The organism is Pseudonocardia hydrocarbonoxydans (assembly GCF_006539565.1).
GTDB classification, from domain to species: Bacteria; Actinomycetota; Actinomycetes; order Mycobacteriales; family Pseudonocardiaceae; genus Pseudonocardia; species Pseudonocardia hydrocarbonoxydans.
Window position 1 is genome coordinate 113,407 of the sequence record NZ_BJNG01000025.1, and the last position, 55,679, is coordinate 169,085.

General features: G+C 75.0%; 58 protein-coding genes and 1 riboswitch (2 of these 59 only partly in view). Of the genes, 29 read left to right on the forward strand and 29 right to left on the reverse strand.

Features of this window, described 5'->3' with window-relative positions:
* Window positions 1-457, forward strand: partial view of a sensor histidine kinase gene (locus PHY01_RS15670; RefSeq protein WP_141279402.1) — the end only. Its footprint begins 710 nt before the window's first position; the window shows 457 of its 1,167 coding nt (coding positions 711-1,167); the start codon falls outside the window, past its left edge; it ends in the stop codon at window positions 455-457.
* Entirely contained in the window at window positions 454-1,089 is a 636-nt protein-coding gene (locus tag PHY01_RS15675; protein ID WP_141279491.1) for a response regulator transcription factor, read from the forward strand. The genes PHY01_RS15670 and PHY01_RS15675 overlap by 4 nt, the downstream gene beginning before the upstream one ends.
* A 35-nt stretch (window positions 1,090-1,124) precedes the next feature.
* On the opposite strand, the gene PHY01_RS15680 is transcribed toward PHY01_RS15675, so the two are convergent.
* The 5 genes from PHY01_RS15680 to thiD form a co-directional block, all read right to left on the reverse strand.
* Entirely contained in the window at window positions 1,125-2,114 is a 990-nt protein-coding gene (locus tag PHY01_RS15680) for a serine/threonine-protein kinase (protein ID WP_246085933.1), read from the reverse strand.
* 83 nt (window positions 2,115-2,197) lie between these two features.
* Entirely contained in the window at window positions 2,198-3,013 is an 816-nt protein-coding gene (locus tag PHY01_RS15685; RefSeq protein WP_141279404.1) for an FAD binding domain-containing protein, read from the reverse strand.
* Window positions 3,010-3,561: a (2Fe-2S)-binding protein gene (locus tag PHY01_RS15690; protein WP_141279405.1), complete on the reverse strand. Its 552-nt coding sequence runs from the start codon at window positions 3,559-3,561 to the stop codon at window positions 3,010-3,012. The genes PHY01_RS15685 and PHY01_RS15690 overlap by 4 nt, the downstream gene beginning before the upstream one ends.
* Entirely contained in the window at window positions 3,558-5,822 is a 2,265-nt protein-coding gene (locus PHY01_RS15695; RefSeq protein ID WP_141279406.1) for a xanthine dehydrogenase family protein molybdopterin-binding subunit, read from the reverse strand. The genes PHY01_RS15690 and PHY01_RS15695 overlap by 4 nt, the downstream gene beginning before the upstream one ends.
* Window positions 5,823-5,867: 45 nt before the next feature.
* Entirely contained in the window at window positions 5,868-6,716 is an 849-nt protein-coding gene (thiD, locus tag PHY01_RS15700) for a bifunctional hydroxymethylpyrimidine kinase/phosphomethylpyrimidine kinase (RefSeq protein ID WP_141279407.1), read from the reverse strand.
* A 147-nt stretch (window positions 6,717-6,863) separates the two neighbouring features.
* Here thiD and PHY01_RS15705 point away from each other — a divergent pair, with 147 nt between their 5' ends.
* Window positions 6,864-7,301, forward strand: coding sequence for a nitroreductase family deazaflavin-dependent oxidoreductase (locus PHY01_RS15705; RefSeq protein WP_141279408.1), 438 nt, complete (start codon window positions 6,864-6,866; stop codon window positions 7,299-7,301).
* A gap of 100 nt (window positions 7,302-7,401) precedes the next feature.
* On the opposite strand, the gene PHY01_RS15710 is transcribed toward PHY01_RS15705, so the two are convergent.
* On the reverse strand, window positions 7,402-7,974 hold the full coding sequence (locus PHY01_RS15710) for a peptide deformylase (protein ID WP_141279409.1): 573 nt from the start codon (window positions 7,972-7,974) through the stop codon (window positions 7,402-7,404).
* 140 nt (window positions 7,975-8,114) lie between these two features.
* Here PHY01_RS15710 and napA point away from each other — a divergent pair, with 140 nt between their 5' ends.
* Window positions 8,115-8,420 carry a nucleoid-associated protein NapA gene (napA, locus tag PHY01_RS15715; protein ID WP_141279410.1) on the forward strand — a complete coding sequence of 102 codons (306 nt, stop codon included), beginning with the start codon at window positions 8,115-8,117 and terminating at the stop codon, window positions 8,418-8,420.
* A gap of 49 nt (window positions 8,421-8,469) precedes the next feature.
* Complete coding sequence (locus tag PHY01_RS15720) at window positions 8,470-9,201, forward strand: LytR C-terminal domain-containing protein (protein WP_141279411.1); 732 nt, start codon at window positions 8,470-8,472, stop codon at window positions 9,199-9,201.
* 4 nt (window positions 9,202-9,205) lie between these two features.
* Here PHY01_RS15720 and PHY01_RS15725 read toward each other — a convergent pair whose 3' ends face one another.
* The 4 genes from PHY01_RS15725 to moeA form a co-directional block, all read right to left on the reverse strand.
* Window positions 9,206-11,467 (reverse strand): AAA family ATPase, encoded by a 2,262-nt coding sequence (locus PHY01_RS15725; RefSeq protein ID WP_141279412.1) that lies wholly within the window; start codon window positions 11,465-11,467, stop codon window positions 9,206-9,208.
* A 25-nt stretch (window positions 11,468-11,492) separates the two neighbouring features.
* Window positions 11,493-12,506: a CDP-alcohol phosphatidyltransferase family protein gene (locus PHY01_RS15730; RefSeq protein ID WP_141279413.1), complete on the reverse strand. Its 1,014-nt coding sequence runs from the start codon at window positions 12,504-12,506 to the stop codon at window positions 11,493-11,495.
* 3 nt (window positions 12,507-12,509) lie between these two features.
* Window positions 12,510-13,229, reverse strand: a complete 720-nt coding sequence (locus PHY01_RS15735; protein ID WP_141279414.1) for a phosphatidylserine decarboxylase — start codon at window positions 13,227-13,229, stop codon at window positions 12,510-12,512.
* A 360-nt stretch (window positions 13,230-13,589) separates the two neighbouring features.
* Entirely contained in the window at window positions 13,590-14,810 is a 1,221-nt protein-coding gene (gene moeA, locus PHY01_RS15740; RefSeq protein WP_141279415.1) for a molybdopterin molybdotransferase MoeA, read from the reverse strand.
* A 184-nt stretch (window positions 14,811-14,994) separates the two neighbouring features.
* Here moeA and groL point away from each other — a divergent pair, with 184 nt between their 5' ends.
* Window positions 14,995-16,635, forward strand: coding sequence for a chaperonin GroEL (gene groL, locus PHY01_RS15745; RefSeq protein ID WP_141279416.1), 1,641 nt, complete (start codon window positions 14,995-14,997; stop codon window positions 16,633-16,635).
* An 87-nt stretch (window positions 16,636-16,722) separates the two neighbouring features.
* Here the strand turns inward: groL and PHY01_RS15750 are convergent, their stop codons facing one another.
* A complete protein-coding gene (locus tag PHY01_RS15750) occupies window positions 16,723-17,013 on the reverse strand; it encodes a hypothetical protein (RefSeq protein ID WP_141279417.1) in 291 nt (96 codons plus the stop codon).
* Window positions 17,014-17,103: 90 nt separating this feature from the next.
* On the opposite strand from PHY01_RS15750, the gene PHY01_RS15755 reads away from it, so the two are divergent.
* Entirely contained in the window at window positions 17,104-18,240 is a 1,137-nt protein-coding gene (locus PHY01_RS15755) for a low temperature requirement protein A (protein ID WP_141279418.1), read from the forward strand.
* Here the strand turns inward: PHY01_RS15755 and PHY01_RS15760 are convergent.
* The 10 genes from PHY01_RS15760 to PHY01_RS15805 form a co-directional block, all read right to left on the reverse strand.
* Window positions 18,234-18,518 (reverse strand): PspC domain-containing protein, encoded by a 285-nt coding sequence (locus tag PHY01_RS15760; protein ID WP_141279419.1) that lies wholly within the window; start codon window positions 18,516-18,518, stop codon window positions 18,234-18,236. The genes PHY01_RS15755 and PHY01_RS15760 overlap by 7 nt on opposite strands.
* A gap of 131 nt (window positions 18,519-18,649) precedes the next feature.
* Window positions 18,650-19,924 carry an ABC transporter substrate-binding protein gene (locus PHY01_RS15765; RefSeq protein ID WP_141279420.1) on the reverse strand — a complete coding sequence of 425 codons (1,275 nt, stop codon included), beginning with the start codon at window positions 19,922-19,924 and terminating at the stop codon, window positions 18,650-18,652.
* Window positions 19,921-21,126, reverse strand: a complete 1,206-nt coding sequence (locus tag PHY01_RS15770) for a branched-chain amino acid ABC transporter permease (protein ID WP_246085926.1) — start codon at window positions 21,124-21,126, stop codon at window positions 19,921-19,923. Before PHY01_RS15770 ends, PHY01_RS15765 begins: the two co-directional genes overlap by 4 nt.
* A complete protein-coding gene (locus tag PHY01_RS15775) occupies window positions 21,119-21,997 on the reverse strand; it encodes a branched-chain amino acid ABC transporter permease (protein ID WP_141279421.1) in 879 nt (292 codons plus the stop codon). Before PHY01_RS15775 ends, PHY01_RS15770 begins: the two co-directional genes overlap by 8 nt.
* Window positions 21,994-22,803 (reverse strand): ABC transporter ATP-binding protein, encoded by an 810-nt coding sequence (locus tag PHY01_RS15780; RefSeq protein ID WP_141279422.1) that lies wholly within the window; start codon window positions 22,801-22,803, stop codon window positions 21,994-21,996. The genes PHY01_RS15775 and PHY01_RS15780 overlap by 4 nt, the downstream gene beginning before the upstream one ends.
* A complete protein-coding gene (locus PHY01_RS15785; RefSeq protein WP_141279423.1) occupies window positions 22,800-23,609 on the reverse strand; it encodes an ABC transporter ATP-binding protein in 810 nt (269 codons plus the stop codon). The genes PHY01_RS15780 and PHY01_RS15785 overlap by 4 nt, the downstream gene beginning before the upstream one ends.
* A 165-nt stretch (window positions 23,610-23,774) precedes the next feature.
* On the reverse strand, window positions 23,775-24,380 hold the full coding sequence (locus tag PHY01_RS15790; protein WP_141279495.1) for a response regulator: 606 nt from the start codon (window positions 24,378-24,380) through the stop codon (window positions 23,775-23,777).
* Between the two features lie 14 nt (window positions 24,381-24,394).
* Entirely contained in the window at window positions 24,395-25,570 is a 1,176-nt protein-coding gene (locus PHY01_RS15795; protein ID WP_141279424.1) for a GAF domain-containing sensor histidine kinase, read from the reverse strand.
* A 61-nt stretch (window positions 25,571-25,631) separates the two neighbouring features.
* On the reverse strand, window positions 25,632-25,838 hold the full coding sequence (locus tag PHY01_RS15800) for a hypothetical protein (protein ID WP_141279425.1): 207 nt from the start codon (window positions 25,836-25,838) through the stop codon (window positions 25,632-25,634).
* Window positions 25,839-25,932: 94 nt separating this feature from the next.
* Complete coding sequence (locus PHY01_RS15805) at window positions 25,933-27,594, reverse strand: DNA repair helicase XPB (RefSeq protein ID WP_141279426.1); 1,662 nt, start codon at window positions 27,592-27,594, stop codon at window positions 25,933-25,935.
* Between the two features lie 433 nt (window positions 27,595-28,027).
* Here PHY01_RS15805 and PHY01_RS15810 point away from each other — a divergent pair, with 433 nt between their 5' ends.
* The 4 genes from PHY01_RS15810 (at window position 28,028) to PHY01_RS15825 (ending at window position 33,617) form a co-directional block, all read left to right on the forward strand.
* Complete coding sequence (locus tag PHY01_RS15810) at window positions 28,028-31,948, forward strand: nitrate- and nitrite sensing domain-containing protein (RefSeq protein ID WP_170183831.1); 3,921 nt, start codon at window positions 28,028-28,030, stop codon at window positions 31,946-31,948.
* Window positions 31,945-32,367: a roadblock/LC7 domain-containing protein gene (locus PHY01_RS15815; protein WP_141279428.1), complete on the forward strand. Its 423-nt coding sequence runs from the start codon at window positions 31,945-31,947 to the stop codon at window positions 32,365-32,367. The genes PHY01_RS15810 and PHY01_RS15815 overlap by 4 nt, the downstream gene beginning before the upstream one ends.
* A gap of 67 nt (window positions 32,368-32,434) precedes the next feature.
* On the forward strand, window positions 32,435-33,037 hold the full coding sequence (locus PHY01_RS15820) for a DUF742 domain-containing protein (protein WP_141279429.1): 603 nt from the start codon (window positions 32,435-32,437) through the stop codon (window positions 33,035-33,037).
* The gene (locus tag PHY01_RS15825; RefSeq protein ID WP_141279430.1) at window positions 33,018-33,617 is read left to right on the forward strand and encodes a GTP-binding protein; all 600 of its coding nucleotides are present in this window, start codon (window positions 33,018-33,020) and stop codon (window positions 33,615-33,617) included. Before PHY01_RS15820 ends, PHY01_RS15825 begins: the two co-directional genes overlap by 20 nt.
* Window positions 33,618-33,624: 7 nt before the next feature.
* Here the strand turns inward: PHY01_RS15825 and PHY01_RS15830 are convergent, their stop codons facing one another.
* Window positions 33,625-35,838 (reverse strand): helicase-associated domain-containing protein, encoded by a 2,214-nt coding sequence (locus PHY01_RS15830; protein WP_141279431.1) that lies wholly within the window; start codon window positions 35,836-35,838, stop codon window positions 33,625-33,627.
* 63 nt (window positions 35,839-35,901) lie between these two features.
* Between PHY01_RS15830 and PHY01_RS15835 the strand changes: the two genes are divergently transcribed.
* The 5 genes from PHY01_RS15835 to PHY01_RS15855 are packed head-to-tail and all read left to right on the forward strand — an operon-like array spanning window position 35,902 to window position 38,064.
* Entirely contained in the window at window positions 35,902-36,081 is a 180-nt protein-coding gene (locus PHY01_RS15835) for a hypothetical protein (protein ID WP_141279432.1), read from the forward strand.
* Window positions 36,078-36,650 (forward strand): nucleotidyltransferase family protein, encoded by a 573-nt coding sequence (locus PHY01_RS15840; protein ID WP_141279433.1) that lies wholly within the window; start codon window positions 36,078-36,080, stop codon window positions 36,648-36,650. The genes PHY01_RS15835 and PHY01_RS15840 overlap by 4 nt, the downstream gene beginning before the upstream one ends.
* 42 nt (window positions 36,651-36,692) lie before the next feature.
* Window positions 36,693-37,172, forward strand: a complete 480-nt coding sequence (moaC, locus tag PHY01_RS15845) for a cyclic pyranopterin monophosphate synthase MoaC (RefSeq protein ID WP_141279434.1) — start codon at window positions 36,693-36,695, stop codon at window positions 37,170-37,172.
* On the forward strand, window positions 37,169-37,642 hold the full coding sequence (locus PHY01_RS15850; protein ID WP_141279435.1) for a MogA/MoaB family molybdenum cofactor biosynthesis protein: 474 nt from the start codon (window positions 37,169-37,171) through the stop codon (window positions 37,640-37,642). The genes moaC and PHY01_RS15850 overlap by 4 nt, the downstream gene beginning before the upstream one ends.
* Window positions 37,639-38,064, forward strand: coding sequence for a molybdenum cofactor biosynthesis protein MoaE (locus PHY01_RS15855; RefSeq protein ID WP_141279436.1), 426 nt, complete (start codon window positions 37,639-37,641; stop codon window positions 38,062-38,064). The genes PHY01_RS15850 and PHY01_RS15855 overlap by 4 nt, the downstream gene beginning before the upstream one ends.
* A gap of 4 nt (window positions 38,065-38,068) precedes the next feature.
* On the opposite strand, the gene PHY01_RS15860 is transcribed toward PHY01_RS15855, so the two are convergent.
* Window positions 38,069-38,575 (reverse strand): LysM peptidoglycan-binding domain-containing protein, encoded by a 507-nt coding sequence (locus PHY01_RS15860; RefSeq protein ID WP_307723974.1) that lies wholly within the window; start codon window positions 38,573-38,575, stop codon window positions 38,069-38,071.
* 518 nt (window positions 38,576-39,093) lie between these two features.
* On the opposite strand from PHY01_RS15860, the gene PHY01_RS15865 reads away from it, so the two are divergent.
* From PHY01_RS15865 to PHY01_RS15895, 7 genes are all read left to right on the forward strand, one after another.
* On the forward strand, window positions 39,094-40,047 hold the full coding sequence (locus tag PHY01_RS15865) for an AAA family ATPase (protein ID WP_141279440.1): 954 nt from the start codon (window positions 39,094-39,096) through the stop codon (window positions 40,045-40,047).
* Between the two features lie 7 nt (window positions 40,048-40,054).
* Window positions 40,055-41,194, forward strand: a complete 1,140-nt coding sequence (locus PHY01_RS15870) for a vWA domain-containing protein (RefSeq protein WP_141279442.1) — start codon at window positions 40,055-40,057, stop codon at window positions 41,192-41,194.
* Complete coding sequence (locus tag PHY01_RS15875; protein WP_141279444.1) at window positions 41,187-42,302, forward strand: XdhC family protein; 1,116 nt, start codon at window positions 41,187-41,189, stop codon at window positions 42,300-42,302. The genes PHY01_RS15870 and PHY01_RS15875 overlap by 8 nt, the downstream gene beginning before the upstream one ends.
* Before the next feature lie 181 nt (window positions 42,303-42,483).
* Complete coding sequence (locus PHY01_RS15880) at window positions 42,484-43,719, forward strand: iron-containing alcohol dehydrogenase (protein ID WP_246085928.1); 1,236 nt, start codon at window positions 42,484-42,486, stop codon at window positions 43,717-43,719.
* 7 nt (window positions 43,720-43,726) lie between these two features.
* Complete coding sequence (locus PHY01_RS15885) at window positions 43,727-45,082, forward strand: MadS family sensor histidine kinase (protein WP_281283644.1); 1,356 nt, start codon at window positions 43,727-43,729, stop codon at window positions 45,080-45,082.
* A 41-nt stretch (window positions 45,083-45,123) separates the two neighbouring features.
* Entirely contained in the window at window positions 45,124-45,759 is a 636-nt protein-coding gene (locus tag PHY01_RS15890; RefSeq protein WP_141279499.1) for a MadR family response regulator transcription factor, read from the forward strand.
* Window positions 45,760-45,892: 133 nt separating this feature from the next.
* The gene (locus PHY01_RS15895) at window positions 45,893-46,540 is read left to right on the forward strand and encodes a hypothetical protein (protein ID WP_141279448.1); all 648 of its coding nucleotides are present in this window, start codon (window positions 45,893-45,895) and stop codon (window positions 46,538-46,540) included.
* A 7-nt stretch (window positions 46,541-46,547) separates the two neighbouring features.
* On the opposite strand, the gene PHY01_RS15900 is transcribed toward PHY01_RS15895, so the two are convergent.
* A complete protein-coding gene (locus tag PHY01_RS15900; protein WP_170183832.1) occupies window positions 46,548-47,393 on the reverse strand; it encodes a Gmad2 immunoglobulin-like domain-containing protein in 846 nt (281 codons plus the stop codon).
* Between the two features lie 101 nt (window positions 47,394-47,494).
* Between PHY01_RS15900 and PHY01_RS15905 the strand changes: the two genes are divergently transcribed.
* The 4 genes from PHY01_RS15905 to PHY01_RS15920 are packed head-to-tail and all read left to right on the forward strand — an operon-like array spanning window position 47,495 to window position 50,816.
* Entirely contained in the window at window positions 47,495-48,019 is a 525-nt protein-coding gene (locus tag PHY01_RS15905) for a gamma carbonic anhydrase family protein (RefSeq protein ID WP_141279452.1), read from the forward strand.
* Entirely contained in the window at window positions 48,012-48,470 is a 459-nt protein-coding gene (locus PHY01_RS15910) for a MarR family winged helix-turn-helix transcriptional regulator (RefSeq protein WP_218030178.1), read from the forward strand. Before PHY01_RS15905 ends, PHY01_RS15910 begins: the two co-directional genes overlap by 8 nt.
* Before the next feature lie 36 nt (window positions 48,471-48,506).
* The gene (locus tag PHY01_RS15915; protein WP_141279454.1) at window positions 48,507-48,974 is read left to right on the forward strand and encodes a MarR family transcriptional regulator; all 468 of its coding nucleotides are present in this window, start codon (window positions 48,507-48,509) and stop codon (window positions 48,972-48,974) included.
* Window positions 48,975-49,001: 27 nt separating this feature from the next.
* Complete coding sequence (locus PHY01_RS15920; protein ID WP_141279456.1) at window positions 49,002-50,816, forward strand: MFS transporter; 1,815 nt, start codon at window positions 49,002-49,004, stop codon at window positions 50,814-50,816.
* 114 nt (window positions 50,817-50,930) lie between these two features.
* Here the strand turns inward: PHY01_RS15920 and PHY01_RS15925 are convergent, their stop codons facing one another.
* From PHY01_RS15925 to thiO, 3 genes are all read right to left on the reverse strand, one after another.
* Window positions 50,931-51,692, reverse strand: coding sequence for a thiazole synthase (locus PHY01_RS15925; protein ID WP_141279458.1), 762 nt, complete (start codon window positions 51,690-51,692; stop codon window positions 50,931-50,933).
* A gap of 2 nt (window positions 51,693-51,694) precedes the next feature.
* On the reverse strand, window positions 51,695-51,895 hold the full coding sequence (thiS, locus tag PHY01_RS15930) for a sulfur carrier protein ThiS (RefSeq protein WP_141279460.1): 201 nt from the start codon (window positions 51,893-51,895) through the stop codon (window positions 51,695-51,697).
* Window positions 51,892-52,992: a glycine oxidase ThiO gene (thiO, locus tag PHY01_RS15935; protein ID WP_141279462.1), complete on the reverse strand. Its 1,101-nt coding sequence runs from the start codon at window positions 52,990-52,992 to the stop codon at window positions 51,892-51,894. The genes thiS and thiO overlap by 4 nt, the downstream gene beginning before the upstream one ends.
* Window positions 52,985-53,090: riboswitch (TPP riboswitch) on the reverse strand. (Overlaps the previous gene by 8 nt.)
* Window positions 53,091-53,113: 23 nt before the next feature.
* Here thiO and thiE point away from each other — a divergent pair.
* The gene (thiE, locus tag PHY01_RS15940) at window positions 53,114-53,758 is read left to right on the forward strand and encodes a thiamine phosphate synthase (RefSeq protein WP_141279464.1); all 645 of its coding nucleotides are present in this window, start codon (window positions 53,114-53,116) and stop codon (window positions 53,756-53,758) included.
* A gap of 12 nt (window positions 53,759-53,770) precedes the next feature.
* On the opposite strand, the gene PHY01_RS15945 is transcribed toward thiE, so the two are convergent.
* Both PHY01_RS15945 and PHY01_RS15950 read right to left on the reverse strand, forming a co-directional pair.
* The gene (locus PHY01_RS15945; RefSeq protein ID WP_141279466.1) at window positions 53,771-54,481 is read right to left on the reverse strand and encodes a hypothetical protein; all 711 of its coding nucleotides are present in this window, start codon (window positions 54,479-54,481) and stop codon (window positions 53,771-53,773) included.
* A gap of 95 nt (window positions 54,482-54,576) precedes the next feature.
* Window positions 54,577-55,296, reverse strand: coding sequence for a DUF3159 domain-containing protein (locus tag PHY01_RS15950; protein ID WP_141279502.1), 720 nt, complete (start codon window positions 55,294-55,296; stop codon window positions 54,577-54,579).
* A 76-nt stretch (window positions 55,297-55,372) separates the two neighbouring features.
* Between PHY01_RS15950 and PHY01_RS15955 the strand changes: the two genes are divergently transcribed.
* Window positions 55,373-55,679, forward strand: the 5' end (the start) of a protein-coding gene (locus PHY01_RS15955; RefSeq protein WP_141279468.1) for an SGNH/GDSL hydrolase family protein. Its footprint extends 464 nt past the window's final position; 307 of the gene's 771 nt are visible here — the first part of the coding sequence; the start codon lies at window positions 55,373-55,375; the stop codon falls past the right edge of the window.

The following is a 55,679-nucleotide window of genomic DNA, read 5'->3' on the forward strand; positions in this document are numbered from 1 at the left end:
GTCGCTGGCGGAGATGCGCACCATGATCGGGCTGCTGCGCGCCGACGGCGACGACGAGGCGCGCACCGCGCCCGCCGGGCTCGACCGGATCGAGGCGCTGCTCGACGCCGGCCGGGCGTCGGGGCTGCGGGTGGAGCTCGACGACCGCCGCCCGCCGGGCGACCTGCCGGCCGCGGTCGACCTCGCCGCCTACCGGATCGTGCAGGAGTCGCTGACCAACGCCGCCAAGCACGCCCCCGGCAGCGCGGTGCGGATCGTGCTGCGCCGCAGCGACGACGAGCTGCGCGTGGAGGTGGCCAACGACCTGGTCGACGACGCGGCCGACGGCGGGGGCACCGGCACCGGCCTGCTCGGGCTCGCCGAGCGGGCCGCCGCGGTCGGGGGCCGGGTCGTCGCCGGGCGAGGCGACCGGGCGTGGACGGTGCGCGCCGCGCTGCCCGCCGGGCCGCCGCGATGACCGTCCGCGTGGTGGTCGCCGACGACCAGGCCGCGATCCGCACCGGCCTGGTGATGATCCTCGACTCGGCGCCGGACGTGGAGGTCGTCGCGGAGGTGGGTGACGGGCTCGCGGCGGTCCGCGCGGCCGGTGAGCTGCGCCCCGACCTCGTGCTCATGGACATCCGGATGCCCGGCATCGACGGGATCGAGGCGACGCGGCGGCTCGCCGACACCTGCTCGGTGCTCGTCCTGACGACGTTCGACCTCGACGACTACGTCGACGGTGCGCTCGCCGCGGGTGCCGCCGGGTTCCTGCTGAAGTCGGTGTCGGCCCCGCAGCTGCTCGACGCCGTGCGCGCGGTGGCCCGCGGCGACGGGGTCCTCGCCCCGGAGGTCACCCGCCGGGTGCTGGCCCGGCTGGCCGCCCCGGCGCGCCGCTCCGAGCCGCCCGCCGGGCTCGCCGACCTCACCCCGCGCGAGACCGACGTGCTCGGCTGCCTGGGTCGCGGCCTGTCCAACGCCGAGATCGCCGACGCGCTGGTGATCACCGAGGCGACCACGAAGACCCACGTGTCGCGGGTGCTCGCGAAGCTCGGCGTGCGCTCGCGGGTGCAGGCGGCGATCGCGGCGCAGGAGGCCGGGCTGTCCTGATCCGCCGGGCCGTCCTGATCCGCTGCGGTCCGGGGTCAGCGCTCCCCGGCCGCCGGGACCATCGCCGGCGCCGTCGCCGCGGGCGCGGGATCCGCCGGGGCCAGCAACAGCGCCGTCCCGCCTGCCGCGGCGAGCACGAGCACCGCGGCCGCGGCCGGGACCACGCCGCGCCGCCGGGCCGGGCGGCGCCGGTGCCGGCCCCCGCCCGCGGGTGCCGCGTGCGACGGGGCCGCGGCGAGCGTGGCCGCCACGGCGGCGGCGGTGGGCCGGGCCGCGGGGTCGTCCAGCGTCATCGCGGTCAGCGCGCCCGCCAGGTCGGCGGGCAGGCCGTCGGGGACGAGCGGGCGGCGGTGCAGCCGGGCGGTGGCCGACTCGACGGCGCGCCCCGGGTACTCGCGCCGGCCGGTGAGCGCCTCCAGCAGCACCAGGCCGAGCGCGTAGACGTCGGCGGGTGGGCCGACGTGCTGGCCGCGGGCCTGCTCGGGGGCGAGGAACGCAGCCGTGCCGACGACCGTCCCCGCCTCGGTGGCGGCCGCACCGTCGAGGGCCTTCGCGATACCGAAGTCGGCGAGGTGCGCGCGGCTGCCGTCGCCGAGCAGGACGTTCGCGGGCTTGACGTCGCGGTGCACGATCCCGCCCTGGTGGACGTGCGCGAGCGCGTCGGCGAGCTGCGCGCCGATCCTGCGGACCTCCGCCGGAGGCAGCGGCGCCCTCCCGATCCGCTCGGCCAGCGTCGGACCCTCCACCAGGTCGGTGACGACGAACGGGCGCCCCGACTCGGTGCCGCCGTCGCGCAGGCCGACCAGGCCGGGGTGGTCCAGCCGCGACAGCGCGTCCATCTCCCGGCGCTGCTGGCGGCGGTCCTGCAGGGAGCCGCCGGGGTGGAAGAGCTTGACCGCGACCCGCACCCCGTCCCGCAGGTCGCGGCCCCGGCGCACCACGGCCGACGACCCGATCCCGATCACCGGCCCGAGCCGGTAGCGGCCCGCCACGAGCCGCCCCTCGGAGTCGTCGTCGCCGCCCATCTCGTCCACGTTCCCCCGTTCGCGACGTTCCATGCGCGCCGGACCCGCTCCCCACCCCGCGAACCGGGGGATTCGCGGGTGGGTCAGGCTCCGGCGGCCGTCGTCAGGGCCCGCCGGGTGAGCACCCGGGCCAGGTGACGCCGGTAGTCGGCGGTGGCCGTCAGGTCCGCCGTGGGCTCGGTGCCCTCGGCGGCCAGAGCGGCGGCGTCGGCGATCGGCGCCCCGTCGGCCAGCGCGGCCTCGGTGGCCGCGGCCCGCAGCGGGGTGGGGCCCATGTTGACCAGCCCCACCCGCCCGTCGACGACGGCGACCGCGACGATCGCCCAGTCGTTGGCCCGCCGGGTGAACTTCTCGTACGCCCACCCCGCGGTGCCGGTGCGCGGCACCCGGACCTCGGTGATCAGCTCGTCGGGCTCCTTCACCGAGGAGAAGACCCCGGTGTAGAACTCGGTGATCGGCACCGACCGCTCGCCCCGCGGCGAGCGCAGCACGACGGTGCCGCCCAGGGCCAGGACCGCGGCCGGCAGGTCCGACGCCGGGTCGGCGTGGGCCAGCGACCCGCCCAGCGTGCCGCGGTGCCGGATCTGCGGGTCGCCGACGGTGCGCGCGACGGCCGCCAGCAGCGGCGCCTCCGCCTGCACGACCTCCGAGGACTCGACGGTGCGGTGCCGCGTGCCCGCCCCGACCACCAGCTCGTCGCCGTCGACGCGGACGTGGTCGAGCTCGGCGAGCCTGCCGATGTCGATCACCAGCTCGGGGGCGGCGAGGCGCAGCTTCATGACCGGCAGGATCGAGTGCCCACCGGCCAGGACGGTGGCGTCCTCGCCGTGCTCGGCGAGCAGCGCGAGCGCGCCGTCGAGGGTGTCCGGACGCTCGTAGGCGAAACCGACGGGGATCATGCGCCACTCCCGGTGGAGAAGCCGGGCGCGACCTCGACACCACCGGAGGGCGCCTCCGTGGCGTGCCCCCCGCCGATGACGGCGTCGGGGTCCTGACCGCTCGCGGCCAGCACCGCCCGGACGATGTTGTGGTAGCCGGTGCACCGGCAGAGGTTGCCCTCGAGGCCCTCGCGGACCTCCCGCTCGGTGGGCCTCGGCGTCTCCCGCAGCAGCGAGACCGCGGCCATCACCATGCCGGGCGTGCAGAACCCGCACTGCAGGCCGTGCTCGGTGCGGAACGCCTCGGCCACCGGGTGCAGGTCCTCGGGCGAGGCCGAGAGGCCCTCCATCGTCTGCACGGTCGCGTCGTCGGCCTGCACGGCGAGCATGGTGCAGGACTTCACCGACTCCCCGTCGACGAGCACGGTGCACGCACCGCAGGAGGTGGTGTCGCACCCGACGTTGGTGGCCTTGAGCCCGAGGGTGTCGCGCAGGTAGTGGGCGAGCAGCAACCGCGGCTCGACGTCGGCGCTCGTGTCGTCGCCGTTGACCGTCATCCGGACCTTCACTTGTCGCCCTCCGATGCAGCGGCGTTGATGGCCTCCCAGACCCGCAGGGGGCTGGTCGGCATGTCGATGTGGCGGACGCCCAGGTGCGCGACGGCGTCGACCACCGCGCTCTGCACGGCGGGCGTGGCGCCGATGGTGCCCGCCTCCCCGATCCCCTTGACGCCCAGCGGGTTGAGGTGGGTCGGCGTGGCCATGTCGAGCAGGGTGAAGCTGGGCAGCTCGGCCGCGGACGGGAACGCGTAGTCGGCGAAGGTGGCCGTGAGCGGGTTGCCGTCGGCGTCGAACACGACCTCCTCCAGCAGGGCCTGCGAGATGCCCTGGGCGATCCCGCCGTGGCGCTGGCCCTCGCACAGCAGGGGGTTGAGCACCGGCCCGGCGTCGTCGACGGTGACGATCCGGTCGACGACCGCCTTGCCCGACTCCACGTCGACCTCGACGACGGCGACGTGCGCGCCGAACGGGAAGGTCGGCGCCCCGCTGTCGAAGTTCGAGTCGACCTGCAGCCGCTCCTTCTCGGCCAGCGCCGCGAGCGTGACGCCCTGGCCGGTGCCGCGGACGTTCACCGAGCCGTCGACGACCTCGAGGTCGTCGACGTTGGCCTCCAGTACGTCGGCCGCGCGCTGCTTCGCCAGCTCGACGAGCTCGCCCGCCGCCTGGTGGACGGCGACGCCGCCGGTCTGCAGGCTGCGCGAGCCCATCGTGCCGCTGCCGCGGGGGATGAGGTCGGTGTCGCCGTGCAGCACGGTGATCCTGTCGATGCCGATGCCGAGGTGCTCGGACGCGAGCATCGCCCACGCGGTGGCGTGGCCCTGGCCGTGCGGCGAGGTGCCGGTGAGCACGGTGACGGTGCCGTCGGGGTGCACCTCGACCGAGGCGTCCTCGCTGAACGCCCCGCCGCCGGTGATCTCGACGAACACCGAGACGCCGATGCCCAGCTGCACGACCTCGCCCGCGTCGCGGCGCCGTTGCTGCTCGGCGCGCAGCCCGGTGTAGCCCGCGGCGTCGAGCACCGCGTCGAGCGCCTTCTCGTACTCGCCGCTGTCGTAGGGAGCGCCGCCCTTGGTCTTGAGCGGGAACTGCTCGGGGCGGAGCAGGTTGCGGCGGCGGACCTCGGCCGGGTCCATGCCGATCTCGGCGGCGAACAGGTCCATCGAGCGCTCGATGGCCGCGGTGGCCTCGGGGCGCCCGGCGCCCCGGTAGGCCGCCGTCGAGGTGGTGGTGGTGACCAGCACGCGGGCCCGCGACTCCACCTTCGGGATGTCGTAGACGCCCGGGGCCATCATCCGCGTGAACATCGGCAGGACGGCCCCCAGGCGCGGGTACGCGCCCGCGTCGGCGAGGACGTCGAGGCGGTAGGCGAGGACCTTGCCGTCGCGGTTGCCGCCGATCGTGACCGTCTGCAGCTGCGCGCGGCCCTGGACCATCCCGGTCATGTTCTCCGAGCGGGTCTCGTTCCAGCGCACGGGACGCCCGGTGTGCTTCGCGAGCCAGCCGACGAGCGCGAACTCGGGGTCGGCGCCGATCTTCGCGCCGAACCCGCCGCCCACGTCGGGGGTGATCACGTGCACCTGCGCGGCGTCGACGCCGAGCCAGCCGGCGACCTCGTCGCGGGCGCTCTGGGCGGCCTGGGTCGAGCACCAGAGCGTGAGCCGCCCGTCCTCGCCCCAGACGGCGCTGGCCGCGCGGGTCTCCAGCGACGCCGCGGCGAGGCGCTGGTTGACGATCTCCTTCGTGACGACGACCTCGCAGTCGTCGAACAGGTGCTCGTCGAACTCGTCCTTGAGCCCGAAGCCGTTGGAGGTGTTGGTGCCGACTTCCTCGAACAGCAGCACCTCGTCCGAGGCGGCCGCCTTGAGGTCGATCACCGCGGGGAGCGGGTCGTAGTCGATCTCGACGAGATCGGCGGCGTCCTGGCCCTGGTAGGCCTCCTCGGTGAGGACGGCCACGACCGGCTCCCCGACGAAGCGGACCTTGTCGGTCGGCAGCCAGGACCGGACCATGCCCTTGTTCGCGCCGCCGAACAGCAACGCCGGGGCGAGGTCGATCTCCGCGCCGGTGATCACCGCGACGACGCCGGGCGCCGAGCGGGCCTCCTCGACGTCGATCGCCGTGATGCGGGCGTGGGCCAGTGGGGACCGGACGAGGGTCAGGTGCAGCGCACCGGTGAGCCGCTCGTCGGTCAGGTCGTCGGTGTAGGTGGCACCCCGCGAGAGGAACAGGGGGTCCTCTCTGCGGACCACGCGCGTGCCCATGATGCTCATTCGGGCGACCCTAGCCGCAGATGTGACGCTCCGCCGTGCGTCGGCTCATCCCTCGTCCCACCACCGCCGCACGGCCCACAGCGGCGACACCGGCCCGTGCCCGGCACCCAGCGGGTAGGCGTGCCGGACGGCCTCGGTGATGTAGCGCCGCCCGAAGGCGACGGCGGCGGGCACGTCGAGCCCGCGGGCGAGCCCGGACGCGATCGCCGAGGCCATGTTGTCGCCGCCGCCGTGCGTGTGGCCGGTGTCGAAGCGGGGCCCGGGCAGCTCGGTGAAGGTGTGCCCGTCGTAGAGCAGGTCGACGCAGATGTCGGTGTCCTCGGCCAGGTGTCCGCCCTTGACCAGCACATACCGGGGGCCGAGCGCGTGCAGCGTCTTCGCCGCGTCGTACTGGCCCGCGCGGTCGTGCACCTCGACGCCGACCAGCAGCCGCACCTCGTCGAGGTTGGGGGTGACGAGGGTGGCGCGCGGGAACAGCAGGTCGCGGAAGGCGTCGAGCGCGTCGTCGGCGAGCAGCGGGTCGCCGTGCATCGACGCCGCCACCGGGTCGACGACGAACGGGGTGCGCCCGCCGGCACCGATCCCGGCGCGGTCGCACGCCTCCACGATCGCCTCGATCGTCGGGCGCCCGGCGAGCATGCCGGTCTTCGCGGCGTCCAGGCCGATGTCGCCGGCGACGGACCCGATCTGCGCCGCGACCGTCTCCGGCGGGAGCACGTGCACCCCGCTGACGCCGAGCGTGTTCTGCACCGTCACCGCCGTGACGGCGACGCACCCGTGCACCCCGCAGGCGGCCATCGCCCGCAGGTCGGCCGCGACCCCGGCGCCCCCGCCCGAGTCGGTGCCGGCGATCGTGAGCACACGCGGTGGGGTCACGCCCACGGTCGGTTCCATCGTCTCCTCCTGCAGCCGGCATTACCCGGTCTGGTTCGACGGTCGGCGGCACCCTCCGCCCTCTCAGCCCGCTGCCCGGCGAGCTCCCGTGTGATCTCGACCGTAACCCGCCCGGCGTGTCGCGGGGAAGGCGTGTTCCATGGGGCCATGCCGCTTGAAGGAGAGCACGAGCTCAGCCCCACGGGCTGGGTCCGCGACCAGACCCTGAAGATCCTCGAGACCGGGACGACCGACAGCGTCGACATCAAGGGACGCCCGGTCATCCTGCTGACGACCCGCGGGGCGAAGTCCGGGAAGCTGCGCAAGGTCCCGCTGATGCGGGTGGAGCACGACGGTGAGTACGCGATCGTCGCGTCGCTGGGCGGGGCGCCCAAGCACCCCGTCTGGTACTTCAACGTGCAGGCCGAGCCGCACGTCGAGCTGCAGGACGGCACCGTGACGAAGGACTACGACGCCCGCGAGGTCACCGGCGAGGAGAAGGCGATCTGGTGGAAGCGTGCCGTCGCCACCTTCGCCGACTACGCCGACTACCAGGCCAAGACCGACCGCGAGATCCCCGTCTTCGTGCTGACCCCCCGCACCTGACACCCCTACCGGGCGCCGGCATGCCGGTTCCGTACGCCACGCACCGACCGCGACCGGTGCGCGGGGGCACGGAACCGGTGTGCGGACCCCGGGTACGCCCTCAGACGTCCTCGGCCTGCTGCTCCGACGGGTCCCAGGACAGCCCCGGCACGCCCCAGCCGAGCTGCCTGAGCGTCTTTTTGGCGGCGCGGGCGTTGCGCCCCACGAGCCGGTCGACGTAGATGACGCCGTCGAGGTGGTCGACCTCGTGCTGCAGGCAGCGCGCCAGGAACCCGCGACCCTCGACCTCGACCGGAGCACCGTCCAGGTCGGACCCGGTGACCTTCGCCCACTCCGCGCGCCCGGTCGGGAACGCCTCGCCGGGCACCGAGAGGCAGCCCTCCTCGTCCTCCTCGGGATCGGGCATCCCCTCCGGCCGCGGCAAGGACTCCAGCACCGGGTTGACGACGACGCCGCGTACGCGCGAACGGGTGACCTCGTCGGGGCAGTCGTAGACGAACACCCGCAGCCCGACGCCGATCTGGTTCGCCGCCAGCCCCACGCCCTCGGCCGCGGCCATGGTGTCGAACATGTCCGCGACCAGGGATTTCAGGCCCTCGTCGAACGTCTCGACGGGGGCGGTGGGGGCGTGCAGGACGGGATCACCGATGATGCGGATCGCTCGGACGGCCACGGGTCGGGAGCCTACCGACGGACCCGATCGTCACCCGTCGGGCGGCGCGTCCCTGACCCGGTCCCGTCGGTGTCCCGTGGTTGAATGGCCGCCTGAATGACACACGTGTCATTCGATCGAGTGAGGCCGCGAGGAGCGTGATGGAGTCCGCCACCGAAGCCAGTGGGGTGCCCGCCACGGGCAGTTCCGCCCGTGTCCTGGGCCGCCGGGAGCGCGAGATCCTCGCCTTCGAGGGGCAGTGGTGGAAGTACGCGGGAGCCAAGGAACAGGCGATCCGCGAGCTGTTCGACATGTCCGCCACCCGCTACTACCAGGTGCTCAACGCGCTGGTCGACAAGCCGGAGGCGCTGGCCGCCGACCCGCTGCTCGTCAAGCGCCTGCGCAGGCTGCGGCAGAGCCGCCAGCGCACCCGTGCGGCGCGTCGGCTGGGCATCGAGCCCTGGTGAGGACACCATGATCCTCCGCACCCCCTAGATCCGACATCGGAGGACGCCCGTGACCGCACCCGCCCCGTCCGGGGGCCCGTCGCCCCTGCGGATCGGCGGTCTCGCCCTGCTCGGGGTGGGAGCCGTCGCCGGCATCATCGGGATCGCCACCCTCGCCACCGGTGGCGCCGACGGCGGTTCGTCCGCCGCTCCGGCCACGAGCGTCACCGCCGCCCCCGGCGACGGTTTCACGCCCACCGACGGCGCGACGCCGCCGGGCGGGGTCGCGCCCACCAACGGCATCGCCCCGGGTGAGGGCACCGCGCCCGGCGACGGCACGGCACCGGGTGGCGGCACGGCCCCCGGCGGCGACGGCGGCGTGCCGGTGCCCTCCTTCGGGCCCAACCCCACGGGCGGGTTCGCCGCCCCCGGTCCGGGCGGCACCGGCGACACGGGAGGGTCGGGCGCGGCGTCCGGCGGCGGGTCGGCGGGCGCCTCCGGCGGCGGCGCCGAGAACGTCCGCATGCCCCTGCGCGTCTACAACAACAGCACCATCCCCGGCCTCGCGGCCCGCGGTGCGGCCGACTTCGAGTCGGCGGGCTGGACCGTCACCGACACCGGCGGCTACAACGGCCTCATCCCCACCTCCACGGTCTACTACCGCGAGGGCACCGCGGAGCGCGACGCCGCGGAGTTCCTGGGCAGCGCGTTCGGCATGCGCGTCGAGCCCCGGTTCGAGGGGATCAAGGACGCCAGCGACGGCGTCATCGTCATCCTGACCCGCGACTACCAGGGCGCCTGACCCGTCACCCGCGCCGCTGCGCGTAGGCGGCGAGCTCGGCGAGCTGCAGCGGGTCGAGCGAGGCCGGCACGGCCGCCCGGGCCGCGGCGATGTGCTCCGCGGTCACCACGGCGGCCTCGCGCGACTCGCGCATCGCGGCGAGCGCGGCCTCCCGCAGTACCGCGGCGCAGTCGGCCGCGGAGTAGCCGTCGAGCTCGGCGCCCAGCCCGTCGAGGTCGACGTCCTCGGCGAACGGGGTGTTGCGGCCGGCCGCGCGCAGGATGTCGGCGCGGGCGGCGGCGTCCGGCGGCGGCACGTAGACCAGCCGCTCCAGGCGTCCGGGACGCAGCAGGGCGGGGTCGATCAGGTCCGGCCGGTTGGTGGCGCCGACGACCACGACGTCGCGCAGCGGCTCGGCCCCGTCCAGCTCGGTGAGCAGCGCGGCGACGACGCGGTCGGCCACCCCGGAGTCGGTGGACCCGCCGCGGCGCGGCGCCAGAGCGTCGATCTCGTCGAGGAAGACGAGCGCGGGCGCGGCGTCGGCGGCGCGGCGGAACAGCTCGCGCACCGCCCGCTCCGACTCCCCCACGTACTTGTCCAGCAGCTCCGCCCCCTTCACCGCGATGACGTTGAGCTGTCCGGTGCCGGCGAGCGCGCGCAGCAGGAACGTCTTGCCGCAGCCGGGCGGGCCGTAGACGAGGACCCCGCGCGGCGGGGCGACGCCGAGGCGGGCGAACGAGTCGGGGTACTGCAGCGGCCACAGCACGGCCTCGGTCAGCGCCTGCTTGACCTCGACCATGTCGCCGACCTGGTCGAGGGTGATGCCGCCGGTCTGCAGGGTCGCCGAGGAGGACATGGAGATCGGCCGGACCGAGCCGACGGCGTCGAGCAGGTCCTGCTGGCCGATCTCGTCGGCGCCGCGCAGGGCCGCGCGCACGGCGGCCTCGCGGCGCAGCGCGACGAGGTCGGCGACGACGAATCCCGGCGTCCGCCCGGCCACCGCCGCCAGGTCGACGCCCTCGGCCACGGGGACGGACGCGAGCAGCCTGCGCAGCAGCTCGGTGCGCACGCGCAGGTCCGGCAGGGCGAGGCCGAGCTCGCGGTCGGCCAGGTCGGGGGCCCGCAGCCGCGGGTCGACGCCCTCGGGGGTCGAGGTCGTGGCCACCAGCACCAGGCCGGGGGTGGCGAGGGCGTCGCGGAGCACGTCCAGGACGAGCGTCGAGAGCGGCGGCGGGGTGGCCGCCGGGAGCAGCGCGTCGACGTCGGTGACGAGCAGCACCACCCGTCCGCCCTCGCGCGCCGCCGAGCGGGCGGTGGCCAGCGCGTCGTGCACGCGCTGCGAGGCGTCCGCCGTGGCGGCCACGGCGGGCCCGGCGAGCTCGACGCAGCGGGCGCCGACGGCCGCGGCCACGCTGCGCACCAGCGTCGTCTTGCCGACCCCCTCGGGTCCGACGACCAGCACGCCGAGCCGGGCGGACCCGCCGAGCCGGGCGAGGAGCTCGGGCCGGTCCAGGCTCAGCTCCAGCCACTCCGCGAGGCGTCGGGCCGCGTCGGTGTTGCCGATCAGGTCCTCGACCGTGTGGACGGGAGCGGGGTGGACGGGAGCGGGGTGGACAGGAGCCGGGTCAGCGGACGCGGAGGCGGACGGGGCGGCGGACGCGGACGCGGCGACTCGCGGGCGGGAAACGGGGGACTCGCGGACGGGAGACGGGGGACTCGCGGGGGCGTCGGCCGTCGACGGGCCGTCCTGCCACCCGACGACGCTGCTCGGGTGGACGGTGACGGCACCGGGCGGATCGACCGCCGCCACCGTCAGCAGCTCGGAGGTCCACGCCCCGCCCAGCGCACCCGCGACGCGGCTGCGGGCCAGCGCGGGGTCGAGCCCCGGTGCGGGTTCGAGGTCCTGCGGGAGCAGCGACACCGCGTCGCCGCCGGTCACGATCTTGCCGAGCAGGGCGAGCCGCAGCGTCTCCGGCGGCACCGACGCCCTGGCCAGCCGCGACCCGGTCAGCTGCACCCGCCGGGCGGGCTCCACCCCGGCGGCCGCCACGACGACCGCCGCCCCGTCGGAGAGGCCGGCGTTGGACAGCGTCACGTCGTCGAGGGTGGCCTGCCCCGGCGGGCCGTCCCCGGCGGCGACGAGCGCGGTCGTCACCCGGGCGCCGGTGAGCGAGACGGCGTCCCAGGAACGCAGGCCCAGCGCGTCGAGGACCTCCGGATGCAGGCGCACGACCCCCCGCCGGGCATCGGCGGCGGACGCGGCGAGCCGGGCGACGAGCGTGATCACGCCCCCACGCTAGCGACCCCGCGGGTCAGAGGCGGCGGTCGCGGTCCCGGCGCAGGCCGGGCCGCAGGCGGTGGGGGGGCTGGGCCGCGGGGCCGGGGGCGCGGCGGGGCGGCGGCCCGTCGTCACCGAGCCGGCGCACGGCCCCGGCGACGGCCCCCCGTGCCCGGCCCGCCACCTCGCTGGCCCGGCCCGCGACGCGGCGGCGCAGCGGCTGGCGCAGCCCCAGCCGCCGGGCCGAGCGCGCGGCCCGCACCACGGCGCGGCGCTCGCGCCCCGGCACGTCCCACGCCTCGGGGTGGCGGGAGAGCCAGCGGTAGCGGTGGATCGTGAACGGCAGCGCCCCGACGTACAGCGTGGCGACGACCGCGAGGGTGAGGAACGGCGCGGTGACCAGCACCGCCACCACCAGCCCCACCAGCACCAGCAGCGGCGCGATGAGCCGTGGCGCCACCCGCACGGTCTTGAACGACAGCGTGGGCAGGCGGCTCACCATCAGCGCCGCCGCCACCAGCGCCCACACCCCGACGACGACCGGCGCCGACCACCACCCCTCGCCGAAGTGCAGGGAGACGAACAGCGGGATCCCGGCGACGAGCGCGGCCGCGGGTGCGGGCACGCCGACGAAGAACTCCTTGGCGAACGGGTACTCGTCCTCCTCGTCGAGCAGCGTGTTGAACCGGGCCAGGCGCAGGGCCATGCAGACGGTGAACACGAGCGCGACGACCCACCCGAACCGGCCCTCGCTGCCGACCTGCCAGGACTGGAGCTGCCAGACGTAGAGCACCAGCGCGGGCGACACCCCGAACGACACCAGGTCGGCCAGCGAGTCGAGCTCCGCGCCGATCCGGGTGCTGGCGTCCAGCAGCCGGGCGAGGCGCCCGTCGAGCGCGTCGCACAGCGCGGCGACGCCGACGGCGAACACGGCCAGGTCGAACCGCTCGCCGAGCGCGAAGTACACCGACGACAGTCCCGCGCTCAGCGCGATGACCGTGACGGCGTTGGGCAGCAGCCGGACGCCTGCGGGGTAGGGGGCGGGCACGGCTCAGACCCCGGAGGGGTCGGGCAGCGCGGCGAGGACGGTCTCGCCGCCGACGGTCCGCTGGCCCACCGCCACCTCGACGACGGAACCGGCGGGCAGGTAGGTGTCGACGCGCGAGCCGAAGCGGATCAGGCCGTAGGTCTCCCCGGCCGCCACCTCGTCGCCCGGCACCACCTCGCAGACGATCCGGCGGGCCAGCAGCCCGGCGATCTGGACGACCCCGACCCGCGCCCCACCGGTGGTCTCCAGCAGCACGGCGTTGCGCTCGTTGTCCTCGCTGGCCTTGTCGAGATCGGCGGAGAGGAACACGCCGGGGGTGTACTCGACGGCGAGCACCCGCCCGTCGACGGGCATGCGCTGCGTGTGCACGTCGAGCACCGACAGGAAGACGCTGACCCGCGGCACCGGTGCGGGAGGCAGCCCCAGCTCGGGCGGCGGCGGCACGACCGAGACGGTGGCGACGGTCCCGTCGGCGGGCGCGAGCACCACCCCGGTGCGCGGCGGCGGGACCCGGTGCGGGTTGCGGAAGAAGGCGGCGGTCGCGGCGGTGGCGAGCAGGCCCGCGGCGGTGCCGCGGCCGGAGACCGCCCGCACGACCGTGGCCGCCAGCGCGACGGCGGCGACGAGCGGGCGGCCACCCGGGTGCATCGGTGGGATCGCCTCGCGGACCAGGCCTGCGACGTGGCGCGGGGAGAGGCCGGTGGGGGTGTCGGGGTCGGACATGGGGTGCGTTCTCGGCTCCTCCGGCGAGGGATCACACAGGCAGTGTGCTGAGGATCGCGGCTACCGTACGCGACCGGTAGGACGCAAAAGGGCCGGGGCCGTCATCCCCCGAGACGACGACCCCGGCCGTGGAACCGCTCGTCCGCTCCCCAGCGACGGGCGGTAGGTCCTCTTGCCACGGACCCGGAGTTCCCGGGCCTGCGGAAAAGTATCCCTGAGCGGGCGATCGATCGTCCAGATCACGGGGAGAGGAAGCCCGGGATGTGCACCGATCGGCCGAACGCTCACCGGTATGACGTCCCCGGGGCGGCGAATGTTGCACCCTCGGACTGTGATGTACATCACGTTCGAGGGACGGCGTCACCCGTCCAGCAGCCAGACCTCCACGGCAGACCCCTCGGCCAGGTCGGTCACCTCGGCCGGGACGACGACCAGGCACTCCGCCCTGGCGAGCGCGGCGAGCAGGTGCGAGGCCGGGTTGCCGACCTCGGAGACCGTGCCGCGGACCGCGTCGAGGACTCCCCGGCGGAACTGGCGACGCCCCGCCGGTGAGGTCCAGCGCTCACCCAGCGTGGCCGTGACGACCGGGCGCTCGGGGTGCGGATGCCCCAACGCGGCACGCAACGCGGGGCGGACGAACACCTCGAACGACACCTGCGAGCTGACGGGGTTGCCGGGCAGCGTCACCACCGCGACGCCGCCGAGCTCGTCGAGCCGGCCCGCGCCCTGCGGCCCGCCGGGCTGCATCCCCACCTTGACGAACTCGACCCCGCGCCCGGTGAACGCGTCCTTGACGACCTCGTAGGCCCCCATGCTGACCCCGCCGGAGGTGAGGACCAGGTCGACGCCCTTCGCGCGCTCGCCCAGGCGGGTCAGGAACTCCTCGACGTCGTCGGGCACGAACCGCAGCAGCTCCGCGACGCCCCCGGCCTCCTCGACGGCCGCGGCCAGCATCGGACCGTTGGACTCGTAGATCTGGCCCGGCTGCAGCGGCGTGCCGGGCGCGACCAGCTCCGACCCGGTGGACAGCACCAGCACCACCGGGCGGCGCCGCACGGGCAGCTCGGCCAGCCCGACCGCGGCCGCGATCCCGATCTGCGCGGCCTGCAGCACCGTGCCGGCGTCGATCACGACCCGGCCCGCCAGCACGTCCTCGCCGATGCGCCGCACGTGCACACCCGGCTCGGGGGCGTGCCGCAGCGCCACCCGCTCGGTGCCGCCGTCGGTGAGCTCGACCGGCACCACCGCGTCGGCACCCGCGGGCATCGGCGCCCCGGTCATGATCCGGGCGGTGGTGCCGGGGGCGAGCGCGGGCACCTCGGTGCGCCCGGCCGGGATGTCGGTGGCCACGGGCAGCACGACGGGCGCGTCCTCGCCCGCGCCGGCCAGCTCGGCGGCGCGCACCGCGTAGCCGTCCATGGCGGAGTTCTCGAACGACGGCAGCGAGACCCCCGCCACCACGTCCTCCGCCAGTACCCGCCCCCGGGCCTGTGCCAGCGGCACGACCTCGGCGGGCTGGGCCGGGACGAGGGCCGCGACGACGGCCCGGTGCTGCTCCACGGTTCGGATCACGCGCCGCATCCTCCCCTACCGCTGCGCCTTGCACTCGGCATACCCGAGTGCTAGAACCGCGTTGGCACTCGGCACGGTAGAGTGCCAATCAGTCGGGCCGGTGAGATCGGCGCAGGGTTGCCGGTCGTCCGTCGCGGGCATCGGGTTCGACACAGTGACTTTTCGGTCATCCCAATCGGAGGACTACACACCCATGGCGAAGATGATCGCTTTCGACGAGGAGGCGCGCCGCGGGCTCGAGCGCGGCATGAACACCCTCGCCGACGCCGTCAAGGTGACGCTCGGCCCGCGCGGCCGCAACGTCGTCCTGGAGAAGAAGTGGGGCGCGCCCACCATCACCAACGATGGTGTGTCGATCGCCAAGGAGATCGAGCTCGAGGACCCCTGGGAGAAGATCGGGGCCGAGCTCGTCAAGGAGGTCGCCAAGAAGACCGACGACATCGCGGGCGACGGCACCACCACGGCCACCGTGTTGGCGCAGGCGCTGGTCCGCGAGGGTCTCCGCAACGTCGCCGCGGGCGCGAACCCGATGGCGCTCAAGCGCGGCATCGAGAAGGCCGTCGAGGCCGTCTCGCAGCAGCTGCTGAAGACCGCCAAGGAGGTCGAGACCAAGGAGCAGATCGCCGCCACGGCGTCGATCTCCGCGGCCGACTCCACCATCGGCGAGCTCATCGCCGAGGCGATGGACAAGGTCGGCAAGGAAGGCGTCATCACGGTCGAGGAGAGCCAGACCTTCGGTCTGGAGCTCGAGCTCACCGAGGGCATGCGGTTCGACAAGGGCTACATCTCGCCCTACTTCGTCACCGACGCCGAGCGCATGGAGGCCGAGCTGGAGGACCCCTACATCCTCCTGGTCTCCTCCAAGATCTCGACCGTGAAGGACCTGCTCCCGCTGCTGGAGAAGGTCATGCAGGGCGGCAAGCCGCTCGCCATCATCGCGGAGGACGTCGAGGGCGAGGCCCTGGCCACGCTCGTCGTCAACAAGATCCGCGGCACCTTCAAGTCCGTCGCCGTCAAGGCCCCGGGCTTCGGTGACCGCCGCGAGGCCATGCTGGCCGACATCGCCATCCTCACCGGTGGCGAGGTCATCTCGGAGAAGGTCGGCCTCAAGCTCGAGAACGCCGACCTCTCGCTCCTGGGCACCGCCCGCAAGGTGGTCGTCTCCAAGGACGAGACCACCATCGTCGACGGGGCCGGCGACGCCGACCAGATCGCCGGCCGGGTCTCCCAGATCCGCAACGAGATCGACAAGACCGACTCCGACTACGACCGCGAGAAGCTGCAGGAGCGCCTGGCCAAGCTGGCCGGCGGTGTCGCGGTGATCAAGGCCGGAGCCGCGACCGAGGTCGAGCTCAAGGAGCGCAAGCACCGCATCGAGGACGCCGTGCGCAACGCCAAGGCGGCCGTCGAGGAGGGCATCGTCGCCGGTGGCGGCGTGGCGCTCATCCAGGCCGGTGCGGGCCTGTTCGAGGGTCTCGGTCTCGACGGTGACGAGGCCACCGGCGCCAACATCGTCAAGGTCGCGCTGGAGGCCCCGCTCAAGCAGATCGCGGTCAACGCGGGCCTCGAGGGTGGCGTCGTCGCGGAGAAGGTGCGCGGGCTGCCGGCCGGCGAGGGCCTGGACGCGGCCACGGGTGAGTACAAGGACCTGATCAAGGCCGGGATCATCGACCCCGCCAAGGTCACCCGCTCGGCGCTGCAGAACGCGGCCTCGATCGCGGCCCTGTTCCTCACCACCGAGGCCGTCATCGCCGACAAGCCGGAGAAGAACCCCGGCGGCGGCGGGGGCGACCCCACCGGTGGCATGGGCGGCATGGGCGGCATGGACTTCTGAGTCCGTCCACCCCGCACGACCCGTCCGCAGGGGCGGCACCCGCACACGGGTGCCGCCCCTGCGGCGTGTCGCGACCCGGACCGGTGTTCACGGTCCGAACCCGGCCTGGAACGCCGCCATCGGCAGCAGGTAGCCCGACAGGCTGACCAGCACCCGGACGAACCGCGCGTCGGCGTCCGGGGCCCGCCCGCCCCAGGAGCGGATCGACAGCGGCACCGCGAGCGTGGCCACGCAGCAGGCGAGGACCAGCGCGGCCGCGCGGCCCGCGGCCACCGTGACCACGGCCGCCCCGAACGCGACGGCGAGCACGGACACGGCGGTGCTGGCCCGGACGGCGGTACCGACCCGCACGGCGGCGGTGGGTGCTGCGCTGCTCATGCCCGCAGACGCTAGGTCCGGCGCGGGCCCGCCACCTCCGTACGACTACCCGGTGGTTCCCCCGCGTCGGCGTGGTGCACGATCTCGGCCATGGCGACACCCCGGCGGGCCCGGCTGGAGGCCCGCGACGGCGCGCACGGCGTCACGACCCTCGCGCTGTTCTTCGACATCGTGTTCGTCTTCGCGCTGACCCAGGTCACCGGCCTGATGGCCGACGACACGTCGGCGGTGGGGCTGCTGCACGGGGCGCTGGTCGTCACCGTGCTGTGGTGGTGCCGGGTCGGGTTCGCGGGGCCGGCCGACGTGGGGCGGGCCGACGACGCCGTGATCCGGCTGGCGGTGTTCGCCGCGACGGGTGCGCTCTTCGTCGCCGCGATCACGGTCCCCGAGTCCTTCGACGACATGCCGGGCGGCCTGTCCGGCCCGGTCGTGTTCGCCGCCTGCTACGTCGTGGTGCGCGCGCTGCACATCGTCGTGTCCTGGCTGGACAGCGCGGACGACCCGGTGCTGCGCGGTCAGGTCGTGCGGCTCGTCCCGTCGGCGGCGGTCGGGGCGGCGCTGCTGCTGGCCGCCTCGCAGGCCGGCGGCGCGCTGCAGACCTGGCTGTGGGTGGCGGCCGCCGCCGGCGACCTCGTCGGCGCGAGGCTCGCCGGCACCGGCCGGCGGCCCGCCCCGACGGCACGCGTCGCCGAGCGGCACGGGCAGCTCGTCACCCTGGCGCTCGGCGGGTCGCTCGTGGCCATCGGCATCGGCATCGCCCAGAAGCCCGTCAGCTGGCCGATCATCGCGGCGTCGGTCCTCGCACTGGTCGTCGCGGCCGCGCTGTGGTGGGTGCACCTCGAGAGCGCCCGCGACGGCCGCCCCTCCCTGCACCTCCCGACGGTCATCGGGATCGTCGTGATGTCGCTGGGGCTCGAGAGGGCGCTCGGGCGCGTCGCGGGCGACGCCGACTACACCCTCGCCGACCCGCTGCGCGGGCTCCCGCTCGTCGCCCTGTTCGGGGGCGTGGCGCTGTTCCTGCTCGCCCACGCCGGGTTCACCCGCGCGGTGGCGGACCGGCCGGCGTGGGGGCGGGTCGTCGCGGCCGGGGTGCTGGTGGCCCTGATCCCGCCGGCGTCGATGCTGCCGGCGATCGGTGCACTGGTGGTGCCGGCCGCCGTCCTCGTGGCGCTGCTGGGCCACGAGACCCGCCGGGCGCCACGGGCTCCGGCCGTCGCCGGTCACTGACCGGGCGCGTCCGGCATCAGGATCCACGCGGCGACGTAGGCGATGGCGCCCGAGCCCGCACCGAACACGGTGAGCAGCACGACGATCAGGCGCACCAGCGCCGGGTCGAGGCCGTAGGCCTCGGCGATCCCGCCGCAGACGCCGGCGATCATGCGGTCGGTGCGGCTGCGGACGAGCCGGACCGCGGGTCCGCGGCCGGCCGGGGCGACGGGGACGGCGTGGGTGGTGGCATCGGGGGCGGTGGTGTCGGGGGTGGTGGTGTCGGTGTGCTGTTCCATGGCTCCCAGCATGGCGACGCCGCGACGCCCCGACCTCCGGGAACCCCCTGATCCCGACCCCGGACACACCGACGGACCCCGGGGTGGTCCCCCGGGGTCCGTCGGTGCTGCGGGTCAGGCCGTGCGGTGGATCAGCTCTCCTGGAAGGGGGCCACGTAGGACTCCCCCTCGGGCGAGGTGAACAGCGGCGCGACCTCGCGGAGGCCGCCCTCGGCCGTCGCGTCGACCTGCGCGATGTAGACACCGCGGGTGGGCGGCGCGCCCGGCGAGCTGTAGTCGAGCACGTCGACCAGGCCCTCGGAGTCGACCTCGGTCAGCGTGGTCAGCGCGGTCTTGACGCCGGCCCGGCTGAGGTCACCGGCCTCGCACGCCGCCTCGAGCACGTTCTGCCACACGACGCCCTCGGTGTAGCCCGTGGTGACGCCCGCGTTGAGCGGGGAGTCCGGGTAGGCCTCCTTGTAGCGGGTGGTCACCTCGACGGCCTTCGGGTTCGGCGAGGAGAACGGCGCGTTGGACGCCGACACGTACAGGTTGCCCAGCGCACCCGCGGCCGGGGTCTCCAGCAGCGCCGGGTCGAACGTCGGGTTGTTGCCCAGGACCGGGACGTTGAGCCCGAGCGCCTGGTTGGCGGCCAGCGCCGAGGCCGTCTGGCCGGGGGTCGTGGTCAGGACGATGACCTTGACGCCCGCGCCCCGCATGCCGGTGACGATGCCGGTGAGGTCGTTGTCGGTGGAGGTCACCTTGGCCTCGTTGATCGTCAGCCCGTGCTGCTGGGCGTAGTACTGCGACCCCTTGAGGCCGTTGCCGCCGTACTCGCCGTCGATGTAGATGTGGCCGATGGTGTCGCCGTCGGCCAGCAGGCCCTGCTGCTGCAGGTAGGCCAGACCGTTGATGATCTCCAGGTCGTAGGTCGTGCCGATCATCATGATGCCCGGGTTGTCGAGCACCTCGGAGCTCCACGACGCCGGGGCGGCGAGCATGTTGTCCTCGATGAGGTTGGGCTCCAGTGCGGCGAGCACCGGCGAGCCCAGCAGCTGGACCATGCCGAGCACGTTCGGCTCGAGCTGCGGGTACAGCGTCTTCGCCACGTCGGCCTTGTAGCCGTGGTCGACGACCTCGATCTCGATCTGGCGGCCGCAGATGCCGCCGGCCGCGTTGACGTCGTCGGCCCACAGCTGGTTGCCGGCGTTGAGGCCCGCGCCCAGGTTCTTGAACACGCCGCTGGTGTCACCCATGATCCCGAGCGTGATCGTGGTGTCGGTGACGCCGACGTCGGTGATGACGCCACCGGCGCCCGCGGTGCCGCCGGCCGTGTCCGCCGTGCTGCCGCACGCGGCGAGCACGAGCGTGCTGGTAAGGGCGCCGGCGATCAGCGCCGACCGCCCGGCTCTACGCGCTGCGATCATGTTCGATCCTCTCGGGGGGTGGTCCGGTCGCCACCATTGGCGGACCGGGCATCTGGGGAGCGGCGGCTGGTCAGCCGCCTGCCGATGGCGGCGATGCCGCCGGGTTCGAACAGGATCACCAGCACGATCGCGGCGCCGTAGACGAACGCGCTCACGACCACGGCGCTGAACCCGCCGAACTGCGCGTCGGCGAACCAGCCGAACTGCTGGGAGCCGAGCAGGAAGAACTGCTGCAGGCCGAACACGATCGTCGCGCCGACGACGGCACCCGGTACGGACCCGAGACCGCCGATGATCACGACGGCCAGGAACGCGATCGCGACCGTCAACGAGTAGGTGCCGGTGAACTCGTTCTCGTCGGGCTTGACGAGGTCGAGCCACAGCGCCGTCATGACGCCCGCGAGCCCGGCGAACGCCGAGGAGATGACGAACGCCCCGGCCTTCACCCGGGTGACGTTCACCCCCATGGAGGTGGCGGCGGCCTCGTTGTCGCGCACCGCGCGCCACGACCGGCCGATCCGGCTGTTGACCGCGCCGCGGGCGAGGAAGTAGCTCATCAGCGCGAACGCCAGGAACAGGTACCACAGGCGCTGCTGCTTCTGGATCGCGACGCCGGCGATGGTCGGGGCGGGCTGGGAGTTGGCGAACTCGAAGCCGAACAGCTCGAACACCGGCGCGTTGCGGCCGCTGGAGGTGCCGCCGGAGAACATGTCGAGCGACTGGCCCAGCCACAGCCCGAGGAACACCAGCGACAGCGACGCGACGCCCAGGTAGATGCCGCGCAGGCGCCCGGCCACCGGCGCGAACGCCAGCCCGACCAGTCCGCAGAGCACGATCGCCCCGATGACGGCGACCAGCGGCGGGAGCCCGAGCCCGACGAGGTCCGCGGACTCCTCCGGGTCTCCGGCCAGCACCGCGTAGCCGACGGCGCCGACGAGCAGGAAGAACGGGTGGGCCAGCGAGAGCTGCCCGGCCTGCCCGACCAGCAGCGTCAGCCCGATCCCGCCGACGGCGCCGATGAGGATGTACTGCGCGAGCTTGAGGTAGGCCACGCCCCCGTTGCCGACGAGCACCGGCAGCAGCAGGAGCACGACGATCAGGGCCGCGGCGGCGGCGATCTTGAGCCAGTTGCGCCCGGCCCCGGCCGTGGGGGCGGGCGGGGCCGTCGCGGGTGCGGCGGGCGGGGTCATCGTCTCAGACACGACTGAGCTCCTTCGTGCCGAACAAGCCGCTCGGTCTGATCACCAGCACCACCAGCATCACCAGGAAGACCGCGCTCTTGGAGAACTCGAAGGAGATGTACTGCGCCGACAGCGCCTCGGTGAGCCCGACGACCAGCCCGCCGACGACGGCGCCCTCCGTCGAGTCCAGCCCGCCGAGGATCGCGGCGGGGAATGCGATCAGGGCGATCGCGTGGGTGCCTCGGCCCAGACCGGCGCCGGAGAAGTCCTGCGTGGCCATGAACAGCACCGCGACGCCCGCGAGAGCGCCGGCCACCAGCCACGCAGTGGCCGTCACCCGGGAGCTGCGGATGCCCATCAGCGCCGCGGCCTCCCGGTTCTCGGCCTGCGCGCGCATCGCGACGCCCCAGTTGGAGTAGCGGAACGCCAGCAGGAACGCCGTGATCAGCACCGCGCCGACGACCAGCGCGATCGCCTGGGTGCGGAAGATCGTGAGGTCGCCGATCCGGATGGGCTGCGAGTCGTAGGGGTCGCCGATGAACGGGATGTCGGCACCGACCCGGCGCACGACCTCCTCGGTGATGATCACGTCGATACCGATGGTGAGCAGCGCGAGGCTGTTGTGGTCGGCACTGGTCGCGTTGCGCAGCAGCAGCCGCTCGATGGCCAGCGCGGACAGTGCCGCCGCCACGATGCCGACGACCGCGGCTCCCGCCCAGCCGAGGGCGTCCTTGAGCTCGTAGACCAGGTAGCCGCCGATCAGCACGAGCGAGCCGTGCGCGAAGTTCACCACCTCCGTCGCCTTGAAGATGATCACGAACCCGAGCGCGAGGAGCGCGTAGACCGCGCCCTTGCCCAGGCCGTTGACCAGCAGTTGCAGGAAGGTGTTCATTCCGCGGCCTCCTCGGCCTCGGTGCCCAGGTAGGCGCGGATGACATCGGGGTCGGACTGGACCTCGGCGGGCAGGCCGTCGGCGATCCGCTTCCCGAAGTCCAGGACGGTGACGCGGTCGGCGATGCCCATGACCAGGCCCATGTCGTGCTCGACGAGCAGGACGGAGATGCCCAGCGCGTCGCGCAGGTCGCTGATCGTCACCGCCATCTCGGCGGTCTCGGTGGCGTTCAGGCCGGCCGCGGGCTCGTCGAGCAGCAGCAGGGTGGGTTCGACGGCGAGCGCGCGGGCGATGTCGACCCGCTTCGCCACGCCGTAGGGCAGGGCGGCCACCGGCACGTCGAGCCGGTCGGCCACACCGAGGAAGGCGCAGATCTCCTCGACCCGGGCGATGTGGCGGCGCTCGGTGCGCCGGCCGAGCCCGAGCCCGCCGGAGAGGAACCCGCCCCGGGTGAGGACGTGGCGCCCGAGCATCACGTTGTCGCGGACGGTCGAGCCGGGCGACAGCGCGATGTTCTGGAAGGACCGTCCGATGCCCATCGCGGCGAGCCGGTGCGGCGCGAGCGAGGTCAGCACGTCGTCGCCGAGCCGGACCCGGCCCTCGGTGGGCCGGTAGAGCCCGCTGATGACGTTGAAGCAGCTGGACTTGCCCGCTCCGTTGGGCCCGATCAGGGCGTGCACGGTGCCGGGCTCGACGGTGAAGCTGACGTGGTCGAGCGCGGTGATGCCGCCGAAGCGCAGCGTCACGTCGTCGACGGTCAGGGGGCGGACGCCCTCCCGGAGCTCGACGGAGGCGGCGGCGGTCATCCCGTCCACCTCGACAGCGTGCGGGTCGAGCGGTGCGCCCGCGCCTCCGCCTCCTCCGACTCGGCCTGCGCCTGCGACTCGGCGTGGCCGCCCAGGTAGAGGCGCTGCACGTCGTCGCTGGCGGCGAGCTCGGCGGCCGGGCCGGACAGCGCGACGCGGCCCACCTCGAGCACCACGGCGTGGTCGGCGACCTGCAACGCCATCGTCGCGTTCTGCTCGACGAGTACGACCGCGGTGCCCTGCTCGTGGATCTCCCGGATCACCCGGGCGATCCGGCCGACCATCTGCGGCGCGAGCCCCAGGGAGGGCTCGTCGAGCAGCAGCAGCCGCGGGTCCGACATCAGCGCCCGCCCGATCGCGAGCATCTGCTGCTCACCACCGGAGAGCAGCCCGGCCCGCTGGCCCGCGCGCTCGGTGAGCACCGGGAACAGCCGCTCGATGCGCTCGCGGGCCGAGCTCCTGGCCTCCGCCGAGCGGGCCCCGAGGCCCCCGGCGCGCAGGTTCTCCTCCACGGTCATGCGGGCGAACACCTGCCGGCCCTCCGGCACGGCGACGACACCGGCCCGCACGATCAGCGCCGGATCGAGCCGGTCGATCCGCTCGCCGTCGAACACGATCTCCCCGGCGGACACCGCGCCGCGGTGCAGCGGCAGCGTGCCCGACACGGCCCTCAGCAGCGTCGACTTGCCCGCTCCGTTGCCGCCGAGCACCGCCAGCACGCCGTCGGCGGGTACCTCCAGGTCGACGCCGGACAGCGCCTCCACCGATCGCCCGTAACGGACGGACAGCCCTCGCGCGCTCAGCACGGTCGTTCCCGAACCACGTCTCGGCCCCCTTGCCCACCACCCCCGGACGGAGTAGCGGGGCCATCGTGTGTTCCGGACCACCCTTCAGGCACCCCCACGTGGAGAGGGAGGCGGGAAAGATGACCGTCCGTTACCTCCGGAGAGTCACGATCGACGACCGGGGCGTCAGAGCAGGCCCGCCTCGCTGGCCTTCCCGATGGCCTCGACGCGGTTGCGGGCGCCCAGTTTGTGCAGGGCCGACTGCAGGTAGGTCTTCACGGTGTTGCGGGCCAGGCCGGTGGACTCGGCGATCTCGGGGTTGGTGCGGCCCTGCGCGGCGAGGCGCAGGACCTCGTACTCACGCCGGGTGAGGCCGCTACGGGCCAGGGCCGCCTGGTTGCCCGCCGTACCGGGCACCATTCGTGGATCCGACACCCGTTCGCCGCGCAGTACGCGACGCAGCGCAGCCACCAGGTCGGTGGCGGCGGCGTCCTTGAGCAGTGCCCCGTGCGCGCCCGCGTCGAGTGCCGCCTGGACGCCGTGGTGGTCGCCGTGGGCGGTGAACACCACGACCTTCGCCTGCGGGCAGCCCGTCCGCAGCCCGGCGACCACCTCGGGGGCCAGCATGTCGGGCAGCCGCAGGTCCAGCAGGACGAGATCGGGCCGCAGGCCGGGGGCCCGCTCGAGCGCCGTGCGCCCGCTCTCCGCGGCCCCGACCACCACCAGCGACGGCTCGCCGCGCAGCAGCAGCGCCACCCCGTCACGCACCACGGGATGGTCGTCGACGACCATCACCCGCGACGGGCTCACCGGGGCACCGGCAACAGCATCCGCAACGTCGTCCCGCCGTCCTCGTCGTGGACGAGGCTGACCCGTCCGTCCAGTCGCGCCGCCCGCTCCACCAGCATCCGGATGCCCAGCCCCGAGCCGTCGGCCGGGTCGGCCGCGCCGCCGTCGGCCGGCGACCCGTCGTCGGCCACCGCCACCTGCACGCCGCCGTCGACCATCCCCAGGCTGACGACGACCGTCGCCGCTCCCGCGTGCTTCTCGGCGTTGAGCAGCCCCTCGCGGACCGCGCCGATCAGCAGGGCGGTGCGCTCGGCGTCGAGCGGCTCGACCTCGCCCAGCTGCACCAGCCGCGCCGGGACGCCGGTGCGGGCCTCGAAGCTGCGGCAGTGCTCGGCCAGCTCCACCGGCAGCGCCCGCTCCGGGCTGGACTCGGCCAGCGCCAGCAGCGACTCGCGCAGCGCGAGCGACGCCGCGGACACGTCGGACTCCAGCCGCCCCAGCCGGGTGCTCAGGACCGGGTTGTCGGGCACCGTCGTGCGCAGGTCGCGGACCTGCGCGCCGATCGAGAACAGCATCGCGCCGACGGAGTCGTGCAGCGAGGCCTGCATCCGCTGGCGTTCCGCGGCGACCGCGGTGGACCGCCCCGCCTCGGCGCGGTCGGCCAGGCGCAGCGCGCGCGCCGCCTCGCGGGCCACCGCCTGCACGGCCCCCACCGCGTCGTCGCCGAACTCGCCGGGACCGCGCAGCGCCGCGTAGGCGACGGCGACGGTCTCGACCCGGCCGTCGCGCTCGGCCAGCACCGGCACCGCGAGCATCGCCGACATCGCCTCGCGGCGCACCATCCCGTCGAAGTGGTGGGTGATGCTCGAGGAGGTGACGTAGTCGCTGACCCGCACCGGCTGCCCGACGGCGAGCACCCGCCCGCCCACGCCCTGCCCGACCGGTACCGCGAGGTCCTGGAGCGAGTCGGTGCGGTTGCCGGCGATCCAGCGGATCACGGCCTGCGCCGGCCCGTCGAGGTCGGCGACGAAACCGGCGTCGGCGCCCGCGGCGTCCCGGATCAGGCTGGCGGTGCCGCGCAGGGCGAGCACCCGGTCGAGCACGGAGAGCAGGCCGTCGCGTTCGGCGAGGAGCGCGTTGAGCGCGTGCTCCTGCTCGCGGGCCCGCTCGGCGGCTCGGTCGCTCGAGGGCATCCGCGGACGATCGCACACCGGGACCCCCGCGCGACACACCCGCATGCAGAGGCCCGCACGGTCAGCCGGCGGGCGACTCCCGGTCGCCGTCGACGGGCGTCAGGCCCGGCGCGGGCGACGGGGGCCGGACGGGCTCGGCGGCCGGGGCCCGGTCCGGCGGTCGGGGCACCTGGCGTTCCCGGAGGCGGACCGCCCGGCCGACGACGAGACCGACGACGACGGCGACGACGCACCACGCGGCGATCGCGACGACGATCCACCAAGCCACGGCCGTGTCACCCCGCTCCCGAATCCGTCCCGAGTGTCACCCTCGACTCCGTTCCGTGCACGTCCGGCCACCCGAAAGGTACCGTTACGCCGGATCATCCGACGTCCGGAATCGCGGGGCCGAGCAGGTCGTCGGCGTCGACGATGCGGTAGGCGTAGCCCTGCTCGGCGAGGAAGCGCTGCCGGTGGGCGGCGTAGTCGGTGTCGAGCGTGTCGCGGGAGACCACGGAGTAGAAGTGGGCCTGCCGCCCGTCGCCCTTGGGCCGCAGCAGCCGCCCGAGCCGCTGGGCCTCCTCCTGCCGCGACCCGAACGTGCCCGACACCTGGATCGCGACGCTGGCCTCGGGCAGGTCGATGGAGAAGTTCGCGACCTTGCTCACGACCAGCACCGGGATCTCGCCCTGCCGGAACCGCTGGAACAGCGCCTCCCGCTCCTTGTTGCGGGTGGAGCCCTGGATGACCGGGGCGTCGAGGGTCTCGCCGAGCTCGTCGAGCTGGTCGAGGTAGGCCCCGATGACCAGGGTCGGCTCGCCGGGGTGGCGCTCGATGATCGACTTCACGACCGCGAGCTTGGTGTGCGCCGTGGACGCCATCCGGTAGCGCTCCTCGGCCTCGGCGACGGCGTAGGACATGCGCTCGGCGTCGGTGAGGGTGACGCGGACCTCGACGCAGTCGGCGGGGGCGATCCAGCCCTGCGCCTCGATGTCGCGCCACGGGGCGTCGTAGCGCTTGGGCCCGATCAGGGAGAACACGTCGCCCTCGCGGCCGTCCTCGCGCACCAGCGTGGCGGTGAGCCCCAGGCGGCGGCGGGACTGCAGGTCGGCCGTCATCCGGAAGACCGGGGCGGGCAGCAGGTGCACCTCGTCGTAGACGACCAGGCCCCAGTCGCGGGAGTCGAACAGCTCCAGGTGGCGGTACTCGCCCTTGGTCTTGCGGGTGATCACCTGGTAGGTGGCGATGGTGACCGGGCGGATCTCCTTGCGCTCCCCCGAGTACTCGCCGATCTCGTCCTCGGTGAGGCTCGTGCGCGCGACGAGCTCGCGCTTCCACTGCCGCCCCGAGACCGTGTTGGTCACCAGGATCAGGGTCGTGGCCTGCGCCTGCGCCATCGCTGCCGCGCCGACGAGCGTCTTACCCGCCCCGCAGGGGAGCACGACCACCCCGGATCCGCCCGCCCAGAACCCCTCGACGGCCTGGCGCTGGTAGTCGCGCAGCGTCCAGCCGTCCTCGGCCAGCGAGACGGGGTGCGCCTCGCCGTCGACGTAGCCCGCGAGGTCCTCGGCAGGCCAGCCGATCTTGAGCAGCGCCTGCTTGAGGTGCCCGCGCTCGGAGGGGTGCACGACGACCGTGTCGTCGTCGACGCGGGCACCCAGCAGCGGGGCGATCTTCTTCTGCCGGAGGACCTCCTCCAGCACCGCCCGGTCCAGCGCGACGAGCACCAGACCGTGGACGGGCGACTGGGTCAGCTGCAGCCGCCCGTAGCGCCCCATCGTGTCTACCACGTCGACGAGCAGCGGCTGCGGCACCGCGTAGCGGGAGAAGCGCACCAGCGCGTCGACGACCTGCTCGGCGTCGTGCCCGGCCGCGCGGGCGTTCCACAGCGCGAGCGGGGTGACCCGGTAGGTGTGCACGTGCTCGGGCGCGCGCTCGAGCTCGGCGAACGGGGCGATCGCGATGCGGGCGGCCGCGGCGTCGGGGTGGTCGATCTCGAGCAGGAGCGTCTTGTCGGACTGGACGATGAGCGGACCATCGGTCACGGTGGGTGTGCCTCCGGGCGGGCGGGGTTGTGACCGGCGTCTCGGTGAGCGGCGCCCGGTCGTCGACCGGCGGCCGCCACGACGGCGGGGGTGACGCCGGGGTTGGGCTATGCTCGGCGCGCACCATCTGCGAGAACGCACGAGTCCCTCGACGATCATACCCGCTCCGAGCGGCCGTGGCCCTGCCCCAGGGGGCCGCGTGTCGCGCCGGCCCGGGTGCACGGAACGACGCGGATGCCGACGACCCGGCGGCCCGCCCACGACAGAAGGCGCGCATGCCCGACCCGAAGCCAGGAACACCGCTCCCCCGACCCGACCGGCGGCCACCCACCGCCGCTGGAGAGCGTTTCGGCTCCCTCGGTCTCGCCGTCGGGCACCTCGGCGTGCCAAGGTTCGTCGGATCGTCGCCGGCAATCCTCAGGGGGACGTTGACGTGACCACCACCGAGCTCGGGGCCCCGTGGTCCGAGCGGCTGAACCCGCGTAACTGGTCCCTGGCGTGGAAGCTCATCGCCATCGGGCTGGTGCCCGCGCTGCTCGCGCTCACGCTGGGCGTGCTGCGCATCGCCGACCAGGCGGGCGACGCGGCGACGCTGGGCACGAGCAACCGCCTGCTGGAGATCCGCGGCCAGGTCTCCACCGCGGCCGACTCGCTGCGCCAGGAGCGCGACGAGGCGGCGCTGTTCGTCGCGGGCGGCCGTGGCGAGGACCGCGGCGTCCTCGACGTCGGGGTCGGCCAGACCGACGCCGACGTGCAGCAGGCCGTCGACGCCGTCGCGGGTGCGGAGGACTTCGACACCACCACCCGCACCGCACTCGCCGCCACGCAGGACGCGCTCGCCGGGCTCACCGCGCTGCGCGGCGACGTCGCGACCGGGCCCGACACCGTCGCCGACCCGATCGTGCAGCGCTACTCCGCCGTGATCGCCCAGGTCGACGGCCTGGAGCGGGCCCTGCTCCGGCAGCTGCGCACGCCCGACGTCGCCGGTCTCGCCGACGCCCTCACCGCCGCGACCGCGGCCCGCGAGCAGCTCGCCGTCCAGCACACCGTGCTCGGTGCGGCGATCCGCGCGGGGCAGCTCCTCCCGACCGACGTCGAGGCCAGCGGCGCGGCCGACATCCGCCTGGCCACGGCGTACGGCGCCTATCAGGTCGCGCTCACCCCGGAGCAGCTCGCGCGGTTCGGCACCTTCGACGGCGCCGACGCCAACGCCCAGCGCATCGCCGTCCGCGACGCCATCCTCGCCACCCCCGAGGAGCGGCCGGTCGTGGTCGACCCGGCCCAGTGGGACGCCGCGTACACCACCGCGCTCACCGCGGTGCAGAACTCCGCCGGCCTGATCGGCGACGAGACGGTGGCCCTGAGCACCGCGGCCGAGGAGCGGGCCAGCAACCTGGCCGGCATCAACTCGGTGATCCTGATGCTCGGCCTGCTGGTCGGCATCACGATCGCGATCCTGGTCGCCCGGGCGCTGGTCCGGTCGCTGCGCGTGCTGCGCACCGCCGCCCTCGACGTCGCGGAGCGGCGCCTGCCGCAGGCCGTCGAGAGCATGCGCGCGGGCGACACGCCCGACGTCACCGTCGACCCGGTCCCGCTGAACACCCGCGACGAGGTGGGCCAGGTGGCCCGCGCGTTCGACGCGGTGCACGGGCAGGCCGTCCGCCTCGCCGCCGACCAGGCCGCCCTGCAGACCAACGTCAGCTCGATGTTCGTCAACCTCTCCCGCCGCAGCCAGGCGCTGGTCGAGCGGCAGCTGCAGCTCATCGAGCAGCTGGAGAGCAACGAGCAGGACCCCGACCAGCTGTCGAACCTGTTCCAGCTCGACCACCTCGCCACCCGCATGCGGCGCAACTCGGAGAACCTGCTGGTCCTCGCGGGCACCGACCTCGCCAAGCGCAACATCGCGCCGGTCCCGATGGTCGACGTCCTGCGCGCGGCGGTGTCGGAGATCGAGCAGTACCAGCGGATCGTGGTGCAGGCCCCGCCCACCACCTCGATCGTCGGGCGCGCCGCGAGCGACCTCGTCCACCTGCTGGCCGAGCTGCTCGACAACGCCACCAACTTCTCCCCGCCCGACTCCCAGGTCGTCATGAGCACCACCCGCACGGCGGAGGGCGACATCCTGGTCGAGATCGCCGACCGCGGCGTCGGCATGGTCGACTTCGAGCTCGCCGACGCCAACCAGCGCCTCGGCGGCCCCTCGGCGGTCGACGTGTCCGCCTCGCGGCGCATGGGCCTGTTCGTGGTCGGCCGCCTCGGCACCCGCCACAACATCCAGGTGCAGCTCAGCACGTCCTCGACGGGCGGCGCGGGCACCGGTCTCACGGCCTCGGTCACGGTGCCCGCCCAGCTGGTGCCCACCACCGAGCGCGAGCCCGCCCGGTCGGTCCCGGCGCTCACCCCGGGCGCCTCGGGCCCGTCGGCGTTCGACGTGCCCCCGCAGCGCGGTGGCAGCAACGGCCGCCCCGGCTCGCTGTCGTCGCTGGTCGCCGGCACCGACGGCCCGGCCACGCCGGCCTCGGCCTTCGACCCCGGACCCGGCGGGTACCCGCCGGTCAACGGCTCCGCCGCCACCCCGTCGCTGCCCACCCGGCGTCCCGGCTCGTCGCTGAACCCGGACGGTCCGCCGTCCGTGGCCGAGCAGGCCCGCCAGGACCAGCTCGCCGCCGAGCGGGCCGCGGCCGAGCGGGCCGCGCAGGCCCGGACCGGCCCCGCCGACCCCGCCGACCCCGTCGACCCCGTCGACCCCGACGACCTCGACACCGGCACCTCCGGGCCGGCCGGCGACGGGTCCGGGCACGACGAGGACGACGCGCCCGGCACCCCCGACGACACCGCCACCACCGCCTACCCGGTCGTGGCGCCGCGGGAGCCCTCCCCCGCCGAGACCGGGCGCGCCCGGCACGTCCTCGCGGGCGAGCCCGACGACGAGGTGTCCGGCACGACCGCGGACGCCGAGGGCCACTCCGACGACGAGCGCGGACCCGGCCTCGCGGCCGGCGCCGCGGTCGCCGGTGTCGCGGCCGGTGCGGCCGCCACCGCGGCTCCCGACCGCTCCGACGACGGCTCTCCCGAGGCCCCGCCCGCCTCGGAGCACGACGGGTCCGCCGCCGCGACCGGGGCGATGGCGCGCGATCCGTGGCCGCGCGGCGGCCCGCCGCACGACCCGGCCGGTCGTCCGGGCGCGGTCAACGGCCGCGTGTCGCACCCCGACGGCGACGCCGCCGACCTTCCCGCAGCCGACCTTCCCGCAGCCGAGCCGCCCGCCACGGACCAGGCGGCCCCGTCCTCCCTGCCGCAGCGCCGGCCCTCCCCCGGGCGTCCCGCTGCGGGCGAGCAGCCGGCGCCGGCGACGGCCCCGATCCCGGCCGTCCCGGCCGCGGAGCCGTCCACGGCCGTGTCCGACGGGCTGTTCGCCCCGGCGACACCGGCCGGCGCCGAGGTCGCGCCCGCACCGGAGACGGTCACCCCCGAACCGGCCGCCGCGGGGCGGCCCGAGGGCAGCGGGTTCGAGCTGGGCGAGACGACCCCGATCTTCGAGGAGATCGCGTCGGCATGGTTCCGCTCCAACCGGCCGCTCCCGGTCGACTGGGAGGCCGAGGCCCGTTCGGCCGGGCCCGCGGCGGACTCCCGCCCGCGCCAGCCCGCGGCGATGCCGCCGCCGGCCCCGTCCACGCGCCCCGGCCCCTCGGCCCGGCCGGTGCCGCCCGCGGTCCAGCCGGGCCCGCAGCAGCGCACCGCGCAGCCGGGCCAGGTGTCCCAGCCGTCGGAGTCCCAGCCGTCGATGCCGCAGCAGCCGGTGTCCCAGCAGCCGTACCCGCAGCCCGCGGACCCGCAGCCCGCGGACCCGCAGCCCGCGGCCGTGCAGCCGCCGGTCGCCCAGCCGCCGACCGTGGCGCGGCCGCAGGCCCCCCACCAGCCGGCCCCGATGCCGCCCCGGTCCGCGCCGGTCGCTCCCCCCGTGGGCGCACCGGCACCGGAGCCGACCGCGGCCCCGATGCCGGCCCCGGCGATGTCGGCCCGCCCGGAGCCGAGCGCGTTCTCCAGCCCCGCCGACGAAGGCTGGCGGGCCGCCGACAACGCCGCCCCCACCGCCGACCGTCCCGACGAGGTCACCTCGGCCGGGCTGCCGAAGCGGCGCCCGCGGGCGCGCCTCGTGCCCGGCAGTGCCGGATCGGCGGTGCTGGCCCCGTCCGTCTCCTCCGCGCGCAGCGCGGAGAGCGTGCGCGGCCGGCTGGCCAGCTACCAGCAAGGTGTCCGTCAGGGGCGCGAGAGCAGGTACCGCGGCGATGTCGCGAACGGTGCCACCGAGTCCGCCCACGCGGGCGGGAACCACGACGAGGAGCGACAGTGACAGCGTCACAGACCCAGCCGAGCCGGTTCGGATGGCTGGTCACGAACTTCGCCGAGCGGGTCCCCGGCGTCGCGCACGCCATCGTGGTGTCCGCCGACGGACTGCTGCTCACCAGCTCCGACCGGCTGCCCCGCGACCGTGCCGACCAGCTGGCCGCGGTGGCGTCCGGCCTGGTCAGCCTCACCCAGGGCGCCGCACGCTGTTTCGACGCGGGCGGCGTGGTGCAGACGGTCGTGGAGATGGATCGTGGCATCGTCCTGCTGATGTCCATCAGCGACGGGTCGTGCCTGGCCGTGCTGGCGTCACCGAGCTGTGACATCGGACTGATCGGATACGAGATGACCCTGCTGGTCGACCGCGTCGGCCAGCTGTTGACCCCCGAGCTTCGGGCCGAGCTGCAGGGCTCCTTCGGGCCCTGAGACCGACCCGTCCCGCAGAGTCCGACCACAGCAGCAACGTCCGGTAGAAGAAGGCAGGTGAAGTCCGATGACCTCCGGTCCCGACGACGAGCGCCGGCAACCCTCGGAGCCGACTTTCGCCGACGTCATGAACGGCTTCAGCTTCGACAGCGCGCGTCCCTCGCGCCGTCGCAGGTGGGGGCGCCGCCGCGACGAGACGCCCGAGCAGGCCCCGGAGCCGAGCTCGGCCGCGCCCGTCGCGCGCCCGGTCGTCGAACCGGTCGCACCCGGCCCGCTGACCGGACCGATCGACATGCAGGTCACCGACGCCGACCAGTTCGGCTCTGGAGGAGGCGCGGCGGCCGTCCGGCCCTACGCCTGGACCCGCGGACGTACGAAGTCCGGCTTCGACCTGGGCATCGAGACCCTCGTCTCCACCAGCCAGCGCGGCCGTGACCAGATGGGCCTCCTGCAGGTCGAGCACCGCGCCGTCGCGGAGCTCTGCGAGGCCGCCCGCTCGGTGGCCGAGGTGGCCGCGCTGCTGTCCCTGCCACTGGGCGTCGCCCGGGTGCTGCTGGGTGACATGGCCGGCCTCGGCGTCGTCACCGTGCACCAGACCGCGAGCAGAGCCGGCAACGCGCCGGACCTCGCCCTGATGGAAAGGGTTCTGAGTGGACTCCGTCGGCTCTAGGCCACAGACGATCGCCACCTCGGCGACGATCTCGGCCAAGATCGTGGTGGCCGGGGGATTCGGCGTCGGTAAGACCACGTTCGTCGGCTCGGTCTCCGAGATCGTCCCGCTGACCACCGAGGCGGTGATGACCGAGGCCAGTGCCGGTCACGACGACCTCACCGCCACCCCGAACAAGACCACCACCACGGTGGCCATGGACTTCGGCCGCGTCTCGCTGGACAAGGAGCTGATCCTCTACCTGTTCGGCACCCCCGGGCAGCACCGGTTCTGGTTCATGTGGGACGACCTGGTGCGCGGCGCGATCGGTGCCGTCGTCCTGGTCGACACCCGGCGGCTGGCCGACTCCTTCGCGGCCATCGACTTCTTCGAGGACCGCGGTCTGCCCTACGTCGTCGGCCTCAACTGCTTCGACGGGCTCCAGCAGCACCGCATCGAGGACGTGCGGGAGGCGATGTCGATCGACCCGAACGTCCCGATCATCACCTGCGACGCCCGCAACCGGGAGTCGACGAAGAACGCGCTGATCGCCCTGGTCGAGCACGCGATGGCGCACCGGATGGCGGCCCGCGCCCACTGACCCCCGGTCAGTCCTCGACGAGCGCGATCGAGGTGATGCGGTGCAGCGGCACGCGGTGCAGCCCGCCGTCACCGCGGTCGCGGCCCTCGACGACCCCGCCACCGACGCTGAGCGGCTCCAGCACGCGCTCCCCGGCCACGCCGTGGCCGTCGACGAAGCCGAGCCAGACGGTGAGGCGTTCCTGCGCCGCCCGGCGCAGCGTGTCCAGCGTGCTCGACCGGCCGTTCGTCGTCCCGCGGCGCACGCCGGTGAGCGCGTCGCCCGCCCGCATCCGCGCCACCAGGGCGGAGAGCTGTGCGGGATCGGGCTGCGGGGGGCGTCCGCGTTCGGGTGAGCGCCGGGCCGGGGTGGTGCGGCGGCCGCGGGCGGCCAGGTCGAGCACGGCGCCGCCGGTGTCCTCGGCCGCGGGGGTGAACCCGGCCGCGCGCAGCCCGTCGAGCAGCTCCACCAGGGGCAACGGGCTCACCACCACGGTCGGGGCGATGCGGCGCAGCTCGAGCCCGCCGGTGTCCGGATGGGCCAGCACCTCGGAGATCAGCACCTCATCGTCGGAGCGCAGGAACGCCGCGGCCGCGCCGCCCCGCAGCCGGCCGTGGCGGCGCGCGACGTCGTCGACGAGATAGGTCAGGCCCTGCGGCACCGGCGTGGCGGAGCGACGCCGCAGCAGCTCGTGCAGGTCGGCGGCGCTGCGCCCGGCGTCGAGCGCACGGCGCACGGTGGCCTCGGTGAAGCGGTACACCGTCGCGCCGCCCGCCGACTCCACCTCCGCCACCAGGTCGAGCTCGCGCGCCAGCTCCGGCTCCAGCGGCCCGGGGGCGACGGCGGTGAGGTCGGCCTGGAGCAGGACGTGGTCGACCGGCTCGGGCAGCGTGGCCCGCAGCGCGGCGACGATCCGGTCCGGGTCCTGGAGCACGGCCCGCCCGGGGGTGGACAGCGCGTCGAGGGCGACCACACCGAGCACGGTGCCCTCGGTGACGGTCCAGCCGACGACCTCGTCGCGCAGCCGGCCGCCGCGGCGCGGGGCGCGCCAGGCGAGCAGGTCGGCGAGCGCGGCGGGCGAGGCGGGGGCGGTACCGGGCGGGAGCTCGGCGAGCCCCGCGAGGACCCGACGACGGTCGCGGGGCGCCAGCGGGCGGCGCACGGCGTCGGCGAGCGCGTTGATCGGCCGCCCGGCGTCGTCCTTGCGGCCGACCAGCCCGGGCAGGCGCGGCAGCGCCAGCCAGGTGCGCGCCAGCAGCGACCACCGCACCTCGGGGCCACCGGCCAGCCAGACGTCGGCCGCGGTGGTGGGCACGAACTCCGCGGGGACCCCGTCGGTGGCCCCGACCAGGTCGGCGGCGAGCAGGACCTCCACCAGCAGGGCGGCCGTGGGCTCGTCGACGTCCATCTCCCGGGCCGCGCGCCGCAGCTCGCGCACGCCCAGCCCACCGGAGCGCAGCACCGGCGGCGGGGTCCGTCCCCAGAGGGCGAGGAGCAGCTCGACCTGGCGCAGCACACCCAGCGCCGCGCCGGCCGCGGTGCCGTCGACGACGGCGACCCCGCGGTCGCGGGCGCCGATGTCGGGCGGGGTCGTCGCCACCGTGCCCAGCGGGCGGTCGCCGCGCAGGGCGAGGCCGACCTGGCGGGGCAGCTCGACGGTCTCGGGGTCGACGCGCAGCAGCAGACCCCGCGCGAGCAGGCGCCCGACGGGGGTGTCGCCGGTCGCCCGGCTGCGCCCGATCGGCGGGCCGGCGGCCAGCGCGTCGAGCACGCGCCGCTCCTCGTCGTCGACGCCCGCGAGCAGCTCGGGCAGCGCGGACGACCCGGCGGGACCCGAGGACGGCCGGCCCAGCCCGCCGGGATGGCGGGGCACGACGTCCCGGACCCCCGCGACGACGGACAGCTCGGCGTCGGCACCCCAGGCGAGCGCGCGGGCGCGCAGCGCGTCGAGGGCGTCGGTCAGGACCGCGGCGGGGACGTCGGGGCCGAGCAGTCGGGCGATCTCGGCGCGCGGCACCGGAGCGGTGTCGGCGTCGGCCACGGCGAGGGCCTCCAGCACGGCCAGGGTGACGGTGTCGAGCTCGTCGCAGGCGCGGTGGACCGAGGCCCGGATCGCGGCGCGGGTGGCGAGGACCGTGAGGTCGGCGGGCGGGGGCACCCCGAGGTCCGGCCGCAGCGCCAGGAGCCGGGCGAGCGTGTCGTCGTCCTGGGCGCGCAGCCAGTCGACCAGCGGCGTGGGCACCGGTCCACGGTAGTCGGTGCCATGGGCGATACTGGCGGTCGACCACCGACATCGGGAGGAACCGTGGCGAAGGCCGCCCCCGCAGGACGCATCGACCCCACCTGGCCGGAGCTGCCGGAGGGCGAGCACCCCGTCACCGAGCTCGCGAGCCCCGTGCAGGGCTCGCTGTCCCCCTTCGGCGACGTCGAGTTCCCGCTGGCCGAGGTGCCCTACGTGCATCCCGTCACGGAGATCAACCGCTGACGGTCGCCGGGCTGCTGCTGGCGGCCGGCGCCGGACGGCGGATGGGCCGCCCCAAGGCGCTGGTCGAGCTGCACGGCGAGCCGCTGGTCCGCCGGGCGCTGCGCGTGCTCGCCGACGGCGGTTGCGGGCCCCTGGTCGTCGTTCTGGGCGCCGCGGCCGACGAGGTGCGCGCGCAGCTGCCCGACGGCGTGCGCGCGGTCGTGGCGGACGACTGGGCGTCCGGGATGGGGGCGTCGCTGCGGGCGGGTCTCGCCGTGCTCGACTCCGACGCCGCGCTCGTCCACCTGGTGGACCTGCCGGGCGTCACCGCGGCCGCGGTGGAGCGGCTCGTGGCCGACCCGGTCGGCCCGCACACGCTGCGTCGCGCGGCCTACGGGGGCCGTGCGGCCCATCCCGTGCTGCTCGGCCGGGACCACTGGGACGCCGTCGCCACGTCCGCCACCGGTGACGCCGGCGCGCGCGCCTACCTCGGCGGGCACCCGGACGTGGAGCTGGTGGAGTGCGGTGACGTCGCGGTGCCCGAGGACGTCGACACCCCGGAGGCGCTGGCGCGCTTCGCCGGGTCCTGACCCGCGGTCCGTACGGCGTGCCGGGGCCGTAGGGTCTGCCGCGTGGAGCTGACGCACGTGGACGAGGCCGGCGCGGCCCGGATGGTCGACGTCACCGGCAAGGAGGCCACCGCCCGCACGGCCGTGGCCACGGGGGTGCTGCGCACCACCGCGGAGGTGGTGGAGCTGTTGCGCCGCGACGGGCTGCCCAAGGGCGACGCGCTGGCCACCGCCCGCATCGCCGGGATCATGGGCGCCAAGCGCACACCGGACCTGGTGCCCCTGTGCCACCCGATCGCGCTCAGCGGCGTCGTCGTCGACCTCGCCCCCGACGGGGCCGAGGTCCGCATCCGGGCCACGGTGCGCACCACCGACCGCACGGGGGTCGAGATGGAGGCGCTCACCGCCGTCGCGGTGGCCGGGCTGGCGCTGCACGACATGGTCAAGGCGGTCGACCCGGCCGCGGTGCTCGACCACGTGCGCGTCGAGCGCAAGGACGGCGGCAAGACCGGCACCTGGACGCGTCCGGAGGACCGCGCGTGAGGCGCGCCCGGGTCGTGACGGCGTCCAACCGCGCCGCGGCGGGCGTCTACACCGACCGCGGCGGGCCGCTGATCACCGCCTGGCTGCGCGAGCGCGGCTACGAGACGCCCGACCCCGAGGTCGTGCCCGACGGCGAGCCCGTCGGCGCGGCGCTGCGCGCCGCGGTGGCCGACGGCGTCGACGTCGTGATCACCACGGGCGGCACGGGCATCTCACCGACCGACGCCACCCCGGAGGTGACCCGCGGCGTCCTCGACTACGAGGTGCCCGGGCTCGCCGACGCGATCCGGGCCGCGGGCGCGCCGATGGTGCCCACGGCCGTGCTCTCCCGCGGCCTGACCGGCGTCGCGGGCCGCACGCTGGTCGTGAACCTCCCCGGATCGCCAGGGGGAGTTCGCGACGGTCTCGGCGTGCTCGCGGGCGTGCTCGACCACGCCGTGGACCAGCTCAGAGGAGGCGACCACACATGACGATCGTCCTGCGTGCCGCGGTGGGCGAGGAGCCCCTCGACGTGGCGGAGCACGCCGCACTCGTCGACCATGCCGCGGCCGGGGCCGTGGTCACGTTCGCCGGGGTCGTGCGCGACCACGACGGCGGCCGCGGGGTGCGCGGGCTGGAGTACAGCGCGCACCCCACGGCCGGGGCCGTCGTGGCGCAGGTGGCCGCCGACGTGGCGGCCAGGGCCACCGGCGTCCGCGCGATCGCGGTGAGCCACCGGGTCGGCCCATTGGGGATCGGCGAGGTCGCGCTGGCGTGCGCGGTCGCCGCCGATCACCGCAAGGAGGCGTTCGACACCTGCGCCGAGCTCGTCGAGGAGGTGAAGCGCCTGCTGCCGGTCTGGAAGCACCAGGCGTTCACCGACGGGTCCGACGAGTGGGTCAACTCGACCTGACCGGTCAGACGTTGATGACCTGACCGACGCGCAGCACGTTCGGGTTGCTGAGCACGTCGTCGTTCTGGGCCCACAGCTGCTGCCAGGTGGTGCCGTTGCGCGCGGCGATCTTGGAGAGCGTGTCACCCGCCCGGACGGTGTAGTTCCCACCGCTCGACGACGAGGGCGCCGCGGCGGGGGCCGGGGCGGCGGCGGGCGCGGAGGCGCGCACGCGGGTCGGCTCGGCGGCGCTGTTGAGGCCGAGCTTGCGGGAGCAGGCGGGCCAGGCGTTCCAGCCCTGGGCGGCCAGCGTGCGCTCGGCGACGGCGATCTGCTGGCTGCGGCTGGCCTGGTGCGGCATGCCCGTGCCGCCGAAGGCGCGCCAGGTGGTGGGGCTGAACTGCAGGCCACCGTAGTAGCCGTTGCCGGTGTTGATGCTCCAGTTGCCACCGCTCTCGCACTGCGCGAGGCGGTCCCAGTCGGAGTCGGGGGCGGCGTTGGCGGTTCCGGCGAGGGCGACGGGGGCACCCACGACAACTGCGCCGGCCACGGCCAGCCGCAGGAGACTTCGGCCCGTGCTGAATGCAGGTCGAGAAGTCATTTTCAATGCTCTCCAATTCGCGCCGTATCGGAGGACGTGATCGCTCGCGGCAGGGAGTGATCCGCGAGCGCGCCCAGTGCCGAATTCGCGTCCACCGTCGTGCAGTGGCCGGAGAAACGGCGCCCTCATCCCTGTCCCGTGATCATCTCGACGGACCGGAGCCGCGGGACAGGGTGTGGCGCGACGGTTCCGGATGCATTTCCGACCGACCCTGGCGGGACGGCCGAGCAGCGACGCTACGAGCCCGAACGGCGGAAAAGGCAATCCACGGTGGAGTGACGATCGTCACGGTAACGGCAGCATTACGGGAGCGATAGGTCGATATCGCCTGGTCACGGGCACAACATCACGGCTCGATCACGGCGAACCCATTATGCCCAAAGTGGAAGTATTACCGAACGCGTCACACCGCAGGTGGGACACAGCGTCATCACCCGTGCACCCACCGCATGTGGTGCGCGCCGCCCGCAGTGGCCCACGCCTCCGCGTTCCGTCATGCTGGAGGGGTGACTGACAGCCCCGCGGGCCCGGCGGAGTCCCCCGCCGCGCTGGCCGCCGCCCTGCGCTCCACCGGTTATCTCGCCGACGACGGACTGGCGACGGCCACGTTCCTCGCGATGCGGATGAACCGCCCGCTCTTCTGCGAGGGCGAGCCCGGTACCGGGAAGACCGCACTGGCGCAGGCGCTCGCGCAGGTGCTCGGCGCGAAGCTGATCCGGCTCCAGTGCCACGACGGCATCGACGCCGCCCAGGCCCTCTACGACTGGGACTTCCCGCGCCAGCTGCTGCACCTGCGCGCGCTGGAGGCCACGGCCGGGGAGAACCCGCTCGACACCGAGGCCGTCGAGGCCTCCCTCTACGACCCGCGCTTCCTGCTGGCCCGCCCGATCCTGCAGGCGCTGCAGACCACGCCCAGCGTCCTGCTCATCGACGAGATCGACCGCGCCGACGACGAGTTCGAGGCCTTCCTGCTGGAGGTGCTCACCGAGCACGCCGTGACGATCCCGGAGATCGGCGAGGTCCGCGCCACCGTCCCGCCGCTGGTCGTGCTCACCTCCAACCGCACCCGCGAGGTGCACGACGCCCTCAAGCGCCGCTGCCTCTACCTCTGGCTCGACCACCCCGACCTGGCGCGCGAGATCGAGATCCTGCACTCGCGCCTGCCCGGGGTGCCCGAGCGGCTGGCCGCGCAGGTGGCCGGGGCGGTCCGCGCGCTGCGCCAGGCCGACCTCCTCAAGCCCCCCGGCGTGGCCGAGACCATCGACTGGGCGCGCGCGCTGCAGCTCGTCGGCGCCACCCACCTCGACGTCGACAGCGCGGCGGCCACGCTCGGCGCCGTGCTGAAGTACCGCGAGGACGCCGACCGCGTCCGTAAGCAGCTCGACACGCTCCTCGCCTCCTGACGGGCCCGTGACCAGCACCGAGACCCCGACCGGCGACCCCATCGAGGGGCTCGTCGGCTTCACCGTCGTGCTGCGCGCCGCGGGCCTGGCGGTCACCACCGACCGCGTGGCCGCCTTCCTCACCGCACTCGACACGCTCGACGTCACCAGCCGCACGCAGACCTACTGGGCGGGCCGGCTCACGCTGTGCTCCGACCCCGACGACCTGCCCCGCTACGACCGCGCCTTCGAGGACTGGTTCACCCCGCCCCGCGGCGGGGGCCGCACCCGCATCGTCGACGAGCGCACGCCGCCGCCGCCGAAGCTGGCCGCGCTGACCCCGTCGACGCAGGAGGGCTCCGACGACGACGACGACGCGGGCGAGACCTCCCAGGTCTTCGCGCGCGCCAGCGGCGAGGAGGTGCTGCGCAACCGCGACCTCGCCGAGCTCACCCCCGCCGAGCGCGAGCACCTGCGCCGGCTGCTCGCGCTGCTGCGCCCGGAGCTGCCGACCCGGCGGTCGCGGCGGCTGCGCCCGGCCCGGCACGGCCCGCCCGACCCGGGCCGCACGCTGCGGGGCGCGCTGCGCGACCACGGCGAGCTGCGCCGCCTGCACCGGCGCGACCACTCGCGCCGGCCGCGCCGGGTCGTCCTGCTCGTCGACGTCTCCGGGTCGATGGAGCCCTACGCCGACGCCCTGCTGCGCTTCGCCCACGTCGTCGTCCGGCGCTCGCCGGGCAGCGTCGAGGCCTTCACCCTGGGCACGCGGCTGACCCGCATCACCCGCGAGCTGCGGATGCGCGACGCCGACCGGGCGCTCGCCGCGGCCGGGAAGGCCATCCCGGACTGGTCGGGCGGCACCCGCCTCGGCGAGGTGATGCGCGCCTTCGTCGACCGGTGGGGGCAGCGCGGCGCGGCCCGGCGTGCGGTCGTCGTCGTCTTCTCCGACGGGTGGGAGCGCGGGGAGACCGACCTGCTGGGGGTGCAGATGTCGAGGCTGCACCGCCTCGCCCATAAACTGGTGTGGGTCAACCCGCACGCGGGCAAACAGGGTTACGCGCCCGTCCAGGGTGGAATAGTCGCGGCCCTGCCGTACTTGGACGACCTGCTGGCCGGGCACAGCCTGGCCACCCTGGAAGAGCTACTCGAGGTGGTTCGGAATGCGTGACGTGCTGGGCAAGCTCGACGAGTGGTGGGCCAAGGGCGAGACCGCCGCACTCGCCACCGTGGTCGGCACCTACAGCTCCGCGCCCCGCCAGGCGGGCGCCTCGATGCTGATCGGGCCCGACGGCGAGGCGGTCGGCAGCGTGTCCGGCGGCTGCGTCGAGGGGGCGGTGTACGAGCTGGGCCAGGAGGTCCTCGCCGAGGGCCGCCCGCTGTTCCAGCGCTACGGCGTGTCCGACGAGGACGCCTTCACCGTCGGCCTGACCTGCGGCGGGATCATCGACATCTTCGTCGAGAAGGTCAACTCCGAGACCTACGCCGAGCTCGGCCGGATCGCCGAGGCGGTCCGCGGCGAGTCCCCCGTCGCCGTCGCCACGGTCATCGCGGGGCCGCACGAGCGCCTCGGCAAGCGGCTCATCGTGTGGCCCGACCACACCGAGGGCGGCACCGGGTCCACCCGGATCGACGACGCCATCCGCGACGACGCCCGCGGCCTGCTCGACGCCGGGCGCAACGGACAGGTCACCTACGGCGTCGACGGCCAGCGCCGCGGCGAGGGGCTGACCGTGTTCGTCGAGTCCTTCGCCCCGCCGCCCCGCATGATCGTGTTCGGCGCGATCGACTTCGCCGCGGCCGTCGCCCGCATCGGCAACTTCCTCGGCTTCCGCGTCACGGTCTGCGACGCGCGGCCGGTGTTCGCCACGGCGTCGCGGTTCCCCGGCGCCAACGAGGTCGTCGTCGAGTGGCCGCACCGCTACCTGCAGGCCGAGGCCGAGGCCGGGCGCATCGACAAGCGCACCGCGCTGTGCGTGCTCACCCACGACCCCAAGTTCGACGTCCCGCTGCTGGAGGTCGCGCTGCGGCTGCCCGAGGTCGCCTACATCGGCGCCATGGGGTCGCGGCGCACCCACGAGGACCGCGAGCAGCGGCTGCGCGAGATCGGCATCACCGACGCGGAGCTGGCGCGCATGTCGTCGCCGATCGGGCTGGACCTCGGCGCGCGCACGCCCGAGGAGACGGCGGTGTCGATCGCCGCGGAGATGATCGCCCAGCACTGGGGCGGCGCCGGGCTGCGCCTGGCCGAGCGCGACGGCCCCATCCACGTCGGCTGATCCTGTCCGGACGGCCAGGCGTGGTCGGGACGCCTGCGGCATCGGTACCACCGGCGCTGCCCGAACGGTGGACACCCGACCCGTCTGCCGCGCCCACTCGACCCGTCCCTCTTGTAACCTCGGTCGCGCTGTGCACCACGTCACCTCAGGTGCACGGGCCGAAGCAATGCAAGGGGGCAATGTGGTCCTCGTCGGAGAAGCCCGCCGGGTAGGCGACTCGGTACTGCTCGCACGACGCAGCCCGGAGCAGCGCACCGAGCGGGAACCGCTGCGCCTGTCGAAGTTCCACGCGCCGGAGATCGTGTTCGGTGAGGGGTCGCTGTCGGAGGCCGCGCACGCCGCGGCGCGCCTCGGGGCCCGGCGGCCGTTCGTCGTCACCGATCCCGGGGTGATGGAGGCGGGCTGGCCCGCCGAGCTGCTCGCGCAGCTCACCGCGGCCGGGCTCGCCCCGCAGGTCTGGCTCGACGTCACGCCCAACCCCAAGGACCACGAGATCGAGGCCGGGTACCAGCGCTACCTCGAGTCGGGCTGCGACGTGGTGCTCGGCATCGGCGGCGGCTCGGTGATCGACGCGGCCAAGGGCGTCGCCCTGCTGGCGGCCAACGGCGGGCGGATCCTCGACTACGAGGGCATCGACCGGATCGCCCACCCGATCCCGCCGCTGATCATGATGCCGACGACGTCGGGCACCGGCGCCGACGTGTCGCAGTTCTGCATCGTCACCGACACCGAGCGGCACACCAAGATCACCATCATGGGCCGGGCGCTGGTCCCGGACGTCTCGGTCGTCGACCCGCGGCTGCTGGTCACCATGCCGGAGTGGCTCAACGCCGCCACCGGCCTCGACGCGCTCACCCACGGCATCGAGGCGTTCGTCTCGCTGGCCCACGGCCCGCTCACCGACCACCACGCGCTGCAGGCGATCTCGCTGGTCAACGGCAACCTGGCCGAGACGATGCTGCGCCCGCGCAATGCCACCGCCCGGTCCCTGATGGCCCAGGCGGCGCTCGAGGCGGGGCTGGCGTTCACCAACGCGATCCTCGGCGCCACCCACGCCATGAGCCACCAGGTCGGCGGGATGCTCGACCTGCCGCACGGCGTCGTCAACGGGGTGCTGCTGCCGCACGTCATCCGCTTCAACGGGGCCGACTCCCCCGAGCGGTTCGTCCCGATCGCGCAGGCCATGGGTCTGGAGCTGCACGGCGCACCGGCCACCGAGGCCGTGTACCTGGTCGCGGAGGCCGTGCGGGAGCTGGGCGACGAGGTCGGCGTGCCGAAGGGCCTGTCCTCGCTCGGCGTCACCGACGCCGACATCCCGCGGCTGGCCCAGCTCACCCTCGGCGACGCCTGCCTGACGACCAACCCGCGCGGTGCGTCGTCCGAGGACATCGAGAGCCTGTTCCGGGCGGCGATGTGACGGGCCGGTGACGGCGTCGACCTGGCCGCCCCGGCGCACACCGCCCCGGACCCGGCCCGATCTCGAGGCGCTCACCGGCCTGCGCTCCGGCAAGCCGCACTACTACCCCGAGTACCGGGTCGCCGCGGAGCGGATGCGCCGGGTCATCCACGCCCTGGAACGGATCTCCGCCGCGCTGATCCGCACGATGGAGGGGTCCGAGGCGCTGGTGCGGGCCGTCGTGGAGGCCGCGGCCAACCACCTCTCGGCCGAGTGGGTGGCGTTCGCGATCGTCGACGGCGAGCTGCCGGACGCCCGTCCACGGTACCTGGTGCGCGGGCCGGACGGTGCGGAGTGGCCGGACCTGGCGACGGTGCCGGTGCGGATCCGCGACCACGTCCGGCACGTCCACGACGGGTCCGTCGAGTCCGGCGAGCACCACCATCCCGCCGAGGTCACCCGCCGGCACCTGCACGTGCCGGTGCGGCTCGACGGGCGGGTCGTCGGGGGGTTCATCGCCTGGACGCCCGAGGAACGCGAGATCGACGACACCGACCAGTCGGTGCTGCGCATCCTGGCCGGCCAGACCGCCGCGGCCCTGCAGAACTGCGCCCTGCACGACCACTCCGCCCGCCTCTACGCCCACGCCACCCGGCAGGCCGACGACCTCAAGGCCCGCAACGACCAGCTCGTCGCCACGCAGGCCGAGCTGGGCGCGGCCCGCCAGCGCGAGGTGCTCGACGTCGAGCGGCACCGGATCGCCCGCGAGCTGCACGACAGCGTCACCCAGTACGCGCTCTCGGCCGGCATGCACATCGAGCTGGTCCGCTCCGAGATCGACGACGAGCGGCTGCGCGGGCAGCTCGACACCGCCAAGGACCTCACCCGCCGCGCCGTCGAGCAGCTGCGCTCGGCGATCTACGCCCTCAACGAGCGCGACGGCTGCGCCGACGAGGACCTGCCGTCGATGCTGCGGCGCCTGTCGGGTGTGCACATGCCCGACGAGCTGCGCGTCGAGGTGCGGATCGGGGGCAAGCCGCTGGCGCTGCCCGCCGACTGCGAGCAGTCGCTGTTCCGGATCGCCGGCGAGGCCCTGTTCAACACCGCGGTGCACGCCGACGCGAGCCGGGCCGTGGTGCGGCTCGCCTACACCTGCCGCCAGGTCCGGCTGACGATCTCCGACGACGGCCGCGGCAGCCCCGACGCCGTCCGCCGCAGCCTCCGCGCCAGCGTCGCCACCCCGTCCGGTGAGCACCGCGGGCTGGTCAACATGCAGACGCGGGCCCGCGAGCTGGGCGGTTCGCTCACGTTCCGCCGGGCCCGGCTCGGAGGTCTCCAGGTCCAGGTCGAGGTGCCCGTACCGGGCGAGGGGAATCCGTCGTGAACGCCACCATCCGTACCGAGGCACCCACCCGCGCGCGGCCGATGCCGACCCGGATCGTGCTGGTCGACGACCACTCGATCATGCGCCAGGGTCTGCGCGCGGTGCTGGAACGCGAGGACGACCTGCGCGTCGTCGGGGAGGCGGGCACCCCCGCCGACGCCATCGCCGCCGTCGCCGCGTCCCGGCCGCACGTCGTGCTGCTCGACCTCAAGCTCACCGCGGGCCCGCAGACCGACGGCCTCGACGTCTGCCGCAGGCTGTGCGCCGCCCACCCCGGCCTCGGCGTGCTGGTGCTGACGACGTTCGCCGAGGACCGGCTCGTCGTCGAGTCGGTGCAGGCCGGTGCGCGCGGGTACGTCGTCAAGGACGTCGACACCACCGAGCTGGTGCGCGCCATCCGCGCCGTCTCGCGCGGGGAGAGCGCCTTCGACGCCCGCAGCGCGTCGGCGATGGTGCGGTCGCTCTCCGGCGGCGTCCCGGACCGGGAGCGGCTCACCGAGCGCGAGCTCGACGTCCTGCGGCTGCTGGCCCGCGGCCTGTCCAACCGGGCCATCGGCGCGGAGCTGTTCATCTCCGAGACCACCGTGAAGTTCCACGTCGGCAACCTCATGCGCAAGCTGATGGTCAGCCGCCGCGCCGAGGCCGTCTACGCCGCCACCAAACTCGGCCTGCTCTGACCACCGCCACCCGCCCGCCGGGTGGCAGCGGCCGCGACGTGCGCGCGTCGGGCGGGCGGGGAGCGGCGGGGCGGGGAGCGGGGTGGCCGCACGCGGTGTCCGAGCCCGGTCGCCGCGGATACGCTGCGCGGCCATGCGCCCCTACGCCGAGCGACCCGTCCGCATGGCGCTCCAGATCCTGGCCGACGTCCTCGCGATCGCATGGGTGGTCCTCGTCGTCAACGCGGCGCTGGCGGCGCGGGCGCTGGTCAACGGCCTCCAGGGGCCGGCGATGACGCTGGCCGACGCCGGTGACGCCGTCCGCGGGGCCTTCGCCGGTGCCGCCGACACCGCGCGCGGGGTGCCGTTCGTCGGCGAGGACCTGGCCCGGGCGCTGGGGGCGGGGACGGGCGCCGGGGAGTCGCTGGCCACTGCCGGGCGGGAGCAGGTGGCGGCGGTGGCCACCGCGGCGACGGGCACGGCCGTCGCGATCGTCGTCATCGGCGCGGTGCCCGTGGTGGTGCTCTGGCTGACGCTGCGCGTCCGCTGGATCCTCGCGGCCCGCTCCGCGCGCACCGCCCGCACCGTCGCGCCCGACCTGCTCGCCCTGCGTGCCCTCACCCGCGCGCCGGTGCGCCGGCTGCTGGCCGTGACCCCCGACCCCGCGGCGGCCTGGCGCCACGAGGACCGCCCGGCCCTGTACCGGCTGGCCGAGCTGGAGCTCGCGGGCCTGGGCCTGCGGGCCCCCTCCGCGCCGCCGGCGCCCCCCGCGCCACCGGCGCCACCGGCGCCACCGGCGTGAGCGGATCTCAGCCGGTCACCGTGATCGCCTTGTCGTCGGTGAGGACGGGCCGGCCCTCGCCGCCGGACGGGTCGTCCTCGGTGATCCGCACGACGTACTCGCCCGGCTCCAGCTCGACGGTGAACGAGAACGGCGCGAACACCTGCCCCTCCGCGGTGCTCGTGAAGCCCTCCTGCACGACCGCGCCGTCGCGCAGCACGACCCACGGCACGGTGGCCTCGAAGACGGCGGCCTCGCCCGTCACCTCGACCGGCCCGGAGACCACGGCGCCGTCGGCGGGCGCGTCGATCTGCACCAGCGACCGGGTGGCGTACTGGTCGGCGCGGCGCACCGGGTCGGCCGTGGACACCGCGCCGAACAGCTCCTCCACCGGCTCGCCGTCGAGCAGGATCCGCACGGGATCGGTCGACTGCAGCGCGCCCTGCACGGTGTAGACGAGCTGCTGCACCGTCAGCTCGGCGCCCGCGGACCCCACCTGGGCCCCGGGCGTCACGCCCGCGAGGTCGACGGTGATCACCCCGCCCGCGGCCTCGACGGGCGCGCGCAGCGACGTGCCGGACGGCCAGAGGGTGCGGTAGTCGGGGTCGACGGCGCCCGCGAACATCTCGCGCACCGCGTCGCTCGCCGGGTCGGCGGTCTCGACGCGGTGGAACTCCCGGAACAGCCGGGGGCCCGCGGCCGTCTCCGCCACGTAGTAGACGGGCAGGGCCCGGCCCGTCGCCGTCGGGCCCGGGGTGGGGGCAGGCGCCGGGCCCGGCCCGGCGGGCACCGGCGCGGGACCGGAACACCCGGCCATCAGCAGCACCACCACCAGCGCGACGATCCACCGCACGGCGCCCACCTCCTCGTCCACCCCGGCGAGCCCCCAGGTTCCGCCCCCACGCCGCGAGTCGCCACTGTCCCGCCCGCGAGTCGCCCACATCCGCACCGACCGGGTGGGGCACGCTGCTGTCCATGCCGTTGTTCTCGTTCGAAGGGCGCTCCCCCACCGTGCACCCCGAGGCGTTCGTCGCGCCGACCGCCACCCTCGTCGGCGACGTGCGCGTCGAGGCGCACGCCTCGATCTGGTACGGCGCGGTGCTGCGCGCCGACTTCGGGCCGATCATCGTGCGGGAGGGGGCGAACGTGCAGGACGGCTGCGTGCTGCACGGCGGCGACGACCCGGTCACCGAGATCGGTGCGGGGGCCACGATCGGGCACCTGTGCGTCGTGCACGGCTGCGTCATCGGCGAGGAGGCCCTGATCGGCAACGGATCGACCATCCAGGACGGGGCCCGGATCGGCGCGCGCTGCCTGGTGGGCGCGGGCGCCACGGTGCCGCCGAACACCGTCGTCCCGGACGGGCGGCTGGTGCTGGGGCCCGTCGCGCGGGAGAAGGGGCCGCTCACCGAGACGGCCCGCTGGTGGGTCGAGGGCAACCCGCAGATCTACCGCGACCTCGCGCGCCGCCACCGCGACGGGGTGCGGCCCGTTGGGTGACGAGCACGACCGGGCGGTCGAGCGGCTCGAACACGAGGTCAGCATGCTGCTGCGGCGCTCCCGCAGCGTCCTGCGCACGCTCGCGACGCGCCTGCACCCCGACGTCGACGCGGCGAGCTACGCGGTGCTGCTGGTCATCGCGCGCCGGGCGCCGCTGCGGCTGGTCGACCTCGCCGAGGAGTTCGGGCTCGACAAGTCGACGATGAGCCGGCAGGTCTCGTCGCTGCTGGGCCTCGGGCTCGTCCGGCGCCGCCCCGATCCCCTCGACGGGCGCGCGTTCCTGCTGGAGCTGGCCGACGAGGGCCGCGCCCGGCTCGACGAGGTCTCGCGCGCGCGTCACGAGGAGTGGCGGACGCGGCTGGCGTCCTGGTCGGCGGAGGACGTCGGCACCCTCGCCGACGGCCTGGGCCGGCTCGCGGCGACCCTGAACCCGCCGGAGGCGGACACATAGGTTGCATGTCGCAACCATGTTCCATATAGTTGTCGTATGCATACGACCTCGGCGGGCGACGACGCGGTCGACGAGCTGGCCGACGCCGTCACCTGCCTGGTCCGGTCGTGGCGCGGCGCCGGGCGGCGGGTCCCGCACTCCGCCCACTCGACGCTGGCCCTGCTGCAGCTCGCCGGCCTCCTCGACGACGGCGAGCACCGCATCGGCGAGATCGCCGGGCTCCGGGGCGTCGACCAGTCGGTGGTGAGCCGTCAGGTCGGTGAGCTCGCGGCCCGGGGGCTCGCCCGCCGCCGCCCCGACCCGGCCGACCGCCGCGCCGGCCTCGTCTCGCTCACCGCGGACGGCCACGCCCTCGTCGAGCGGGCCCGGCACCTCAAGCGCGACCTGGTGCGCGGCGCGCTGCGCCGGTGCGAGCCGGGCGACGTGCACACCGTGGCCCGGCTGGTCCTCGGCCTCGCCGAGGAGATCGACGCCCGCACGGGCGAGCTCGCCGCGCTGTCCTGAACCCGCACCCCCAGAAGGAAGACCGACATGACCACCACCGCCCCCGTCGCGGCCGAACCGGTGCGCAGCAGGCGCGAGGTGCTCACGGCACTGTCCGGGCTGCTGCTCGGCCTGTTCATCGCGATCCTGTCCAGCACGATCGTCGCCAACGCCCTGCCGACGATCGTCGCGGACCTGCACGGCGACCAGACCGGCTACACCTGGGTCGTCACCGCCACCCTGCTGACGACCACCGCCTCGACCCCGATCTGGGGCAAGCTCGCCGACCTGTTCAGCAAGAAGCTGCTGGTCCAGGCGGCCATCGTGATCTTCGTGATCACCTCGATCGGGGCCGGGCTGGCCGGCTCGATGGGCGAGCTGATCGCCTGGCGCGCCGGGCAGGGCCTGGGCGCGGGCGGCCTGCAGGCGCTGGCGCAGGTCGTCATCGCGGCGCTGATCCCGCCCCGCGAGCGGGGCCGCTACTCCGGCTACCTCGGCGCCGTGCTGGCCGCCGCCACCGTGTCGGGCCCGCTGGCCGGCGGGCTGCTCGTCAGCACCCCCGCGCTCGGCTGGCGCTGGACGTTCTTCATCGGCGTGCCGATCGGCCTCGTCGCGCTGGCCGTCCTGCAGAAGACCCTGCACGTGCCGACGATCCGGCGCGAGGTGCACCTGGACTACCTCGGGGCCGCGCTGATCTCCGGCGGCGTCTCGGCGCTGCTGATCTGGATCTCGCTGGCCGGTTCGCAGTTCGCCTGGGGCTCGACGGTGTCGCTGACGCTCGCCGGGCTCGGCCTCGCCGCGCTCGTCGCGGCGGTGTTCGTGGAGCTGCGCGCGACGGAGCCGGTCGTCCCGATGTCGCTGTTCCGGGAGCGCACCGTCGTGCTGTCGGTGGTGGCGAGCCTGGTGGTCGGCGTCGTCATGTTCGGCTCCACGGTGTACCTCGGCCAGTACTTCCAGGTCGCCCGCTCCTACGACCCGACGACGGCCGGGCTGCTCACGCTCCCGCTGGTCGGCGGGCTGGTGCTGGCCTCGACGGGGTCCGGGCAGCTGATCAGCCGCTTCGGGCGCTGGAAGGCCTACCTCGTCGCCGGCGCGGCGCTGATGACCACCGGGCTCGGCCTGCTCGCCACCATCGACCACAACACCCCCGTGCCCCGGATCGGGGTGTTCCTCGCGGTGCTCGGGCTCGGGATCGGCATGAGCATGCAGAACCTCGTGCTGGCCGTGCAGAACACCGTCGACGTGCGCGACGTCGGCGCCGCGAGCTCGCTCGTCGCGTTCCTGCGGTCGCTGGGCGGGACGGTCGGCGTCACGATCCTGGGGGTGGTGCTCGACGCCCGCGTCACGGCACTGAGCGGGACGTCGTCGGGCCTCGGGGGGCTCGCCACCGACTCGCCCGCCGAGGCCGCGGCCGTCCGGGCCGCCTACGGCGACGGGCTGGCGCTGGTCTTCGGCATCGCGGCGATCGCGTCCCTGGTGACGCTGGCGGCGGTGCTGGCGATCCGCGAGGTGCCGCTGCGGACGACGGTCGGGCCGGCGCCGGAGCCCGCCGGATCGGACGCTCCCCGAAGCGACGGCGACCGGACGGCCGGCGACCGGCCCGAGCCCGGCCGGACCGACGCGCCGCGCCCGCTCGAGCGGAGGACGGTCGCGGCCGGAGCGCCCCGCACCGAGGCCCGGGACCGACTGCTCGCCGTACTGCTGCCCCGGCCCCAGGAGGCCCTGCGCGCGCTCGACGACATCGATGCCGCCCAGCGCGACCTCCGGGAGACCCGGGACCGCATGGACGCCTCCCTGGCCCGGCTGCGCGCGATCGGCCTCGACGAGCACCAGCTCGGTCGGGTCGTCGGCACCCGGCCGTGATCGGCAGGAGTGGCCGGACGGTGTCGCCGGTGACACCGCCCGACCACTCCCGGCGATCACGAGGCTCGGCCCCCGGCGCCGAGGGCACCTGCCGGGCCGGGGTTCGCGCGGGCCTCAGCCGTCGAGGTCGGGTGACGAGGCCCGGGCCCAGTAGCGCCGCGGGATCCGGCCCGCGCCGTGCGCCGCCCGGCCCGCCTCCACCCCGAGCCGCATCGCGTGGGCCATCCGCTCCGGGTCGGCGGCGCGGGTGACGGCGGTGGCCAGCAGCACGGCGTCGCAGCCCAGCTCCATCGCCTGCGCCGCCTCCGACGCGGTGCCGATCCCCGCGTCGAGGACCACCGGCACGCCCGCCGCCTCCACGATCATCGCGATGTTGTGCGGGTTGCGGATGCCCAGGCCGGTGCCGATCGGCGAGCCCAGCGGCATGACGGCCGCGCACCCGACCTGCTCCAGCTTCCGGGCGAGCACGGGGTCGTCGTTGGTGTAGGGCAGCACCGTGAACCCGTCGTCGACGAGCTGCTCGGCGGCGTCGAGGAGCTCGATGGGATCGGGGAGCAGCGTGCGCTCGTCGGCGACGACCTCCAGCTTCACCAGGTCGGTCTCCAGCGCCTCCCTGGCCAGCCGCGCGGTGAGCACGGCCTCGGCGGCGGTGCGGCAGCCCGCGGTGTTGGGCAGGACCGCGATGCCGAGGCGGCGCAGCAGCTCGAGCACGCCGGTGCCGGTGGCGGCGTCGACGCGGCGCATCGCCACGGTCGTCAACGACGTGCCGGACGCGAGCAGCGCCCGCTCCAGGACCTCCAGGTTGGCCGCACCCCCGGTGCCCATGATCAACCGCGACGCGATCTCCAGATCGCCGATGACGAGTGGGTCGTCCACGGTCAGCCTCCCTGCACGGCGGTGAGCACCTCGACGCGGGCGCCGTCGGCGAGGGCGGTGTCGGCCCAGTCGGCCCGGCGCACGACCGAGCCGTCGACGGCCACGGCGACGCCGGTGCGCGGCACGCCGAGGGCGTCGAGGGCGTCGAGCACGGACGCCCCGGCGGCCAGCTCGGCGGCCTCGCCGTTGAGGTACACGGTCACGCGGTCACTCCCTGGAATCGGGTCGGGTCGGCGTCGACGGGGCCCGGCTCGCCGCGGAGCAGGCCGAGCACGGCGTCGGCGGTGAGCGGGGCGAGCAGCATCCCGTTGCGGCCGTGGCCGGTGGCGACGAGCAGCCCCGCGGGGCCGGGCGCGCCGATCAGCGGGCGGTTGTCCGGCGTGCCGGGGCGCAGTCCGGCCGCGGCCTCCCGCAACGCGTACTCGGCGATGCCGGGCAGCACGCGCTCGGCGTCGCGCAGCAGGTCGCGCACCCCGCCGACGGTGACCTCGGTGTCGAAGCCGGTCTCGGTCTGGGTGGCCCCGACGACCAGCCCACCGGCGTCGCGCGGCACGACGTACACGGGGCGCCCGTCGACCAGCGCGCGGACCGTCCGCCGCGGCGGCGGGAACGCCCCCGGCCGGTGCGCGAGCCGCAGGATCTCGCCCTTGACCGGGCGCACCAGGCCGTCGAGGACGGGGTGCAGGGAGCCGGAATGGGCCCCGGCGGTGACGAGCACGGTGGTGGCGGGCCGGACGACCCCGTCCACGAGCACGCCCGACACCCGCTGCCCGTCGTCGACGACCGCCTGCACCGCCCGCGCGACGAACCCCACCCCGGACGCCGCGGCGGCGCGGCGCAGCGCGGCGAGCAGCTCCCGGTTGTCGACGGCGAGGTCGCCGGGCACGGAGAGCCCGCCGCGGACGTCGGGGCCGATCGCGGGCTCCAGCCGCCGCAGCTCGCGCCCGGAGAGCCGCTCGACGTCCCGGCCCAGGCGGGACAGGTGCGCGGCGACGGCGTCGAGCTCGGCGCGGTCGCCCGCCCCGGTGGCGGCCACCACGGTGCCCTCGGTGCGCAGCCCGCACGGGCCGAGGTCGGCGGCGAACCCCGGCCAGCGGCGCAGCGACTCGACGCCCAGGTCGAGCAGCTGCTCCTCACCGGGCCAGGCCTCCGTGACGGGGGCGAGCATGCCGCCCGCCACCCAGGACGACCCCGACGCCGGGGCCGGGTCGAGCACCGTGACCCGCCACCCGGCACGGGCCGCCCGCCAGGCGCAGGACAGGCCGATCACGCCCGCGCCGATCACCGTCAGTTCCTGCATACTCCCCGCTCCCTGCGCCGGCATGACCCGGATCAGGTTCGACGGTCGGGATCCGCGGATCCCCTCTCAGCCCCACCGGGGCTCCCGTGCGTCACCTGTCGGCCAGCCTACGCTCACAGATGTGCCCGGACTCGATGGTGACGCCCTGCGCGCTCGGCTGCACGACGCGCGCCTCTACCTCTGCACGCCCGACCGCCCGGACCTCGCGGAGTTCGCCGACGCCGCGCTGGCCGGCGGCGTCGACGTGATCCAGCTGCGGGAGAAGGGCATGGAGGCGCGCGCCGAGCTCGCCGCGCTGGAGGTGCTCGCCGAGGCCTGCGCGCGGCACGGGGCCCTGCTCGCGGTGAACGACCGCGCCGACGTCGCGCTGGCCTCGGGTGCCGACGTGCTCCACCTCGGGCAGGACGACCTCCCGGTGGGCTGGGCGCGCCGGATCGTCGGTGACGACGTCGTGGTCGGGCGCTCCTCGCACAGCGCCGACGAGACGCTGGCGGCGGCCGAGGAGCCCGGCGTCGACTACTTCTGCGTGGGCCCGTGCTGGCCGACCCCGACCAAGCCGGGCCGTCCGGCGCCGGGGCTCGGCCTGGTCGGGACCGTCGCCGGCCGCGCACCGGCGCGCCCGTGGTTCGCCATCGGCGGCATCGACCACGAGCGGATCTCCGAGGTGCTCGACGCGGGCGCCACCCGGATCGTGGTCGTGCGGGCGATCACCGAGGCCGAGGACCCGGAGGCCGCGGCGATGGCACTGGCCGCACGCCTGCCCTGATCCTGGCCGGCGTCACGGCTGCGTCGGCGACGGCAGCAGGTCCGTGAGACCGCGGTCCCCGGGGGTGGGGCCCGGCTCCGGCGTGGCCGTCGGGTCGGTGCTCGCCGTGCCGCCGGTGTCCTGCTCGGTGGACGGCGGCGGCTCGGCGGCATCCTCGGGTGCGCCCCCGGCCGCGTCGTCCCCGGCCGCGTCGTCCCCGGCCGGGGCCTCCTCCGCCGGGACGTCCGCCGGCGGGTCCTGCGCGCCGGCGCCCGGGGTGACCACCCGGCCGACCGAGGTACCGGTCTGGCCGGTGGTGAGGCTGGAGCCGTTCGCCCACTCCAGCCCGGTGACCGCGAGCAGGCCCAGCACGAACACCACCACCGCACCCGCGACGGCCCGGCGCCACGGGCGGCGCGGCGGCGGGACCGGGGCGAGGACCACGGTCTCGGCGTCGGAGGCACCGCGCTGCCCGGGCACCACCGGCCGGATGCGGGCGACGACGGTGTCGCGGGTGCGGTCCAGGGAGCGCTGGTAGAGCGTGGTCGCCACCGTGCTCGCGACGGAGCCGATCGCCGCGCCCGCGACGGTGCCCGCGGCCCCCAGGTAGGACCCCAGCACCGCGGCGGTCGCCGCGGCCCCCGCCCCGGCGATGACCTTGTTCACCGTCAGGTCGGGCGCCCTGGGCGGCGCCGCGACCTCGATCGTGGGCGGCTCGGGCGGGGCAGCGGTGTGGCGGGACATGGCTCCGTTCGCGTTCCTGGTCGGGTGAGGTGTCACCCTGTCCAGCGAACCGATCATCTGAATCGTTTCCGATGATCACGGGGCAGTGGCGACGTTCACTCCGGACGGGGGCGCGACCGCTCCGCGGGATGCCGGATCCCGCCGTGGCCCGCCGGCAGCGCGGACCGCACCAGCGGCCACGACAGCGCGACGCAGACCGCGACGAGCGGCCAGGTCAGCACGGTCTGGGCGATGCCGAGGGCCACCACGGCGTCGGCGAAGTAGAGCGGCAGGAACACCGCGAGCCGCACGACGTACTGCAGCACCCACGCCCAGCTCGCGCGCTGGTAGCCGCGCAGCAGGTCGGGATCGCGGCGCCAGCGCGCCTGCTGCCCGAGCGCCGTGCCCACGATCAGCCCCAGCAGCGGCCAGCGCACGACGATCGACACCGCCCACGCCAGCGCGCTGACGGCGTTGCCGAGCAGCCGGACCAGGAAGAAGTCGGCGGCCCGGCCGGTCGCCAGCGCCACGATCACCGCCACCGTGACGCCGAGGAGCCCGAACACGACGGCCCGGGGCCGACCGCCCGCGCGCAGCCGCACCACCCCGACGGCACCCGCGGCGAGCACCGCCGCCCCGCCGCCCCACACGACCGGCTGCCCCGGCCAGCCCAGCGCGCCCGCCGCAGCCCAGGCGAGGACGAACGCCGCGACCGGCACCGTCGCGTCGACGGCGCCACCACGGCCACCGAGCAGTTCGGTCAGTGACGGTTCGGGGGAGGTCACCTGCTGAGGGTGCCCTATGGACACGGATCGATCACCGGGGCTGGCGCGCATCGTCACCGATGGGTGATCCTGGGATGACCTTCATCCGTCCGCCGGGTGGAGTCGACGTGAACAGGAGGCGGTGGTCATGGACACCTGGAACAGCTTCGTGGCGATCGGCGACAGCTTCACCGAAGGTCTCGACGACTGGCGGCCCGACGGCACCCCGAGGGGCTGGGCCGACCGCGTCGCCGAGCACGTGGCGGCCGGGCGGCCGGGCTTCCGCTACGCCAACCTCGCGGTGCGCGGCAAGCTGCTCGACCAGATCGTCGCCGACCAGATCCCGGTCGCGGAGCGCCTGCGGCCCGACCTGGTGGCGTTCTGCGCGGGCGGCAACGACCTGATCCGCTTCTCCTGCGACATCGACGACCTCGCCGCCCGGTTCGACGCCGCGC

Coding starts and splice junctions, on each gene's coding strand:
- PHY01_RS15675 (WP_141279491.1), top strand. CDS start 454: ATGACCGTCCGCGTGGTGGTCGCCGACGACCAGGCCGCGATCCGCACC.
- PHY01_RS15680 (WP_246085933.1), bottom strand. CDS start 2,114: ATGGGCGGCGACGACGACTCCGAGGGGCGGCTCGTGGCGGGCCGCTAC.
- PHY01_RS15685 (WP_141279404.1), bottom strand. CDS start 3,013: ATGATCCCCGTCGGTTTCGCCTACGAGCGTCCGGACACCCTCGACGGC.
- PHY01_RS15695 (WP_141279406.1), bottom strand. CDS start 5,822: ATGAGCATCATGGGCACGCGCGTGGTCCGCAGAGAGGACCCCCTGTTC.
- thiD (WP_141279407.1), bottom strand. CDS start 6,716: ATGGAACCGACCGTGGGCGTGACCCCACCGCGTGTGCTCACGATCGCC.
- PHY01_RS15705 (WP_141279408.1), top strand. CDS start 6,864: ATGCCGCTTGAAGGAGAGCACGAGCTCAGCCCCACGGGCTGGGTCCGC.
- napA (WP_141279410.1), top strand. CDS start 8,115: ATGGAGTCCGCCACCGAAGCCAGTGGGGTGCCCGCCACGGGCAGTTCC.
- PHY01_RS15735 (WP_141279414.1), bottom strand. CDS start 13,229: ATGTCCGACCCCGACACCCCCACCGGCCTCTCCCCGCGCCACGTCGCA.
- moeA (WP_141279415.1), bottom strand. CDS start 14,810: ATGCGGCGCGTGATCCGAACCGTGGAGCAGCACCGGGCCGTCGTCGCG.
- groL (WP_141279416.1), top strand. CDS start 14,995: ATGGCGAAGATGATCGCTTTCGACGAGGAGGCGCGCCGCGGGCTCGAG.
- PHY01_RS15750 (WP_141279417.1), bottom strand. CDS start 17,013: ATGAGCAGCGCAGCACCCACCGCCGCCGTGCGGGTCGGTACCGCCGTC.
- PHY01_RS15755 (WP_141279418.1), top strand. CDS start 17,104: ATGGCGACACCCCGGCGGGCCCGGCTGGAGGCCCGCGACGGCGCGCAC.
- PHY01_RS15760 (WP_141279419.1), bottom strand. CDS start 18,518: ATGGAACAGCACACCGACACCACCACCCCCGACACCACCGCCCCCGAT.
- PHY01_RS15765 (WP_141279420.1), bottom strand. CDS start 19,924: ATGATCGCAGCGCGTAGAGCCGGGCGGTCGGCGCTGATCGCCGGCGCC.
- PHY01_RS15775 (WP_141279421.1), bottom strand. CDS start 21,997: ATGAACACCTTCCTGCAACTGCTGGTCAACGGCCTGGGCAAGGGCGCG.
- PHY01_RS15780 (WP_141279422.1), bottom strand. CDS start 22,803: ATGACCGCCGCCGCCTCCGTCGAGCTCCGGGAGGGCGTCCGCCCCCTG.
- PHY01_RS15790 (WP_141279495.1), bottom strand. CDS start 24,380: ATGGTCGTCGACGACCATCCCGTGGTGCGTGACGGGGTGGCGCTGCTG.
- PHY01_RS15795 (WP_141279424.1), bottom strand. CDS start 25,570: ATGCCCTCGAGCGACCGAGCCGCCGAGCGGGCCCGCGAGCAGGAGCAC.
- PHY01_RS15820 (WP_141279429.1), top strand. CDS start 32,435: ATGACCTCCGGTCCCGACGACGAGCGCCGGCAACCCTCGGAGCCGACT.
- PHY01_RS15855 (WP_141279436.1), top strand. CDS start 37,639: ATGACGATCGTCCTGCGTGCCGCGGTGGGCGAGGAGCCCCTCGACGTG.
- PHY01_RS15865 (WP_141279440.1), top strand. CDS start 39,094: ATGTGGTGCGCGCCGCCCGCAGTGGCCCACGCCTCCGCGTTCCGTCAT.
- PHY01_RS15875 (WP_141279444.1), top strand. CDS start 41,187: ATGCGTGACGTGCTGGGCAAGCTCGACGAGTGGTGGGCCAAGGGCGAG.
- PHY01_RS15890 (WP_141279499.1), top strand. CDS start 45,124: ATGCCGACCCGGATCGTGCTGGTCGACGACCACTCGATCATGCGCCAG.
- PHY01_RS15895 (WP_141279448.1), top strand. CDS start 45,893: ATGCGCCCCTACGCCGAGCGACCCGTCCGCATGGCGCTCCAGATCCTG.
- PHY01_RS15905 (WP_141279452.1), top strand. CDS start 47,495: ATGCCGTTGTTCTCGTTCGAAGGGCGCTCCCCCACCGTGCACCCCGAG.
- PHY01_RS15915 (WP_141279454.1), top strand. CDS start 48,507: ATGCATACGACCTCGGCGGGCGACGACGCGGTCGACGAGCTGGCCGAC.
- PHY01_RS15920 (WP_141279456.1), top strand. CDS start 49,002: ATGACCACCACCGCCCCCGTCGCGGCCGAACCGGTGCGCAGCAGGCGC.
- thiO (WP_141279462.1), bottom strand. CDS start 52,992: ATGCAGGAACTGACGGTGATCGGCGCGGGCGTGATCGGCCTGTCCTGC.
- PHY01_RS15945 (WP_141279466.1), bottom strand. CDS start 54,481: ATGTCCCGCCACACCGCTGCCCCGCCCGAGCCGCCCACGATCGAGGTC.
- PHY01_RS15950 (WP_141279502.1), bottom strand. CDS start 55,296: ATGCGCGCCAGCCCCGGTGATCGATCCGTGTCCATAGGGCACCCTCAG.